This is a genomic window from uncultured Polaribacter sp., assembly GCF_947503855.1.
Lineage (GTDB): Bacteria > Bacteroidota > Bacteroidia > Flavobacteriales > Flavobacteriaceae > Polaribacter.
Genome location: NZ_CANNFF010000002.1, coordinates 288,357 through 341,407 on the forward strand (window position 1 = coordinate 288,357; position 53,051 = coordinate 341,407).

Below are 53,051 nucleotides of genomic sequence, written 5' to 3' on the forward strand. Positions count from 1 at the left end.
ACATCTCCATGCATTTCTAATTTGGTAGGTTGTTTTTTAGCTACTGGAGCTTTTGAGTCTGTACTCTTCATATCGTTATTTTTACAAGCGATTGCAAAAATAAGACTAAATATGCACGTGTATAAATATATTTTTCTCATTTTTAGATGGATTTAATTCCTAGTAAATTTAGTAAATTTGCACCTAAATTAACACGAATAAAATAATAAAATATGTTTGGAGACATTTCTGGAATGATGAATAAGCTTAAAGAAGCTCAAAAAAAAGTAGCAGCAACTAAAAAAAGGTTAGATACGGTTTTAGTTGATGAAAATTCTACAGACAACAAACTAAAAGTTACCTTAACTGCTAATAGACAGATAAAAGCAATTTCTATAGATCCTTCTCTTTTAAATGATGCAGAAGAATTAGAAGATTATTTAATATTAACTTTAAACAAAGCCATCGAAAAAGCAACAAATATAAACGAAACAGAAATGGCTGTTGCTGCTAAAGATGGTATGCCAAATATACCAGGAATGGATATGTTTAAATAGACTTTGTTCTTATTTTTAATAAATAAAATTTAGTAAGCAAACATTCCTCCTATAATGGTTAATAGAAAAAATAACACGTAGATAGAAATAATAATAATTGTAAAAACACCTACAAATTTGTAATGAGACTTTAAGTTTTCTAAAGCAGCTGCTAAATCTTCATCAATTTTAGATTGTAAAGCTATTTTCATTTTGGTAGAAAATTTAAATAAATACAAAATTGGGAAAAAGTAAATTAATGCCATTACTAGATAAATAATGGTCATAAATGGCCCAAAATTAAAAGGCATTGCCTCTGAATTTGGTAAGTTACTAAATAATGCACCAGCAAAAAAACTAACTAAAACCATTAATCCTACAAAAACAAAACCAACAATAGACAAAAAATAAGTCCATTTTGCTGTTTCTTTTAAAAAGCTTCTAGAGGCATTGTTTAATGTAAGTTGTTCTAATTGGGTAATTGGATTTTCCATCATAATTTTTAAAGTTTTAGTTATGTACCAAATGTAATAAAAAAAATGTTTTTAAAGATGTACCTAAAAAAAGCTACAATAAACATTGTAGCTTTTAGTTAGATAATTACTTTTTAAAATCCGAAATTGTATTTTTTATAATCTCAATACAATCTCTTAACTCTTCCTCTGTCATTACCAAAGGTGGGGCAAACCTAATGATATTTCCATGAGTTGGTTTTGCTAATAAACCATTGTCTCTTAGTTTTATACAAATATTCCAAGCAGTTGCGCTATCTTCTGTATCGTTTATTAAAATTGCATTTAACAACCCCTTACCTCTTACAGATTTTACCAAATCGTTTTCTTTACAAAATTCAGCTAATTCTGCTCTAAAAATATTTCCTAACCTATCTGCATTTATGGCTAATTTTTCATCTGCAACTACCTCTAAAGCAGCCATTGCAACAGCGGCTGCAATAGGGTTACCACCAAATGTAGAACCATGATTTCCTGGTTTAATTACATTCATAACAGCATTATTTGCCAATACTGCAGAAACAGGATATGCACCTCCAGAAAGTGCTTTTCCTAAAATTAAAATATCTGGTTTAACCTCTGGTGTGCCAGAACAGTTTTTATCTTCACAAGAGCAATTACCACAGGTAGCCAATAAACGACCAGTTCTTGCAATACCTGTTTGCACTTCGTCTGCAATAAACAAAACATTATGGTCTTCGCACATTTTTTTAGCTGCTGCTAAATAACCTTCAGAAGGTACATATACACCCGCTTCACCTTGTATAGGTTCTACCAAAAATGCAGCAATAGTATTACTACTTTCTAAAGCTTGTTGTAATTCTTGTAAATTATCGTATTCAATTTTTAAAAAACCTTTGGTATAAGGCCCAAAGTTTTTACGTGCAACAGGATCGTTTGAAAAAGAAATAATGGTAGTAGTTCTACCATGAAAATTATTTTCGCAAACAATAATTTCTGCTTTATTTTCATCTATTCCTTTTACTTCATAAGCCCATTTTCTAGCAATTTTTAAAGCAGTTTCTACAGCTTCTGCACCAGTATTCATGGGTAATAATTTATCAAAGCCAAAATATTCTGAAGCAAATTTTTCGTATCTACCCAACATGTTATTATAAAATGCACGCGAAGTTAAACTAAGTGTTTTTGCCTGTTGTGTCATTGCATCCACAATTTTTGGGTGGCAATGCCCTTGATTTACTGCAGAATATGCAGATAGAAAATCGTAGTATTTTTTCCCTTCTACGTCCCAAACATGTACACCTTCGCCTCTACTTAACACCACTGGTAATGGATGATAATTGTGTGCACCATATTTGTTTTCTAATTCGATTGCTTCTTGCGAAGTTAATTGGTCTAAAACAGCCATTTTAATTTTATTAAATGTTTATACTAAAAACATTCCTGTTCTACCTTTATCTTTCTAGAGAGTTCTAGAAATTCAGCGTGGGAAAGAAATCATCCTCGAAGTTTTACAAAAATAACAAATTAAATTCTTTATATGAATAATTATTTGGGCGTTTCCTAAAGGTCGCGCTTTACGTTGTATCTTTTTATGGGTTTTCGTTACCATTGCGCTAAAAAAGCGTAATTTCTCAAAATGACATTAAAAGGATGCCACTGCAATCGCTAACGCAGTTTGTTAGTATAAAATAGCATTGTTAACATGAAAAATATAAAGGTGTTACAATTAGTTAGCAAACAGGTTTAGCCCTGATTGAGGGGTTTGTTTGAGCTCTTTTTTATTCTATTTTGAATAAAAAAAGCGAGTAGCGAAAGCAGGAAATGGCTACAAAAAAATTAGTCAATCATATTTTTTAGGTAAAATTTTTCTACTTTTTCTCTTGCCCAAGGTGTAGTTCTTAAAAATTTTAAAGAAGATTTGTAAGTTGGGTTGTTTAAAAAGGCTTTTATACCTAAAGAATAGCCTAGTTCTTCCCAGCCATATTCTAAATACAATTGCTCTAAAATTGTGGCTAATTTGATGCCATGTAAAGGGTTATTGGGTTGTTGTTTACTCATTAATCGTCTAAATTTGGTAGTACAAAATCGTTTAAAACCGATTTTTTAGCCATCATTTTTTCTATCTCTTTTACGGTTCTTGGTGCTTCTGCAGATAAGTTTATAGGGCCATTTTTGGTAACCAAAATATCGTCTTCTATTCGAATCCCAATTCCCCACCATTTTTTATCGCAATTACTGCCATCTGGAATGTAAATTCCTGGTTCCATAGTTACTACCATATTTTCTTCAAAATTACCATAATTACCAGGATCATGCACATCTAAACCAATATGATGCGACGTTCCATGAGGAAAATAAGGATGTTTTTCATCTACAGATTTTATAATCCCTAATTTATACAAACCTTCGTTGGTAATTTGCCTTGCTATTTGGTTGGGTTTAGCCATACTTTCGCCAATTTTATAGGCAGCAATACCAGCTTCTTGTGCTTTATAAACAATCTCATAAATTGCTTTTTGTGCATCGGTAAACTTTCCGTTTGCAGGTATGGTTCTGGTAACATCGGCTGTGTACCCTCTATACTCTGCACCTAAATCCATTAAAACCAAATCGTTACCAACTTTTGTTTTGTTGTTTTCTATGTAATGTAAAATACAACCATTGTTACCTGCACCTACTATACTTGGGTAGCCTTCATACTCTGCTCCATATTTTTTATACACAAATTCATGAATTCCTTGTAATTCTGTTTCAGACATGTGTGGTTTCATAGCTTTCATGACTTCTACTTGACCAATGGCAGAAATACGAACAGCTTTGGTTAATAATTTTAATTCTTCTGCTGTTTTTACTTCTCTTAACGTAGCTAAGTTTGATGATAAAAAAGAGACATCAATATTTGTTTTTGCATCTAATTTTAAAGAAATTTTTTGCTGTAAATCTTTTTTTACTTTATCAGACGTTGCTTCTTTATATTGCATTAAGTCTGTATCTTTTTTTAAAGAAGGATCATAAGCTACAGCTCTACCTATTATTTGTGCCACATTTGCACTATTTTCTATAGGGGTTGCTTTTACCATCTCATATATTTGTTTTTTTAAAGGCGATAAAAAGTTTTTTGGATTGTAAGCTGCCTTTTCTTTAAAAGATCGCACCAAATCGTAAATTTCTGCTTTTTCTCTGTTAGAGTTTCTATAATCGTCGTTAAATTTTTCTATAAATATTCTATCAAACTTTTTAAAATCAATCGTAGTGTTTATAAACGCTTCTGCATTAAAAGCAACTTTAAAACCCAACTCGTTTTTTGCACCTTCTACCCCCAAGCGTTTTCCATTCCATTGTTCTGCTCTGGCATCTCTTTTTTGTACATATAAAATTTCATTATACGTTGTACCATCTGCATCGGTTTGGTTTTCAGAAAACATTGCCAAAACTCCATTAGGTTCTCTATACCCCGTTAAATAATAAAAGTTTGGGTCTTGATGAAACATATAATCTACATCATTTGCTCTATTTCTTAATGGATTTGCAAAAACAACAGCCACAGAATTGGCTGGCATTTTAGCTCTTAAAGCTTCCCTTCTACTTTTATGAAACTCTTTACCCAAATAATCTGTAGGGGTTTGAGAAAAAACACTAAAAGTGCTTACTAAAAAAAGGGCTATTAAAAACTTATAGGTATTCATTATTTACTGTTTTTGGATGATGACCAAATGTAAAATAAAAAAATTTGGAAAAGAAAAAATTAACGAAAAATTAGTTGTTGATTATTGTCCATTTTTCAATAATTTAGCTGAAATTTTAAGAAATCTATAAATGAAAAATATAGCTTTAAACAATTTACACATTTCTTTAGGTGCTAAAATGGTGCCTTTTGCAGGCTATAACATGCCTGTACAATACGAAGGTGTAACAGCAGAACATATAACAGTTAGAGAAGCTGTAGGTGTTTTTGACGTAAGTCATATGGGAGAGTTTTTAGTATCTGGCAAAAATGCTTTACCATTACTACAAAAAGTAACTTCTAACGATGTGTCTAAATTAGCCATTGGAGATGCACAATACAGTTGTTTTCCTAATACAGAAAATGGTATTGTAGACGATTTAATTTGTTACAAAATTAAAGAAGAGCAATATTTATTAGTGGTAAATGCCTCTAACATAGAAAAAGATTGGAACTGGATTTCTAAGTATAATAAAGAGTTTGGAGCCGATTTAAGAGATTTATCAGATGATTATTCACTCTTAGCAATACAAGGCCCGAAAGCTGTGGAAGCAATGCAATCTTTGACTTCTTTAGACTTGGCAGCTATTCCGTTTTACAAATTTAAAGTAGGTGATTTTGCCGGTATTAAAAACGTAATCATTTCTGCAACTGGTTATACAGGTTCTGGTGGTTTTGAAATTTACTGTAAAAACAGCGAAGTTGAACAAATTTGGAATACAGTTTTTGAAGCGGGTGCTAATTTTGGTATCAAACCTATTGGCTTGGCAGCAAGAGATACTTTGCGTTTAGAAATGGGGTATTGTTTGTATGGTAATGATATAGACGACACAACCTCTCCCATAGAAGCTGGTTTGGGTTGGATTACAAAATTTACCAAAGACTTTGTAAATGCAGAGGCTTTGGCAAAACAAAAAGAAGAAAAACCACAAAAAAAATTGGTCGCTTTTCAGTTAGATGAACGAGGCATACCAAGACACGGGTATGATATTGTAGATGTAAATGGAAATTGTATTGGAAACGTAACTTCTGGAACCATGAGCCCTTGTTTGCAAAAAGGAATAGGCATGGGATATGTACCTACTGCATTTGCAAAATCTGGCACACAAATTTATATACAAGTACGTAAAAAAGCAATTCCTGCCACTGTAGTAAAATTGCCCTTTTATAAAGGATAAAAATTCATTTTTTAATTAAATACATAAAACCTTGCAAATTGCAAGGTTTTATAATTTTAAAAAACTATTTTCGTCTCACATTTTTTTTTAAATTTTACTATGAATTGTTTATTAACAGGCACAAGCTGCATCTGTACCTACAAGTCCTGGTTGGTGATAAAACAACTACTAAAAGATAAAACAAATTATAAAATATCAAACTCAACAATGAAACAAATTTTCACATTTTTAGCAGCAGTATTATTCACTGCAACAACATCTGCCCAAGTGGGTATAGGCACAACAACTCCAGACCCTTCTGCAGCTTTAGATATTACTTCTACCACAAAAGGATTATTAATACCACGAATGACCAATGCTCAGCGTCAAGCTATTTCAAGCCCAGTGGCAGGGTTAATGGTCTTTGTCACAGATTTTGATGGAGGTAGATTTATGTTTTATAACGGAACAGAATGGGGTACACTTTCTTTTGCAGAGACACGTCCAGACGCTCCCACAATTACGGGGGTGACATCAAGTATCTCACAACAAGTTACAGTTTCATTTACAGCCCCATCAAATAATGGAGGCTCAGCAATTACTTCCTACACAGCAACTTCAAATCCAGGCGGTTTTACAGGAACAGTAAGTCAAGCAGGAAGTGGCAGCATTACAGTTACTGGTCTTACCAATGGCACAGCCTATACATTTACAGTTACTGCAACCAACAGCATTGGAACAAGTTTACCAAGTGCTACTTCAAATGCAGTGGCGCCAGCGGCAGTACCTTTTTCTCCAACAATTACAGGAGTGACATCAGGAGATGGACAGGTATCAGTTGCATTTTCAGCGCCTGTAGATAATGGCGGTTCAACTATAACCTCTTATACGGCAACCTCAACTCCAGGCGGTTTTACAGGAACAGTAAACCAAGCAGGAAGTGGTACTATATCAATACCAGGCCTTACCAATGGCACAGCTTATACCTTTACAGTTACTGCAGCCAACAGCGCTGGAACAAGTTTACCAAGCGCTGCTTCAAATGCGGTGGCGCCATGGTCGCCTTCAGGTCCCGTAAATTACACCATACTTGATCAATATACCAACAGAGTGCCAACTGGAACCAGTTATAACCAACTAACAAATTATAATGAATATGTTGATGCAGGATCTGTTGATGCTTCCCCTTTTATCATCACAAAACTAACTTCATACGCAGGCGGTATTCTATTTTATGGTACTACAGAATTGAATTCAGAAGCTTCAGAAAACACGTTTCGACTTACGGCTAGTACCGGGAATTTTGATTTTATTTCATTTTACCTTGATAATTTGGAAGGAAACATATATCCAGGAACTTCATCAACACTTCCAAGAATAACGCTTACCTCAAGTTCTGGATCTACTGTGACTTATGAAGCTAAAGTTATGAGTTGTGATGAAGATATGGGTTGCATGTATGATTATAATGAAACTGGTGTCAAAACGTTAAATTGGAATAATGTGGAATGGGTTGATATCAAAACGCAATATACAAAAGCTAAAACAAAAAATTTCGTTCTGAATAAACTGTAAGGCTTGTTTTTAAAAAACGTGACTCTATAAATTCAATTTAAATAATGCTCTAAGAAACATAAACCCTTAAATGAATAATTATAAAACTTAAAACGTCAATTCTTTGTGGTATTTAGACTTTAAAAAAACCTTATAAAGTCCTTTATGATTATAAAGAAAAACGTATCAACCTAAGTATAGATACCCAATATATGGGTGAGAGATATTATAAAAAAATCCTAATAATTACTTATTAGGATTTTTTTTATTTTTATTTTAAAAGTTACTTAAACGTTAAATCTAAAGTGCATTACATCTCCATCTTTTACAACATACTCCTTACCTTCTACTCTCATTTTACCAGCTTCTTTAACTTTGGCTTCAGAACCATAAGTAACATAGTCCTCATAAGAAATGGTTTCTGCTCTAATAAATCCTTTTTCAAAATCGGTATGAATTACACCTGCTGCTTGTGGTGCTGTTGAGCCAATAGGAATTGTCCATGCTCTTACCTCTTTTACACCTGCTGTAAAGTAGGTTTGTAAGTTTAATAATTTATAGGCAGAACGTACCAGTCTAGAAACACCAGCTTCTTCTAAGCCAATATCTTCTAAAAATAGTTGACGCTCTTCGTAATCTTCTAATTCTGTAATATCTGCTTCTGTACCTACTGCCAACACAATAACTTCTGCGTTTTCATGCGCAACTGCTGCTTTTACTTTGTCTACATAATCGTTACCAGAAACAGCGGAATTTTCATCAACATTACACACATACAATACTGGTTTTGCAGTAATAAATTGTAAAGGTTTTACAAATTCTTGTTCTTTTTCAGAAAAATCTAAAGCTCTTACAGATTTACCTTCTAATAAAGTTGCTTCTACTTTTAGCAAAACTTCTAATTCTACTTGCGCTTCTTTATTTCCTGTTTTTGCAGTTCTTTTTACACGCTCTAAACGTTTTTGAACCGTTTCTAGGTCTTTTAATTGCAACTCTATATCTATGGTTTCTTTATCTCTAACAGGGTCTATAGAATTGTCTACGTGAATAATATTATCATTATCAAAACAACGCAAAACATGTAAAATTGCGTCTGTTTCTCTAATATTTGCTAAAAATTGATTTCCTAAACCTTCTCCTTTACTTGCGCCTTTAACCAAACCAGCAATGTCTACAATTTCTACAGTTGCAGGTAAAACACGCTCTGGGTTTACCAATTCTTCTAATTTTTCTAAACGTGTATCTGGCACGTTTACAACCCCTAAATTAGGTTCTATGGTACAAAAAGGAAAGTTGGCACTTTGCGCTTTTGCGTTAGATAAACAGTTAAATAAAGTTGATTTTCCTACGTTTGGTAATCCTACAATTCCAGCTTTCATTTTTCTTTATGTATTTGGATAAAAGATGCAAGAATCAAGAGTTGATTTTTGCGATGCAAATATATATGATTTAAAAATAAAAAATTCCGAAATTACTTCGGAATTTTTTATTTATTTCTTGATAGTGTATTCTTGTATTTATCAATTAATCATTATGCATAAACTTTTGTTTTGCTAACAATTCTTCTTCCGTTTCTACGATATCTTCATCTGGCACACAACAATCTACAGGACAAACGGCAGCACATTGTGGCTCTTCATGAAAGCCCATACATTCTGTACATTTATCTGGTGCTATGTAATACACTTCATCAGATATTGGCTCCTGATCTTCATCTGCATTTACAGATTTCCCATTTGGTAAAACTACATTTCCAGTTAAATCTGTACCATCTGCATATTTCCAATCGTCTGCACCTTCATAAATTGCAGTGTTTGGACATTCAGGTTCACAAGCCCCACAATTTATACATTCATCTGTTATTATAATTGCCATAATTTTCTTTTCTAATTTGTACCTTTGCGATTGCAAAAATAAAGCCAAAAAAAGTTACATCCAAAATAAATGACACCTATTCAAGATAGAATTGCTGCTTTTAACAAATTAGGCATCTTTTTAAGTCAATTTTCTACCAAAAAAATTGAAAAAAAAGCCCCTATTGAACATAATGATTTGTTTTTTGATGGTTTTAAACATCAACTAAAACTAGCACAAGAAAATAACTCTTGGTTTACCAAAGAAAATATTTTATTTGCTTTAGAAAGCTGGTCTAAAGCTTTAACAAACAGCAATTTAGAAAAATGGATTTCTAAGAACGCTGTTCACACAAAAACATCAAAAAAAGTGGCTATTGTAATGGCTGGTAATATTCCTTTAGTGGGTTTTCATGACTTTTTATCGGTTTTAATTTCTGGGCATACTGTACTGGTAAAACAATCTTCTAATGACAAACACTTATTGCCTTTTTTAGCCAAGTATTTAGAATATGTAGAAGGTAGTTTTAAAGGAAAAATCACTTTTACAGAACAAAAATTAGAAAATTTTGATGCTGTAATTGCTACCGGAAGCGATAATACAGCACGTTATTTCGAATATTATTTTAAGAATAAACCCAATATTATTAGAAAAAGCAGAAACTCTGTAGCTGTTTTAAAAGGGAATGAATCTGAAGAAGAATTACAAAAATTATCTGATGATGTGTTTACCTATTTTGGTTTGGGTTGCAGATCTGTATCTAAATTATATGTTCCTAAAGATTACGATTTCAATCACTTCTTTAACGGAATGTATGTAAAAAAAGATATGATTAACAACGCTAAATATGCCAATAATTACGATTATAACAAGGCTGTGTATTTAATGAGTGAGTTTGATTTGCTAGAAAACGGTTTTTTAATGATTAAGGAAGATGAAAGTTACTCCTCTCCTATTGCCACCGTTTTTTATGAATATTATGATAATGAAATTGATTTAAAAATAAAATTACACGAAGAAAGAGAAAAAATTCAGTGTATTGTTGCCAAAGACTTTATAGAAAATGAAGTTACATTTGGCGAAACACAAAACCCACAATTGTGGGATTATGCAGATGGTATTAATACCCTAGAATTTTTATCAAAAATATAAATTAGTTGTTGGTTCATGGCTTCTAGTTTTTATTTGTAAAAAACTTTGAAACTTTGAAACCTTGTAACTCAAAAAGAAAAAAATGAAAAAACATAATTTTAGTGCAGGGCCTTGTATTTTACCACAAGAAGTTTTGCAAAAAGCATCAGAAGCTGTTGTTAATTTTAATAATGATGATTTATCGTTGATAGAAATATCTCACAGAAGCAAAGCTTTTGTTGATGTGATGGAAAAAGCTAGAAGTTTGGCTTTAGAATTGTTAGGCCTAGAAAACAAAGGATACAAAGCGTTGTTTTTACAAGGTGGTGCTAGTTTAGAATTTTTAATGGTAGCTTATAATTTACTAAACAAAAAAGCAGCTTATTTAAACACAGGTACTTGGTCTGACAAAGCGATTAAAGAAGCCAAAGCATTTGGAGAATTGATAGAAGTTGCCTCGTCTAAAGACAAAGGTTTTTCTTACATTCCTAAAGATTTTACAATACCACAAGATGCCGATTATTTTCACTGTACAAGTAATAATACTGTTGCTGGTACTCAAATAAAAGAATTTCCAGAAACCAATGTTCCGTTGGTTTGCGATATGAGTTCAGATATTTTTTCGCGTCAATTAGATTTCGAAAAGTTCGATTTAATTTATGCAGGCGCACAAAAAAATATGGGCCCTGCAGGTACTACTTTGGTCATTATAAAAGAAGAAATTTTAGGCAAGGTAGAAAGGCACATTCCTTCTATGCTAAACTATCAAATTCATATAGATAAAGACAGTATGTTTAACACACCGTCTGTTTTTGCGGTTTATGTTTCTATGTTAACTCTACAATGGTTAAAAGATTTGGGTGGCATTCCGTTTATAGAAAAGGTAAACAATAAAAAAGCGGCACTTTTGTATGCAGAAATTGATAGAAATCCTCTTTTTAAAGGAATTGTAGCCAAAGAAGATCGAAGTATTATGAACGCTACTTTTAATCTAGTAGATGATGCTCATAAAGAAACCTTCGACAAAATGTGGCAAAAAGCAGGTATAAATGGTTTACATGGCCATAGAAGTGTTGGTGGTTACAGAGCAAGTATGTACAATGCATTACCTTTATATAGTGTGCAGGTTTTAGTTGATGTAATGCAAGCATTAGAAAACAAGGTGTAAGGTTTTGTATTTAATATTAAATAAACTTTGAACGCTTAATTTTAAATTTTGAACATTTTTAAAAAATGAAAATATTAGCAAACGATGGAATTTCTAAAAGTGGTATTGACACATTAGAAAAAGGAGGATTTGAAGTAATTACTAAAAAAGTTGCTCAAAATCAACTAGAAAATTATATAAACGAACACAATATAGACGCAATTCTAGTTAGAAGTGCTACACAAGTTAGACAAGAATTAATAGATGCTTGCCCTAGTTTAAAATTAATTGGACGTGGTGGAATTGGTATGGATAATATTGATGTAGATTACGCCATAGACCAAGGTTTGCATGTAATTAATACCCCAGATGCTTCTGCAAGTTCTGTGGCAGAATTGGTTTTTGCTCATTTATTTGGAATGGCAAGATTTTTACATTCAGCTAACAGAGAAATGCCTTTAGAAGGCGATACACGTTTTAAAGAATTGAAAAAAGCATATTCGCAAGGTATCGAGTTAAGAGGAAAAACGTTAGGAATTATTGGTTTTGGAAGAATAGGACAAGAAGTTGCAAAAATTGCGTTAGCATTGGGAATGCAAGTTTTAGCCGCTGATAATGAAGTATTAACTGTGCCTATAACGTTAGATTTTTTTAACGGACAAAAATTAACTTTTACTATAGATACGATAGAAAAAGAGGAAGTATTAAAAGAAGCCGATTTTATTTCTTTACACGTGCCTGCACAAGAAAATTACATTATTACCAAAGAAGAATTTGCGAAAATGAAAAATGGTGTTGGTATTGTAAATACAGCAAGAGGTGGTATATTACATGAAGTAGATTTGGTAAATGCTATCGAAGAAGGCAAAGTACAATTTGCAGGGTTAGATGTATTTGAAACAGAACCAACCCCTGCTGTTCAGTTGTTAATGAATCCAGAAATGTCTTTAACCCCACATATTGGTGCTGCTACCATAGAAGCTCAAGATAGAATTGGTACAGAGTTGGCAAATCAAATTATTGCTTTGTTAAAAAATTAGTATTTAGTAATAATGAAAATACTTCGACAAGCTTAACTTTACGCTGGTTAAAAATATCAACTTAGAAACGCTGAATTTTAAACTTTAAGAAATAACATGATAAAAGAAAATTTACAAAAAATAAAAAATACAATTCCAGATAAGGTTACACTCGTTGCCGTTTCTAAAACCAAACCTGTTGCAGATTTACAAGAAGCTTATGATGCTGGTCAGCGTATTTTTGGTGAAAATAGGATTCAGGAAATGGTAGAAAAATATGAAACTTTACCCAAAGACATTAAATGGCACATGATTGGTCATTTACAAAGTAATAAGGTAAAATACATGGCGCATTTTGTAGATTTAATTCATGGTGTAGATACGTTTAAAAAGCTAAAAGAAATCAACAAACAAGCAAAAAAACACAATAGAGTTATCAACTGTTTGTTACAAGCTAAAATTGCAAAAGAAGACAGCAAATTTGGTTTGTCTTTTAATGATATTGAAGAAATTTTACAATCACCAAAATTAAAAGAACTAGAAAATATTAAAATTGTTGGATTGATGGGAATGGCTACCTTTACAGATAACCAAGAACAATTACAAGAAGAGTTTTCATCTTTAAACGTGTTTTTTAAACAACAAAAAAATACTATTGAAACTAAAAATTGCCGTTTAGAAATTTTATCAATGGGTATGAGTGGCGATTATTTATTAGCAATTTCTAACGGAAGCACAATGATTCGCGTAGGAAGCTCTATATTTGGTAGCAGAAATTAAAATTAACAATTACTCCGATAATAAATAATTTGTACGCAATATTAGACATTGAAACTACTGGAGGTAAATTTAACCAAGAAGGCATTACCGAAATTGCTATCTATAAATTTGATGGACACGCTGTTGTAGATCAATTTATAAGCTTAATAAATCCTGAAAAGGAAATCCAAAAATTTGTAGTAAAACTTACAGGTATTAACAATGCTATGTTACGAAACGCCCCCAAGTTTTACGAAGTTGCTAAAAGAATTATAGAAATTACTACAGATTGTACTTTAGTTGCCCATAATACTGCTTTTGACTATAGAATTTTAAGTACAGAATTTGAAAGGTTAGGATACGATTTTAACAGAAACACACTTTGTACTGTAGAACTAAGTCAAAAACTAATTTTAGAGCAACCCTCTTACAGTTTAGGGAAACTTACAAAAGCATTAGGTATACCAATGACAGAAAGACATAGAGCTTCTGGAGACGCTTTGGCAACTGTTCAATTATTTAAGTTACTGTTAGAAAAAGACACACAAAAGTCTATCATACAACAATCTGTAAAATATTACGATAGACGAAAAGAAAAACAAAGATTACAAAAGCTAATAGATGCTGTACCAGAAGAATTGGGGCTATTTTACATTCATGATGCAAATGGTAAAGTACTCTATATTGGACGTGGTAAAAATGCAAAAGCAGAAGTAAATAGATTGTTTTTAAAACAGACCAAAAGAGCTATAAAAATTCAACATAAAGCAAACTCTATCACTTTTGAAAAAACTGGTAACGATTTATTTACGCGTTTAAAATATTATATAGAATTGGAAACTTTATCGCCAAAATATAATTTAAAAAAGAGGAGAAAACCCAACTTACACCCCTTTAATAACGACAACTTTTTAATAATTGATAAAGGAAGAGAAATTGAAGAACATGCCATTATTTTAATAGAAAACAATGAGGTTTTTGGGTATGGTTTTACAAATTTGGCATATCAAGAAAACAAAGTAGACATTTTAAAAACAATGCTTACACCTATCGAATATAAAGGGTTGGCCAAAACCATTATCAAGAACTATTTAAACAAACATAACGTCAAAAAAATTGTTAGGCTTTGAGCGATGCAAAATTAGACTTATTAAGAGCCATAACAGCTGCATCCTAAAATATTTTAATTATACAAACCAAGCATTTTTGCTTGGTTTTTTTATAATAAAATAAAAATGGCAATCCCAATAAAAACAACAATTTGTATGTATTTTAAATAGTAACTAATATTTGTATTTCCTTTTATAGTTGACGATATTTTACCAGCAAGTATGGCTATTAAAGCAAATACAATAAAAGAAACCAACATAAATACAAAACCTAAAACATAAAACTGAATTACATTAGATAAAGTAGAACTAAATAAAAATCCAGGAAAGAAAGCTAAAAAGAAAATAGATACTTTTGGGTTTAAAACATTCATAATAAACCCCTGTTTAAATAATTGCTTTGTGGTTTTTGATGGTGTGCTTTCTGAAGGCAAAACTATTTTTCCTTCAGATCTAAAAACTTTGTAAGCTAAATATAATAAGTAGATAGCACCAAATATTTTTATCGCATAAAAGATACTTTCAGACTCTTTTATAATTGCAGAAACACCAAAGGCTAATAATGTAGTATGTATCAAACAGCCAGAAATTAAGCCAAAAACAGTAGCTAAACCATATTTTTTACCATTTACAATACTCTGTGTAAGTACAAAAATATTATCTGGTCCAGGAGAAATTGCCAATAAAAAAGTTGCAAAAGCAAAAGACAGTAGCGTTTCTATCATTAATAATTATATGATTGATCTAAAAAATAAAAAGCTGAGAGATTATTTTATAATTTATGTAAAACGGCTTTATTAATTTTCTTAATCAAACTAGGGCCTTCATAAATAAAACCTGTGTAAACTTGTACTAAATCTGCGCCAGCCTCAATTTTTTCTATAGCATCCTCTGCAGTATGTATACCTCCTACTCCAATAATTGGAAATGCTTTGTTAGAGTTTTTAGACAAGTATTGTATTACTTTAGTACTTTGATTTTTTATGGGCTGCCCACTAACACCACCATTGCCAATTTGTTGTAAACGTTCTGAAGATGTTTTTAAATTATCTCTAGTTGTAGAAGTGTTTGAAGCTATAACACCATCAATTTTTGTTTCTGCAACCAAATCAATAATTTCATCTAACTGTGTGTTGTTTAAATCTGGAGCAATCTTTAAAAGTATTGGCTTTTTAATTTTAAAACGATTATTCTGATTCTGACAAGCTGTAATCAACTCAACTAAATAATCTTTGTCATTTAATTTTGCATGACTACCAACATTTGGACAACTTACATTTAGCACAAAATAATCAACAAAAGGGTGTAACTCTTTAAAAACTTGTAAATAATCTTCTGTGTAATCTTCTGGTTGGGTAGCTGTATTTTTACCAATATTTCCTCCAATAATAACTTTATGCTTGTTTTTTTTAAGGTTTTTAATGGCAGCTTCCATTCCATCATTATTAAACCCCATTCTGTTAATAATCCCTTTATCTTTTTTTAATCTAAAAAGTCTTTTTTTAGGATTACCAACTTGACCTTTTGGGGTAACCGTACCAATTTCTATAAACCCAAAACCAAAATTTGCTAATTCGTTATATAAAACTGCATTTTTATCGAAACCAGCAGCTAAACCTACAGGATTTTTAAAAGACAAACCAAATAAATTTTTCTCTAAACGAGGATCATTCATTTGATATATACTTCTAAAAATAGAAGCTACAAAAGGAATTTTACACAAGATTCTTATTAAAGAAAATGTAAAATAGTGTACTTTTTCTGGATCAAATAAAAATAAAATAGGTCTTATCAGTTGTTTATACATAAATGTAATTTATCTGTTATAAAGGTCGAAAATTAATTTCTATCATTAAAAAAAAGCCCCAAATATATTGGAGCTTTTCTGTTATCTTAAAACAGCATTTAAATTTTTCTCAAAAGTGTGCTGTAATTTTTGCATAATTTTATCTATTTGCTTGTCTGCCAAGGTTTTTGTTTCGTCTTGTAATAAAAAACTTACTGCATAAGATTTTTTTCCTTCTGGAAGTCTATCACCTTCGTATACATCAAATAAATCTACTTCTTTTAATAATTTTTTTTCTGATTGAAAAGCCAAATTATAGATTTCTTTAAACTCAGTGTTAGTATCTAACAATAAGGCTAAATCTCTTTTTACAGTTGGAAATTTTGGTAAACTAACCACTTTAACAGTATTGTTTCCTGTTATTTTTAAAATAGTATCCCAATTAAAATCAGCAAATAAAACTTCTTGTTTGATACCAAATTCTTTCAATAAAGTGTTTTTTACAACACCAAATTCTACCAACTTCATTTTTCCTAAACTTAAGGTAATTCCTTCAGAAAAAACATCTTGTTTGCTAGGTGTTGTTTTAAGATTTTGAATCCCCAATCGTTCTAAAACTGAGGTAATGACACCTTTAGCATAGAAAAAATCTGAATTACTACCTGCTGTTTTCCAACTATCTACAGTTCTTTTTCCTGTTACAAATAAGCTTAAATGTTTGTTTTCTTGGTATTTTTCGTTGTATGTATGGTAGGTTTTACCAAACTCATAAAACTTTAATGAGTTGTTTTTTCTGTTGATATTATAAGCAACAGATTCTAAACCACTAAAAAGTAAAGACTGCCTTAACACCTTTAAATCGTTACTTAAAGGGTTTAACATAGCTACATTAGCCTCTTCATTTAGTTGTTCAGACAAATCTATGTAGCTTGATTTTGTTAACGAATTTGCCATGGTTTCATTAAAACCCAAAGCAGATAATTGATTCGCAACAAGGTTTTCAATTTTTGTTTCTTTTGTAGAATCGAAAGAAATAGAAGTATTTAATTTATGAGAAAATTCGATGTTATTATACCCGTATACTCTTAAAATTTCTTCTATAATATCTGCTTCACGTTGAACATCTGTTCTGTAAGACGGTATGGTTAACCCTAAACCTCCTGCAGTTTCGCTATTAATTTTAATTTCTAAGGAAGCTAAAATTTTCTTGATCGTATCTTTAGGAATTTCTTGACCTATTAATCTGTAAGCGTTCTCATAAGACAGAAAAACCTGAAAATCTTCTACTTTTTCTGGATAAAAATCAGAAATATCTGAAGATAATTTACCACCGGCATATTCTTCTATTAACAATGCAGCACGTTTTAATGCATACTTTGTCAAATTAATATCTATACCTCTTTCAAAACGGAAAGATGCATCTGTATTTAAAGCGTGTCTTTTTGCTGTTTTTCTTACTAAAACCGGATTAAAATAAGCGCTTTCTAAAAATATTGAGTTGGTATGTTCTGTGACACCAGATTGTAAACCTCCAAAAACACCGGCAATACAAAGAGGGTTCGATTCAGTATCACAAATCATTATATCTTCTGATGATAATTCTCTTTCTACTTCATCTAAGGTTGTAAATTTTGTGCCTTCTTTTAAGTTTTTAACTAAAATTTTATTGCCTTTTATTTTTTGTGCATCAAAAGCATGTAAGGGTTGCCCAAGTTCATGCAAAACATAATTTGTAATATCTACAATATTATTTTTAGGTACAATACCAATGGCTTTTAGTCTATTTTGTATCCATTCAGGAGAATCTTTCACTTCTATATCTGTAATGGTAATACCACAGTATCTTGGAGTTTGTTCTTTATTTTCTACTTCTACATCAAAACGCAAAGTTCTTTCGTCTACATGAAAATTGCTAACAGAAGGAGAAATAAGTTCTAAATTAATATCATTTTGCATAAAACCAGCACGCAGGTCTCTGGCTACACCAAAGTGACTCATAGCGTCTGATCTGTTGGGGGTTAAACCAATTTCGAAAACCTGGTCTGTTTCTATGTTAAAAACTTCTGCCGCTGATGTGCCTGCCTTTAAAGCTTTATCAAGAACCATAATTCCATCATGGCTAGAACCTAAACCTAATTCGTCTTCTGCACAAATCATTCCATGGCTTTCTTCTCCTCTTATTTTTCCTTTTTTAATTTTAAAAGGAGCATCTTTTTCATCATATAAAATAGTACCAATTGTTGCAACTGGTACTTTTTGACCAGCAGCTACATTAGGCGCACCACAAACTATTTGAACAGGATCTCCTTGTCCTAAATCTATAGTGGTAACTTTTAATCTATCTGCATTTGGATGTTGTACACAAGTTAAAACCTCACCTATTACAATGCCTTTTAGACTTCCTTTGATAGATTCTATGGTTTCTATACCTTCTACTTCTAAACCTAAATTAGTTAATAATTCTCCTGTTTTTACAGCATCCCAATCTGTTTGTAAAAACTGCTTTAACCAATTGTATGATATTTTCATCTTTTTCTTTTGATGTTTTCGATGGCAAATTTACTGATTTTTATCTTTTTTAAAGACCATTTTACAACATAAAAGATGTTAGTTTATTCACAATATTATTTAGTGTTAAATATTTATATGAAAAACAATAGATAAGATGTTTTTAAGGCTTTTTATTAGCTTGAGATGCTAATTATCAGTAAAATTTTTAAAATAAAAACAACCTTTAAAATGCAGTTATCGTAATAAAAAATTTGGAAACTATTTAGAAAAAGATACTTGGTCTATCTTTTTGTAAAGCATAAAATACAAGTTGCCAAAAATAGTCCCAGTAATAATTCCTACAAGAATATCTAAAGGAAAATGTACGCCTAAATATATTCTGCTATAAGCAAATAAAGCAGGAAAAAAGAGTATTAAATATGCGTATTTATATTTTTCTTTTAAAAGTAAGGCAGTATAGACTGCAAAAAAAGTAGATGTTGTTGCATGCCCAGAGATAAAGCTATAACTTCCTGGAGATATTAAGGTTCTTAATAAACTTTTAATTTCTGGATCATTGTTAGGTCTTAATCTTTGTGTGGCATCTTTAATAAATACTGTAAATTGATCTGAAAATGCTACTAACACGACTAAAGAAAGAATTAACAACCCACCTCGTTTCCAACCAAAAGCACTGATAATTAGGTAGAATACAAGAATAAATAAAGGCGCCCAATAAAATTGATTCGTTACAGCCAACCAAAAAGGATCCCAATGTTCGTTACCCAAATTATTTAGAAATACGAGTAATTGTTTGTCTTTTTGTATGAGTGTATCTATCAAATTACTTACCTACTTTTAAGATTTCTACTTCGAAAACCAAATCTGCTTTTGCAGGAAAAGGACCGTATTTATCCTTACCAAAACCTATGTAATAAGGTATAAATAATCTTGCTTTTTCACCTTCTCTTAAGGTTAAAACACCTTCTTTAAAACCGGTAATCATTGGTTTTTTTTCATCATCTAATTGAAAAACCAAAGGTTGCCCACTATTTTCTGTAGATTGTATTTTTTTACCATCTGCTATGTAAATGGTGTAATTTGCAGTAATTGGTTTGTTGGCTACTACTTTTTTACCATCAGAAGATTTTAATTTTAAAATACTAAGACCAGAATCTGTTTTAGTTGCTTCGGCTTCCTCCATTTCGGCTAAAAATACTTTCTTTTGCTCTAAATATTTAGAATATCTTTTTTCTTCTAGCTTTTTTTCTTCTTTTATTTTTGCTTCTTGAGATTTGTTAAAATTGGCTACTTCTCTTTCAAAAACCTCAGGAGCATCAAAATCTTTGGCAATGCTACCAACTCTAACAATGTTAATGGTATTTATAGTATCTTTTTGTACAATTTTATGAACCACTAACATACTTACAGAATCTATAGCTTTTTGTAGTTTTAAAGAATCTGTATATTTTTCTTGCAACTCTCTTAATTGCAGAGAGTTAACAGTTGTTTTACCAAAAACACTGTGTTTACCATCTAAATGAGGTATGGCTCTGTGTGTTATAAAAAATTGGCTGTTATTTGTTTTTGGCCCACCATTAGCCATAGAAAGTACCCCTTTATCATCATGCTTAAAAATAAAGTTACCATTTTTATCTTTTGGAAACTCATCACCAAATAAATACCCAGTACTTTTTCTACCACTTGGTGTAAAACCACCTGCTTGTATTACAAAATTGGGTACTACTCTGTGAAATATAATTCCTTCGTAAAAATTACTTCCTTGTAAAGAATCTGGTAATCTTGTGTGTGAACCTTCAACTAAAGCTACAAAATTTGCTACTGTTTTTGGAACTTGTTCTGCATGTAATTTTAATAGAATATCTCCTTTGTTTGTTTGTATTTCTGCATACAAACCATCTTTTAAACCCTTGTACCTTTTTGGAGTACAAGAGCTTAAAAGAAGAATTACTATTAAAAGATAAAAAGGTTTTGTCATTATTTATCTAAAATATCTAAAACTTCAATTTCAAAAATTAAAGTAGAAAAAGGTTTGATGTCTGCACCTCTTTGTTGAGCACCATATGCTAACTCTTGTGGAATAAAGACTTTATATTTAGAACCTTTTTTCATTAATGCTAAAGCTTCATTAAAACCTGGTACAAATATGTTTGCATTAGATTCGTAAGGTTGCTTTCTATCAACAGAACTATCAAAAACTTTCCCATCTATTGTAGAACCATGATAGTGAATTTTAACTTTGTCTGTTGGTTTTACTAAATCTCCACGACCTTTTTTCATTACAATATATTGCAAACCACTGTCTGTTGTTTTTACACCTTTTTTTGATTTATTTACTGCTAAAAATTCTTCACCAGCTTTTTTGTTTTCACCAAATTTAGCTTCTGCTTCTTTTGCAGCTTTTTCTTGAAGCTCTTTTTGCTGAGCCATTTGTTTCTTTTGAAAATATGTGCTAAGAATTTTTTGAATGTCTTTGGTTTCTATTAATAAATTGGTAGAATCTAACCCATTTCTAATTCCTTGTGCTAAAACATCTTTATTTACTTCGCTAAAACTAGATTTTAACTGCATAGACATACTCATACCTACTGCATAACTTACAGAGTCTATTTCTGTTTCTAACGATTTTACTTCTTTTACTTGATTACCACAAGAAAATAAAGTTGCTGAAATGGCAACTATTGCTAAATTTTTAATACGCTTCATTTTTAATTTAATTTATTTATTTTTATTAAGGTTACTGTACTTTTAATGGTTTGTTTAAAGCCAATTTTATTTCCATCTCCAGAAATTCCAAAGGCATTGTAAAACGGAATTACAAATGTAATGGTTTCTCCTTCTTTCATCAACTTTATTCCTTTTTGTATACCAGAAATAAAATCTTCTTTATCTATTTTGTAATTTTTTAATCCTAAATCTTCTTTACTGTAAATAATATCATCATTTAAAGTTGTTATATCATAACTTAATACTACATCATCACCCTCCTTTGGTGTAAAGGTATCTTTTTCAACTTTATCTACATAAGTATACCAAAAACCATTGTTAGAATTTATGTATGTTTTTGTAGAATCTTGTGCAAAGTAATCTACTATCTTTTTGTTTTCTTCTTGAATTATTTTTTTTGATGCTTCTATATTCGCTTTAAAAATTGTGGCAGAAGGTTTTGGGTTTATAGGCCTTCTAGGTGGTGTTTTTGTACAACCTATTATAAAAAAAAATATAAAAACAATGTAAAAACTATGCTTCATAAGACGAATTTAGTTCTTCTATATATTTAGGTAACAAACTTTTAAAATTCTCGGTTACTTCTTCCATGCTTCCATCAAACCTACCTCCAGCAGCATTATCATGACCACCACCATTAAAATAAGTTCTAGCAAATTTATTTACAGAAAACTTACCTTTAGATCTAAACGAAATTTTAATAATTTGTTGTTCTGTATCCTCTATAAATATGGCTGCAAAAATAATATCTTTTAAAGAAAGTGCATAATTTACAACACCTTCTGTATCTCCTTTTTGAAAATCGAACTTTTTCTTTTCTGCTTCTGTTAAAGTGATAAATGCTGTTTTATATTCTGGTAAAATTTGCAAATTACTAAGCGCTTGCCCTAACAAAAGCAATCTACCATACGAATTTGCATCGTATACATTATTATGTATTTTATCGTTTTGAGCACCCTTATCAATTAAATCCGCAATAATTCTATGTGTTTTACTTGTGGTAGATCTAAATCTAAAAGAACCCGTATCTGTCATAATACCTGTATACAAACATGTAGCAATTGCAGTGTCAATCAAATCTAAATCGTTGTTCATTTCTATAAATTGATACACCATTTGACAAGTAGAACAAATTTCTGTATCAGAATACATATATTTTACATCATCGGGTTGTTGATGATGATCTATCATTGCAAAATCGTTCTCATATTTTTCTAAGGAATTTTGCATATCGGTGCCAACTCTATGCAAAGCATTAAAGTCCAGTAGAAAAATAATATCAGAATTTTTAATAGCTTTTTGGGCTTGCGAGTTTTGCCAATCGAAACGATAAGTAGCATCTGAACCCGGTAACCAGTGTAAAAAATCTGGATATTCGTTAGGTACAACAACAGTTGGTTGATGGCCTTTTTTTGAAAAATAATGAGATAAAGCTAAGGTAGACCCCATGGCATCTCCGTCTGGATTTCTATGGCCTACAATAACAATATTTCTTGGTTTACTAAGAAATTCTTTTAAGTCTTCAAATCCTTTTAAAATCATAGTTGGCGAAGATACAATTTAATTAAAAAAATTGTGTAATTTCGCGCCGAATTTGTAAGGTAAAATTTTACAAATAAAATAGAAACAAAAAAATCTATACAATGGCAACAAATAGAACATTTACAATGTTAAAACCAGATGCAGTAGAAAACGGACATACTGGTGCAATTTTAGAGAAAATAAACGCTGCAGGATTTAGAATTGTAGCAATGAAAAAAACACAAATGACAAAAGCTGATGCTGAAACTTTTTATGCTGTGCATAATGAGCGTCCGTTTTTTGTTGAATTAGTAGCATTTATGACACGTGGACCCATTGTTGCAGCAATTTTAGAAAAAGATAATGCTGTAGAAGATTTTAGAACTTTAATTGGTGCTACAAACCCAGCTGACGCTGCAGAAGGTACTATTAGAAAGTTGTATGCAACTTCTATGGGAGAAAATGCAGTACATGGTTCTGACTCTGATGAAAATGCTGAAATAGAAGGAAATTTTCACTTTTCTGGAAGAGAGCAATTCTAATTTAGAATTCTTAATTAACAATACTGAAATTATTTCAGTTAGATATATTTAGTTAAAAACTCACAACAAATGCTGTGAGTTTTTTTTATGAGTTTTTTGAAGATTTTAGAGAAATACAATTTGTAAAATCTAATAATTATTTAATTTTATAAAAAATGATTCATGTTTAAGTTTACCGTAAACCATATTGCCATTTCCGTAAAAGACGTTGTAAAATCAATAGAATTTTATCAAGAAGTATTTCAATTAAAAGAAATTAAAAATACTGCTTCAAATTCTAAAACCAGATGGTTGGTTTTTAATGATAATAGGCAGTTGCACTTAATACCAAAACCTAATGAGGTTGTAAAAATCAATAAAGCTGTCCATTTTGCAATCTCTACTATAAATATACAGGAGTTTATTAGTCATTTAATAGCTCTAGAAATAGGATATTCTGACTGGTTGGGTACAGTTAAAAAAGATTATGTTAGAAATGATGGAATTATACAAGTGTACTTTCAAGATCCCAATGGTTATTGGATTGAAGTAAATAACGATGTAAGGTAAATTTATAAAAAACTAAACCAACATTAATTTAGAGATTACTTTACCTCCCATTTCTTCATTTATCATTTTTATGATTTTTTCCTTACCATAACTCAATTCTTCTCTTAAAACAGAGGAAGATAGTTGTATGATTAAAGTTTTGTTTTGCAATTTCACAGAGTTTGTATGGCTTGCAATACCTGGTCCCATCATTTTGTTCCAAGTTTCTTCTATCTTAATTTTTTGCATGCCCTTACTTAGATTGTTCTCTTTAATAAAAGACTGCATTAAATCTTGTATTGATAAAGAATTGTTTTCTCTTTTTGCCATTTATAAGATCATTTGATTTTTCAATTTTTTACTTTATACTTTTAAACTATAATTTAAAAATCTGATACGGTTTGTTACTCTGTTTTACAATATTTTCGGTTCTTTCTGAATGTGTATCTGTAATAAAAATTTGCCCAAACTCGTCGTTATTTACCAAATTTACAATTTGTAACACTCTATTTTCATCTAATTTATCAAAAATATCGTCTAAAAGTAAAATTGGGGTTACTTTAGATTGTTGTTTTATAAATTGAAATTGGGCTAACTTTAAAGCTATTAAGTATGATTTTTGTTGCCCTTGTGAACCAAACTTTTTAATAGGGTACTCTCCTATTTCAAAATTTAAATCGTCTTTATGAATACCCACTGTTGTGTATTGCAAAATCTTATCCTTTTCTAATGATTTTTCCATGAGAGCGTCCATAGAAAAATCGTGTAATTGACTTTTATAATTTAAGTTGACTTGTTCATTATCGTCAGAAATTTCTTTGTACTTTTGGTTAAAAATAGGAATAAAAGTGGCTAAAAACTCTTTTCTAGCTTCGTAAATTCTACTACCATATTCTGCAAGTTGGTCATTATAAACACCGATATTTACAGCATCAAAAGTTCTATTAGCTGCAAAATATTTTAACAAAGCATTTCTTTGACTTAATACTTTATTATAAGCCAACAAATCTTTTAAATAAGCTTTGTTTTGTTGAGAAATAACACCATCTATAAATTTTCTTCTGGTATCACTACCTTCTGTAACTAAATCTCTATCTGCTGGAGAAACAATCACCAAAGGCAATTGACCTATATGTTCAGAAAACTTATCGTAATTTTTTCCGTTCCTTTTTAAAATTTTCTTTTGTCCTTTTTTTAAACTACAAATAATTTTTTCATTTCTATCGTTTAAAATATAGTCTCCTTCTACCATAAAAAAGCCTTCTCCATGCTTAATATTCTGTATGGCTACAGAATTAAAATAACTTTTTGCGAAAGATAGGTAGTAAATAGCATCTAAAATATTGGTTTTACCCACACCATTATTGCCTACAAAACAATTAATTTTCTCCTGAAAATCAAAAGATTGCGAGGTAATATTCTTAAAATTAACTAAAGAAAGCTTCTGTAAATACATCAATTAAATAAATTATTAAAAAGGTTTTGCAAATTATTGAAAATTTTGCGAATTATCTCCTTTTAAAATCCAATTAAAAAAACTATTTTTGTCGCCACTAATTTTTAAGCAAAGATGGCAACATACAAGAAAAGAGGATATAAACCTAAAGATAAGAAAGATCAACAAAGAGTTGAAGAAATAGACAGCACAACTGCTGAAGTGTTTAATACTTTAGACGAAACTGCTTCAAAATCTGAACAATGGATAGAAAAAAACAGCAAACCGTTATTTTTAGCATTGATAAGTGTTGTTGTATTGTTTTTAGCTTATTTAGGCTACAGTAAATACATTGTAGAGCCTAACGAAATAGAAGCTTCTAATGAGTTGGCTTTTCCAAGAAAATATTTTGATGAGGCCGCAACTGCAGGCTCTGGAATAGACTCTTTACTAAATTTAGGTTTAGAAGGCGCAGATGGTAAATATGGTTTTTTAGATATTGCAGAATCTTACAGTAGTACAGATGCTGGTAATTTAGCAAACTATTATGCTGGTGTTTCTTATTTACAAATGAAAGAATACGAAAAAGCAATTGCTTATTTAGAGAAATTTAATTCAGATGATACTTTATTAGGTCCTGTTTCTTTAGGTGCTATTGGTGATGCTTTTGCTGATATCGATCAGCCAGAACAAGCCTTAGAATATTACGAAAAAGCAGCGAACAAGCAAAATAACGAGTTTACAACGCCTCTTTATTTATACAAAGCAGGGCAAACTGCAATGCAATTAAAAAAATACGATAAAGCAGTTTCTTTATTTACTAAAATTAAAGAAAACCACCCTACATCTGACCAAGGTAGAGATGTAGAAAAATTTATAAATGCTGCTAAATATGCTAAAAATTAGTAGACAGTAAGCAAACTGCAATTAGTTTTTATCTAAACTAAATACAGTAAACTGATTACTAAAAAATAAACAAAATGGCAACAACAAATTTATCTTATTACGATAAAGCTACAATCCCAAATGCGAAACCTTTTCGATTTGGGATTGTTGTTTCTGAATGGAATCCTGAAATTACCAAAAACTTAAAAAAAGGAGCCATAGAAACTTTACTAGATTGCGGTGCAACCAAACAAAACATCATTTCTTGGGATGTGCCTGGTAGTTTTGAGCTTGTTTATGGTTGTAAAAAAATGATTCAGTCTAAAAATGTAGACGCAATTGTTGCTATTGGTAATGTTATTCAAGGAGAAACCAAACATTTCGATTTTGTTTGCGAAGGGGTTACACAAGGTATTATAGACTTAAATGTAAAGTATGATGTACCCGTAATTTTTTGTGTTTTAACAGACAATACCAAACAACAATCTTTAGATAGATCTGGCGGAAAACTAGGTAATAAAGGAATTGAATGTGCCGTGGCCGCGGTAAAAATGGCCGCTATAAAAAACACAGGTTTACAAAAAGAAAGTATTGGTTTTTAACACTAGTTTATTTTTGTTTGCAAGATTAAATTCTTTCTTCTTTTTTGTAATAAATTAAGAATACTTTTTACATCTATCTTAGGCATTTTCCTTTAATTTATTTAAATTTGATTTGCTTTTAAAATTGGTATAAAAATTAATTTAGACTTATTTCTATGTACCAGTTATTTTTAAAATTATGGGATTTTTAAAAAAAACAAATAAAAAATTTAATTACCAGCCAAGATATTATAAAGGAGAAGGAAATCCTTTTAAAATTGAGCATAAATTAGATCATTTTAGAAAAACTGCTGGAAAAAATAAAGGGCTTAAAGGCAAATTTAATGATGCTTTAGAAGATTTAAAAACACCAGATAAAGGTGTAAACAAAACACTAATAATTATTATTAGTATTTTAGTTTTTATCTTTTTATATATCATAGATTTTGATTTATCTATATTCATAAAATAATTAATGTCAGATATCATTCAACTTTTACCAGATCATGTTGCAAACCAAATTGCTGCAGGAGAAGTAGTACAAAGACCTGCTTCTGTTGTAAAAGAGTTATTAGAAAATGCAATAGATGCTGGTGCAACCAATATAAAATTACTTATTAAAGATGCTGGTAAAACCTTAATACAGGTTATAGATGATGGCAAAGGGATGAGTGCCACAGATGCAAGAATGAGTTTTGAGCGTCATGCAACTTCTAAAATACAAAAAGCAGAAGATTTATTTAACCTATGTACTAAAGGCTTTAGAGGTGAAGCTTTGGCGTCTATTGCTGCAATTGCACATGTAGAGCTAAAAACAAAAACACCAGAGGAAGAATTAGGTACTTGCATTAAAATTGAAGGTAGTAAAATAGTTTCTCAAGATTTTATTGCTACAGCAAAAGGGACTAGTTTGGCGGTAAAAAATCTGTTTTACAACATTCCTGCTAGAAGAAACTTTTTAAAATCAGATACTGTAGAAACACGCCATATTATTGATGAGTTTCAAAGAGTAGCATTGGCACATCCAGAGATTTCATTCTTATTACATCACAATAATAACGAAGTATATCATCTAAAAGGTGGTAATTTTAGACAGCGTATTGTAGCTGTTTTTGGGAGTAAAATGAATGAAAAATTAGTGCCTATAAACGAGACTACAGATATTTTAACTATAGAAGGTTTTGTTGCTAAACCTGAGTTTTCTAAAAGAAAAAGAGGCGAACAATTCTTTTTTGTAAATAACCGATTTATCAAAAGTTCGTATTTAAATCACGCAGTTGTAAATGCTTTTGATGGTTTGTTAGAACAAGGGGCACATCCCTCCTATTTTTTATATTTAACTGTACCCGCAAATTCTATAGACATTAATATTCACCCAACAAAAACAGAAATAAAGTTTGATAACGAGAAAGCATTATACGCCATGTTAAGAGCTACTGTAAAACATAGTTTGGGACAATATAATGTAGCGCCAGTATTAGATTTTAATAGAGATGCTAATTTAGACACTCCTTATCATTTTAAATCGACATCTAAAACTGCATCCGTACCCAAAATTTCTGTGGATCCAGATTTTAACCCTTTTAAAGAAAGCAACCCAAAAGATACTAGCAATACATTTAAAAGAGAAAAACAAACAGAAAGCTGGGAGGCTTTATACACTTCTGTAGATACTTCTCAAACCACTACAGAAAGTTTATTTGAACATCAAGAAGCAGAAAAAACGAAAAAAACATTTCAAATACAACGTAAGTATGTAATGAGTTTGATAAAATCTGGTGTAGTTTTAATCAATCAATCTTTAGCACATCAAAGAATTTTATACGAGCAATTTTTAGAAAGTATTACTGTAAAAGAAGCCAACAGCCAACAATTACTATTTCCTGTAAAAATATCTTTCTCTTCGGCAGAAATAGAAATGATTTACACCATAAAAACAGAGTTAGAAAATGCTGGCTTTTCTTTTGACGAATTTACCAAAGACAGTATTACCATAAAAGGAATACCCGTTTCTGTTACCGAAAGTAAAATTAACATTATTTTAGAAGAATTGTTAAACGAGATCAATTTAGAAGTACCAGATAGTAGTTTTAGTCATTTTGATATTATGGCAAAATCATTTGCAAAAACATTATCTATAAAAACAGGAACTTTATTATCTGAAAAAGAGCAAGAAAGTTTGGTAAACGATTTATTTTCTTGCAAAGAACCAAGTGTTTCTCCTTTTGGAAAAGCAACCTTTAAAACATTAACCCTACTCCAAATAGACAACCTATTTAATAGTTAATTGTATGATGAAACTAACAGATGCCATAAAACACTTAATTATAATAAATGTAATTTTATTTGTAGCTCCTCAGTTTTTACAATTAGATTTTACAAATATTTTGGCTTTGCATTTTCCTGAAAATGAACATTTTGGAATTTGGCAATATGTATCCCATATGTTTATGCATGGTAGTTTTGCGCATATTTTATTTAACATGTATGGTTTATGGGCTTTTGGTACACCTTTAGAACAAATGTGGGGTAAAAATAAATTTATTTTCTTCTATTTTTCTGCGGGTATTGGTGCAGGTTTAATTTATACATTAGTTAATTATTATCAGTTTAATGGAATTTACGAACTCTTTATAAATGCTGGTTTAAATCCATCAGAAATACTCACTATACTAGAAAAAGGAAGCACAAGTGATGCGAGAGTGGTAAATGCTATTTCACAAGAGCAATTTAATAAGATTACAATGCTTTACAATACTCCAGCAGTTGGTGCTTCTGGTGCAGTTTACGGTGTTTTAGTTGCTTTTGGCTTGTATTTTAAAGATGCGAAACTAGCATTAATCTTTTTTCCAGTGCCAATTGCCGCAAAATATTTTATTCCTTTAATGATTTTAGGTGATTTATTTTTTGGAATGACCAGTTACTCTGTTGGTAATATTGCACATTTTGCACATATTGGTGGTGCTTTAATTGGATTTATAATTGCTTATTATTGGAAGAAAAATCAATTTAAAAATTATTAATGAGTTTAATAAACAAGATAAAATACAAGTTTAAAACAGGCAGTATTATAGAGAAATTAATCTATATTAATATAGCTGTTTTTGCTTTTACACTGCTAATTACAGTTTTACAAGGTTTGTACAAAGGACAAACAGGTTTTGTTATACAATGGTTTTCTTTAGATGATAATTTTAGTGATTTACTTACAAAACCTTGGACAATTGTTTCCTACGGATTTTTACATTCTGGCTTTATACATTTATTATTTAACATGATTGGTTTGTATTTTATCGGCAATTTATTTATCCAGTATTTTACACAAAAACAAGCGTTAAACTTTTACATTTTAGGTACTGTTTTTGGTGGTATCTTTTATCTATTTAGCCAGAACTATTTTCCTTTATTTGAAGGCAATTCATCTCGTTTAGTAGGTGCTTCTGCAGGTGTTTCTGCCATATTTATTGGGTTAGCTACCTATATGCCTAATTATCAAATAAGCATTCGGTTTATAGGTTTTGTAAAAGTCTGGCATTTAGCAGCAATTTGGTTGGCTTTCGATTTAATTGGTTTAATTGGCCCTAATGCTGGTGGAAGCTTTTCTCATTTAGGAGGCGCTTTGTTTGGCTTTTTATATGTTAATCAGGCCAGTAACAAAAAAATAGATCTTTTGGGTAGCCTTTTCTCTTTATTCAAAAGAAAAGAAAAACCCTTACAAACTGTTTATAAATCGAAAAACAAAAAAGCAAGCCCCAAAACAAAGGCTCCTAACCAAAAACAAATAGATGGTATTTTAGATAAAATTAGCAAATCTGGTTATGACACATTAACAAAAGCTGAGAAGGAATTTTTATTTAAGCAAGGCAAAAAGTAAATGAAAAAGTTAACCTTTTTAGATAAAATTCTCTATTTAATAAACAGCCTACTAGCTGTGTTATTGCTCTTATCTTTTTTATTACCACACATTTCACCAAAAAAACTTCCAGATTTTGCAGTGTTAAGTCTTTTTGTACCTGTACTTTTAATTGTAAATATATTTTTTGTTATTTATTGGCTACTCAAATTAAAAAAGCAATTTCTTTTATCTTTTCTGATCTTAATTTTAGGGTGGATGATAATGACACCGTTTTACAAACTATCTGGAAAAAACTCCTCTTTAAACTCAGATTTAAAGTTGATGAGTTACAATGTAAAAACCTTTGACTTATTTTCTAAAAAAGAAGATAGTACTGTAAATGGTTTTGCCTTTATCAAAGAGAAAAATCCAGATATATTAGCAGTACAAGAATATTACCAAACCTCTAAAATAGATATCAATTATCCTTACCAATACATCAAAAAAAACACAAAAAGTAAAAAATATGGTTTGGCAATTTATTCTAAATACAAAATTATAAATTCGGGGTCTTTAGATTTAAAAAGCGAAGGAAACAACATTATTTTTATAGATATTTTAAAGCAAAAAGATACTATAAGAATTTATAACGTACATTTTGAATCTTTAAGAATAAAGCCTAATGAAGAAAATTTTGGCGAATCAAATTCAGAAAAATTATTAGAAAGAGTTGCTAATGCTTTTAAAAAACAAGCCCTACAAACAGAGCAATTTCTAAGACACGAACAAACCTGGAAAGGCAAAAAAATAATCTGTGGAGATTTTAATAATACAAGCTATTCTTGGTTATATCATAAAATTTCTAAAGATAAAAAAGATGCTTTTATAGAGGCTGGTAAAGGTTTTGGCAAAACATTTAACTATTGGTTTCCAATGCGAATTGATTTTATTTTAACGGATAAAAATAGTATAACAAATAGTTTTAAGACTTTTGATATCAAACACTCTGACCATTTTCCTATTGTCGCTAAAATTAATTGGAAATAGTTATTTTTTTATTGTTGATTAATTTAGTTCGTTCAATTTTATTTTTTCTGCAAATGTTTAAACAGAACCTGTTGCATATTTTAAAATTTCTGCATTACCCTCTAATGTATGAAAGGCGTTTAAATATGATACATCTAAAGCCCTAATAAGTAATCTTTCTGTTTCAAAAATCATGAATATTATCGTACTTTTGCAAATGCTAAATGTAACAAAATGAATGCGAATAAAAAAGTTGCTTTTTACACGTTAGGTTGCAAATTAAATTTTTCTGAAACGTCTACCATTGCTCGTAATTTTGAAAATGAAGGTTTTAATAGAGTAGATTTTAATGAAAAAGCAGATATTTATGTGATAAATACTTGCTCTGTGACAGACAATGCAGACAAGCGTTTTAAAAGTATTGTAAAAAATGCTTTGAAAAAAAATGAGGATGCTTTTTTAATTGCTGTGGGTTGTTATGCGCAATTAAAACCAGAAGAATTGGCAAATGTAGATGGTGTAGATTTGGTTTTAGGGGCTACAGAAAAGTTTAACGTTACTAGTTACATCAACGATTTATCTAAAAATAATGTTGGCGAAGTACATTCTTGTGAAATTTCTGATGCAGATTTTTATGTAGGTTCGTATTCTATTGGCGATAGAACTCGGGCGTTTTTAAAAGTACAAGATGGTTGCGACTATAAATGTACTTATTGTACAATTCCTTTAGCTAGAGGTATTTCTAGAAGTGATACTTTGCAGAATGTTTTAAATAATGCCAAAGAAATTTCTTCTAAAGGCATTAAAGAAATTGTTTTAACGGGTGTTAATATTGGGGATTATGGAAAAGGTGAGTTTGGCAACAAAAAGCACGAACACACTTTCTTAGAATTGGTAAAAGAATTAGATCAAGTTAATGGCATTCATCGTTTAAGGATCTCTTCTATAGAACCAAATTTATTAAAAGATGAAACTATTAATTTCGTAGCAAAATCTAACTCTTTTGTACCTCATTTTCATATTCCTTTACAATCTGGTTCAGACAAGTTATTAAAAAAAATGAAGCGTAGGTATTTATCTGACACCTATACAAATAGAGTTGCTAGAATTAAACAAGTAATGCCAAATGCATGTATTGGTGTAGATGTTATTGTTGGTTTTCCTGGAGAAACAGATGAATTATTTTTAGAAACCTACAATTATTTAAACGAATTAGATATTTCTTATTTACACGTTTTTACATATTCAGAAAGGCCTAATACAGAGGCTGTAAATATGGCAGGTGTTGTTCCTAAAAAAGCACGTGCAAAACGAAGTAAAATGTTGCGTGGTTTGTCTGCTAAAAAAAGACGTGCATTTTACGAATCTCAATTAGGAAATACTTTAACTGTACTTTTTGAAAGTGAAAACAAAGAAGGGTACATCCATGGTTTTACAGAAAATTATGTAAAAGTAAAAACACCATGGAATCCTGAATTAGTAAACACTTTACAATCAATAAAATTAACAAACATAGACGATGATGGAATTGTTCGTTTTAATTTTATAGAAGATTTTGTAAATATTTAAGTTTATAAAAATATATAACACCTATTTTGATGTATATATTTAGATAAAACAATAAATATGAAAAAAACTCCTATTTATTTTGTTCCAGGTTTGGCAGCTGGTCCAGAAATTTTTGAAAACCTAGATTTAGATCCAGATAAATATACTTTACATTTTTTAGAATGGATAAAACCACTTGCTTTAGAAGAAGATATTGGCAATTATGCATATAGATTAAGCAATAAAGTAACCGAAAAAGAGGCTGTTTTAATTGGTGTTTCTTTTGGCGGAATTATGGTGCAAGAAATGGCAAAATTTGTCAATCCTAAAAAAGTAATTATCATTTCTAGTATTAAAAATGAAAATGAACTTCCTAAAAAATTTAAATTAGCCAAATTCACAAAAGTTTATAAGTTATTTCCAACGAAGGTTGTAGAAAATTTTGAGGATTATGCACAATACTTTTTAGGAAAGTCGCTAAAGAAAAAAGCAACTTTATATAAAAAGTATTTATCTGTTAGAGATAAGATGTATTTAGAGTGGGCTATCTATAATGTTTTAAAGTGGAAACAAGTAAATACTCTTAAAAATATAGTACATATTCATGGTACCAAGGATACTGTTTTTCCAATAAAAAGAATCAAAAATCCAATTAAAATTAAAGAAGGTAATCATGTAATAATTTTAACAAAAGCAAAAAAAATATCTAAAATTATTGCAGACATATTAACTTGCTAAACCAAAGGTGTTTTCTTACTTTTATGGTAAATTATTGTAAAAATATGAAAACAGCTAAACGTATCTTTTCTTTTTTAAGTGTTGTTATTGTAACCGTCCTTTTCTATAACGCTATCAACAAAAAACATTTAGAAAAAGATAGTGATACTTCTAAAGAACCTGAAACACAAACGCATAAAACCTATAAAATAAAATCTCTAAAACTACCAGAAAATTTAAATTTAGCTGGTGAGCGTGTTCCTTTAGAAATACCAGATGTTAGAGAAAGAATGGAAAGAGAATTATTGGTAAATACTTACTGGCAATCTAATGGACTCTTATTAATTAAAAGAGCTAACAAGTATTTTCCAATTTTAGAACCTCTTTTAAAAAAATATAATTTACCAGACGATTTTAAATTTTTGGCTTTGGCAGAAAGTGGTTTTATAGATGAAACATCTTCTGCTGGTGCTGCAGGTATGTGGCACTTTATGAAAACTACAGGCAAAGAATATGGTTTAGAAATAAACAGTAATGTTGATGAGAGATATGATATTGAAAAATCTACTAAAGTTGCTGCAGAATATTTAAAAAAATCTAAAGAACGCTTAGGAACATGGACTTTAGCTGCTGCTGCTTATAATGCTGGAAATTACGGAATTTCTAAAAGATTAAAAACACAACAAGTAAGTTCTTATTACGACGCGCTTTTACCCAATGAAACAGAAAGATATGTTTTTAGAATATTAGCGTTAAAAGAAATTATAACAAACCCTAAAAAATATGGTTTTGTTTTTGAAGAAAAAGATTTATATCAGTTAGAAGAAAGTAGAACCGTTAAAGTAGATACTGCTATTAGTAATTTAGCTGTATTTGCAAAAGGGTTTAGCATGAATTATAAAGAGTTAAAAATACGCAACCCTTGGTTAAGAGAAAATAAGCTGAATAATAAAAGCAGAAAATTATACCATATTAAAGTACCTTTAGAATAGTAATTAATCTACTATATTTTTCACTCTACCAACAATACCAGACTCTAATTTCACTTTTATTCCGTAAGGATGACTTGGTGATTTGGTGAGTATTTTAGCAACCTTACCACTGGTTAATTGCCCAAAAAGTTGATGCGGTTTTTGTATAACTTCTACAAATAATCCAATTTTAATATTTTTTCTTTGCCTTCCGTCAATCATAAGATTTCAAAAATACGTAAATAAAAAAGCCTATCAAATCTTGATAGGCTTTTAGATAAAAAATTAACTAGTAATATATTGTTATATAACTTTTACGTTTACTGCGTTTAATCCTTTTCTTCCATCTTGTAAGTCGAATTCAACTTCATCGTTTTCACGAATTTCGTCAACTAATCCTGACACATGTACAAAATGTTCTTTGTTTGTTCCTTCTTCAGTGATGAATCCGAATCCTTTAGATTCATTGAAAAATTTTACGGTACCTTTATTCATTATAAAAAATTATTGTGTTATCAGTTTATTTACTAACAACGTTTATTATGACGCAAAGATACTACCAATTATGTTAATGAAATGTAAAATATTGATTTTCTTTTCATTAAATCTCTTAAAGCTTATGTATAAAGGCTTTGACTTCGTTAAATTCTTCAATAATTTCGTTAAAAACCTCTTTTACATGTTTTATTTGGTGAATTAAACCTGCAATTTGGCCTATTTCTAACTCTCCATTATCTAAATCTCCTTCAAACATTCCTTTTTTTGCACGTGCTCTACCTAATAATGCTTTTAAAGCTTCTAAAGTTGGTTTTTGTTGATACAATTCTTGTACTTCATTATAAAATTTGTTTTTAACCAAACGTACAGGCGCCAATTCTTTTAAAGTTAGCTGTGTATCGCCATCTTTTACATCAACAATGGTTTGTTTAAAGTTTTTATGTGCAGAAGATTCTTCTGTTGCTGCAAACCTACTTCCTATTTGTACCCCATCTGCGCCTAAAACCATAGCTGCTAACATGCCTCTACCAGAACCCACACCACCCGCAGCAATAACAGGTATTTTAAGGTGTTCTTTTACCATAGGTATTAAAGTGAAAGTAGTAGTTTCTTCTCTTCCATTATGCCCTCCAGCTTCAAAACCTTCACAAACAACAGCATCTACACCTGCACTTTGTGCTTTTAAAGCAAATTTTACAGAACTAACTACATGCACTACAGTAATCCCTTTTTTCTTTAAGTAAGATGTCCAAGTTTTTGGATTGCCAGCAGAAGTAAAAACAATTTTTACTTCTTCTTCTACAATGATATCCATAATTTTTTCAATTTCTGGATAAAGCATAGGTACATTCACCCCAAAAGGTTTTTTAGTTGCTTTTTTACATTTTTGAATGTGTTTTCTTAAAACCTCTGGGTACATAGAACCTGCACCAATTAAACCCAAACCACCAACATTAGAAACTGCAGATGCTAATTTGTAACCAGAAACCCATACCATTCCACCTTGTATAATTGGGTATTGTATATTAAATAAGTTACTAACTTTATTTTGCATTACTGTTTTATAATTTTAAAGGTTTTCTGCAAATTATTCCTAGAAATTCTTAACAAATACAAGCCTTTTTTTAAGGTTGATATATCTAAAGTAGGTTTTGTTAATTTTTGTTGCTGATAAACTACTTTGCCTAAAACATTAAATATTTGAATATCAAAATCTTGTAAACTCTCTTTAAACCCTTCAAATTTAAAAGTATTTATTACTGGGTTTGGAACAATTTTTAAATTCTCAAAAAAACAATCTTCTACAGAACCAGTAGAGCCAATATATTTATATAAAGCTGTTTCAAAATTAGGAATACCATAACCATGTTGTGCTGTGGGATTATTAAATCTATCTGCAGATTCGTACAGAGCTTCTTTTAAATAAGCATTAAAGTTTTTATTTTGTTGTTTAGCTGATTTTAAAAGAAACCCCTCATTATCATTCAAACAAGCTATTAAACCAGCCATAATTGGCGATGAAAAAGAAGTACCATTGTAGTTTACAATACTACCATTTTGATGATTTATAACTGCTGATGCTGTTCCTTGTGCTAAAATTTCTGGTTTTATGCGACCATCAAAACTAGGTCCAAAAGAACTAAAAGAAGATATGTTTCCATTTATATCCACAGCACCCACAGTAATTACTGAAGCTGCATCTGCAGGAGCCGAAATATATTTCCAAGAACTAGTACCTTCATTACCAGCAGAATTTACCACTAAAATACCTTTATGGGCAGCAATTTCTGCTCCTCTAGAAATAAAAGTAGTTTTGCCATCCATATCAGCATAACTGTAATTGTGTTTTGGGTTGTCAAAAGTAGAATACCCTAAAGAGGTATTAATAACATCAACCCCTAAACTATCTGCCATTTCAGCGGCTTCTACCCACAAGGTTTCTTCTAAAACTGTTTCTGTTTCTGCAATTTCTGATATGAATAAATAAAATTTTGCATCGGGTGCAGTACCTACAAATTGGTTTTCTAAATAACCTCCAATAGTAGATAAAACATTCGTACCATGATTGTGTCTTGTATAAAAATTTGCATTTCTGTCAGCAAAATTATAGCCTCCTAAAATTTGATTATTATCTCTTAATCGTTTAAAAGCAGCTAAGGTATTTACATTCGGGAAACCCGCATCTATCACTGCAATAATTTGGTTTTTACCTGTCAAACCTTCTGTATGTAAAAAATCTCCTTTTAACATTTTAATTTGACTCTCTGCTGCACCATAATTAAAAGTTTCTTCGGTATTTTTAAATTTATTTAGGTGGTGTGCTTCGGTTTTTTGAAAAGTTCTTTTATTAGATGTATTTAAAGTTTTATCTGCAAAGTCAATACTTTTTACAAAAGTAAAATCTATTTTTAGGCTATTTATAGCTGTTTGTGTGCCTTGAATGTGTAATGCATTTAACCATTTAGATTTTCCTAAAACAGTAATTCCTAAAGAATTTTTAATGTTATTAATATAACTTTGGTAAATTGGAACATCTGTTTCATCTATAGTAATATTTTGCTTTCCTCTTCTATCAATAGCTTTTTGAGTAAGCATTGTTAAAGGGTTTGCTATATAAGCCGCAGCGTTGGGTTTGTCTTTAAAAAATAACCAAGCGTCTTCTTGCTGTGCAAAAAAAGTTGTACTGCAAATAAAAACAAAAAATAGTAGATTTTTTTTCATAGTTCTTTAAATGAAATATAAAAATACTACTTTAATTAAGGTAAAAAAAGTTTTTAAGAAATTACACCAGAGCCTAGTAATTCTTCGTGTTTGTACCAAGCCACAAATTGCCCTTCTTGTATGGCAGATTGCTTATTTTCAAACTCTACATACATACCTGTTGCAACTTTATATAAAGTTGCTTTTTCTAAAGCTTGTCGGTAACGAATTCTGGCTTCAACTTGCAAGGTTTCTCCTTCTTCTAAAATAAGATCTTCACGAATCCAATGCGTTTCTTCATTAGAAACAAACAAAACATTTCTATACAAACCAGCGTGGTTTTTACCTTCTCCAGTAAAAATAATATTAGTATCTACATCTGTTTCAATGACATACAAAGCCTCTTTTGTACCACCAACGTTTAAACCTTTACGTTGACCTTTTGTAAAATAATGAGCACCATTATGTTTGCCTACAACTTTACCATCATCTTTTTGATAGCTATATTTTGTAGCTAAATAGTTTAATTCGGCTTCTTTATTTTCAAATTTTGGTATCGATTTTGTGTACTGATAAAAATCAGCAGGAATAGTTACAATTTCGCCATCTTTAGGCTGTAATTTTTGTTGTAAAAACTCTGGTAACCTAACTTTTCCTATAAAACATAAACCCTGAGAATCTTTCTTTTCTGCAGTAATTAAATCGGCTTTTTTAGCAATTTCTCTAACCTCTGGTTTTGTTAATTCACCAATTGGAAATAAAGCTTTTGCCAATTGTTCTTGTGATAATTGACATAAAAAATAAGATTGATCTTTGTTATGGTCTTTGCCAGCTAATAATTTAAAAACTGGTTTTCCGTTGATGATTTCTTCTCCTTTTCTACAATAATGACCAGTTGCCACATAATCTGCACCTAATTTTAAGGCGATGTCCATAAAAACATCAAACTTAATTTCTCTATTGCATAAAATATCTGGATTTGGTGTTCTTCCTTTTTCGTATTCTGCAAACATATAATCTACAATTCGCGCTTTATACTGTTCACTTAAATCTACAACCTGAAAAGGAATACCTAATTTTTCGGCAACAATCATTGCATCATTACTATCTTCTAACCAAGGACATTCGTTAGAAATGGTTACAGAGTCATCATGCCAATTTTTCATAAAAAGGCCAATAACTTCGAAACCTTGTTCTTTTAATAAATGTGCTGTAACACTAGAATCTACTCCACCAGAAAGGCCTACAACTACTCGTTTCATTTTCTATTTTTGAAGGTGCAAAGATACGAATTAGAAATGGTTTATAAGGATTGAAAGAATTGATAATAGGATTGGTTTCTGTGATGTAATAGTTTCTAATATGAAAATTTTAAACAACTTTTTCTAACTTCCAACTTCCAACTAAAACCTAATGCTCTTTTTTTCTCTTATAAGTATTTTTCTTCTTTTTATCTTTTTCTGTGGCTATTTCCCCATCTAAATAATACTGCCACTTGCCTACTCTTTTACCATTTTTATAAATACCTGTTTCTTTTAAGTTGCCATTCAATTCAAAATATTTTGCCAATCCATTTGGTTTGCCATTCTTATAAGTAATTTCTTCTATTAAAACACCTTTACTTGAGTATTTACTAGATACACCCTCTAATAAACCATTTTTATATTCTGCATATTCAGTTACTTGTCCATCTGGATAATACACCAATTGCTCTCCATGTAATTGACCTTTTTTGTTATAATTTTCTTTAGACATTAAAGTACCATCTGGATAAAAATATTTCCAGTTTCCTACTCTTTGTCTTCCATTCATAACTCCCTCTGTTTTTATTTGTCCTTTTAATGTATAAAACTGCACAAATAAAGAATCAGAATCTTCGAAAAAGGTTTTTATAATTAATGGGTTTTTAGAGGTGGTAATGTCATAAAATTTAAAAACACCAACTTCTTTGCCGTCTTTAAACTGACCTGTATAACGTATTCTTTTGTTTGGATAATACTTTTTCCAAACACCAGTTCTCTTATTATTTTTATCAAATTGATTTATTTTTTGAGCATTACAATCAATACTTGAAAAATAAAAAGTAAAAAAAGTAAAAATAAAAAGGAGTCTTTTTATATTTATCATTTCAAAATAATTTTCATACAAATATACATTAATAGTGTCCAAAACAAATCAATTGTATCTTTTAGAGCAGTTAAATAACTTAGAAACTGCTAAAAGAGAAAACAGACAAAGAATTGCAAATATTGTATTAGAGCAAGCTTTTTTGTTTGAAGAATTGGTAACTATTACATTTTGGATAGATAAAAAAATTTCTATAAAAGCTGCTTGGGTATTAGAATGGATTTGCACACACCAGAATCTAGATTTTATTTTACCTTATTTAAATGAATTTACCAGCAAAATAAGCAGCTTAAAATTTGACAGCGCCATTAGACCTTGCGCAAAAATTTGCGAATATTTGGCAACTGCATATTATGCTAAATCAGCAAATAAAACAAAAGAAACCCTTACCTTAGTACATATAGATGCCATTGTAGAAACGGGTTTTGATTGGTTAATTACACCACAAAAAATTGCAGTTAGGGCATACACAATGAATACCTTATACTTATTTGGTTTAGAAAAAGAATGGATTCATCCAGAGTTAAAACACCTTATTGAAACCAAAATAATACACGAAAGTAAAGGCACAAAAGCTCGTGGAAAACATGTTATAAAATTGATTGAAAAACATACAAAAAGCCATTAATAAATGTGTTTTAATGCTTATTTTTGTTGCTTACAATACAACAAAAATGAATTTAACAAAACTAAATGCCATTTCTCCTATTGATGGACGTTACAGAGGTAAAATTGAATCACTTGCTAACTATTTTTCTGAGAAAGCTTTAATAAAATATCGTGTTCGTGTAGAAATAGAATACTTTATTGCCTTGTGCGAAATACCTTTACCACAATTAGAAGATTTTAATACTTCTCTTTTTGAAGATTTGCGTAAAATATATACAGATTTTTCTACTGAAGACGCTCAAAAAATTAAAGATATTGAGAAAATCACCAATCATGATGTAAAAGCTGTTGAGTATTTTATCAAAGAGAAATTTGATACCTTAAAATTACAAAAATATAAAGAGTTTATCCATTTTGGATTGACCTCTCAAGATATTAACAACACCGCAATTCCGCTTTCTATAAAAGAAGCTGTAAAGGATGTGTATATACCACAATATTTTGAGGTTTTAGAAAAGCTACAAGAATTGGTAATTGAGTGGAAAGACATTTCTATGTTAGCAAGAACGCATGGTCAGCCAGCATCTCCAACAAGATTAGGTAAAGAGGTTGAAGTTTTTGTTGTGCGTTTAAAAGAACAATTTAATTTATTAAATAACATACCAAATGCTGCAAAATTTGGTGGTGCTACTGGTAATTACAACGCACATAAAGTTGCCTATCCAGCTATTAATTGGAAAGAATTTGGAAGTAAATTTGTACAAGAACAATTAGGTTTGCAACACTCTTTTCCAACAACTCAAATAGAACACTATGATCATATGGCTGCTTTATTTGACTGTTTAAAACGTATAAATACCATTATTGTAGATTTAGATAGAGACTTCTGGACCTATGTTTCTATGGATTATTTTAAACAAAAAATTAAAAAAGGTGAAGTAGGTTCTTCTGCAATGCCACACAAAGTAAACCCAATAGATTTTGAAAATTCTGAAGGGAATTTAGGAATTGCCAATGCTATTTTTGAACATCTTTCTGCTAAATTACCAATATCTAGGTTGCAAAGAGATTTAACAGACAGTACTGTTTTAAGAAATGTTGGTGTACCTTTTGGACATACTATTATTGGTTTTACATCAACCTTAAAAGGATTGAATAAGTTATTGTTAAACAAAGAAAAGTTTGAACAAGATTTAGAAAATAATTGGGCTGTTGTAGCAGAGGCTATTCAAACTATTTTAAGAAGAGAGGCATATCCAAACCCTTATGAAGCCTTGAAGGGTTTAACAAGAACGAATGAAAAAATAAATCAAAAATCGATTGCAAATTTTATTGATACTTTAGAAGTTTCATCAGAAATTAAAGAAGAATTAAAAGCAATTACTCCTGCTAATTACACAGGAATATAGTTTTAACTAGAAGTTGGAAGTGATTAAAAAATAAAGAATGATAAGTATCAAAAATATTTTTAAGAAATGGAATTGGGAGTTTAAAATTGGAATATTTTTAACTACTCTTCAAACTTTATGCTTCTTCCTTTTAACCTCATTTTTTTTATTTAGTGCCTGTTCATCAGAAAAAATAGATGCGAATAGATTTAAGGAAGGTGTTTTTGAAATACCTGCAGGAAATGGTTACAGCAAGACAGTTATTACCAGAGTTGATAGTTTGCAAATAGAAGAATATGAAAAAATTATTAGTATTTCTAATGATAGTGTAATTACAGAAAAAAGAGTTAAAAGAATAGATACTTTATACATAAAATGGAAAAGTAACTTCTTTTATTCTTTAAAAATGAAATCTCCAAAAAAACAGTTAGATAAAGATGCTATTTATGTTCAAATAACGAAAGTTACAGATAGTTCTTATGATTTTTCTGCTAAAATTGGCTTCAGCAAATTTGCTACAGATGGTACAATTTATAAAGTAAAATAACATGGAAATTTTTACACATGCAGATACATGGGTTGCTTTATTAACCCTTACTTTTCTAGAAATAATATTAGGTATAGATAATATTATTTTTATCTCTATTGCTGCAAATAAATTACCAGAAAATCAAGTTAAAAAAGCCACTCTATTAGGATTGGCTTTGGCTATGATTACAAGAATATTGTTACTTTTTGGAGTGTCTTATTTAATTGCATTAAAAGAACCTTTTTTAAAAATAAACACAGATTGGCTTAATACAGGTTTAACAGGGCAAAGCATCATTTTGTTTTTAGGAGGGGTGTTTTTAATTTACAAAAGTACCAAAGAAATTAGACAGAAAGTAGAAAACACCAATGAAGATGAAGTTTTAAAATCGCCAAAAGTAGTTTCGTTTACAAATATTATCATTCAAATTATTTTAATAGATATCGTTTTTTCTTTTGATAGTATTTTAACTGCTGTTGGGATGACAAATGGCATTGATGGGGCTTTAATTATCATGATAATAGCTGTAATAGTATCTATTTTAATTATGATGCTTTTTGCAAACCCAATTAGTAGTTTTGTAAATAAAAATCCTACCATACAAATGTTGGCATTATCGTTTTTAATTTTAATAGGTTTTATGCTAATTACAGAAGGAGCTCATTTATCGCATACAGAATTTTTTAACAAAACTGTAGGAGCAATTCCTAAAGGATATTTGTATTTTGCGATTGCGTTTTCTTTAGGTGTAGAAATGCTGAATCTAAAAATTAGAAAAAAGTAACGTTTTGTGTAAAAAACTACTAAGTATATTTTTTCTTTTACTATTGATGCTTCCTGTATCCATAGAAATTCTTCATGATTTAGAAAACCATGAACACAATGTTTGTACCTCTGTTGGTGAACAACACATACATAAACAAAATATAAATTGTGACGAATTTCATAAGCAATTAACCGTTTTTTCTAAAGAAATTAGTGCTAACTGCAATGTAATTCCAAAACATTTTTATAAAACTTCTTTTGTTGATAAACCTCAAAAATATTTAGATTTTTATCAATTAAAAAAACCTCCTAGAGGCCCACCTTTTTTTACTGTTTAAAAAATAGTTTTCTACAAAAAGTGTAGAAAATATAAACTCTAATCGTTTTTTTAAAAGATATAGATTTATATGTCTATATGCAATAAACAGTAAAATAATAACATGAAAACAATTATAAAACTGCTATTTTTTTTAGCAATATATACAACTAATGCACAAAATAGCATTTCAGGAAAAATTACAGATAACCAAAACAATCCTTTAGAAAAAGTACAAATTTATATAGAAGAAACCCATAAAGGAACTGTTACCTCTAAAGAGGGAACTTATGGGTTTAAAAATCTTCCTAATGGCAAAATTAAAATTACCTACACCTATTTAGGTTATAAAACAGTTGTTAAAACTATAGATATTAATTCAGAAAATATAGTAATCAATATTCAATTAAAAGAAAGTTTTTTTCAAATAGATGAAATTATTGTTTCTACTCCATTTAACAAATTACAGTCAGAAAATGTAATGAAAGTAGAACGTTTAAGCGCTGTTGCTATTAGAAAACTTGGTAACACAACCTTATCTGAAGGTATTACAAACATTGCAGGAGTTTCACAAATATCTACAGGAACTTCTATTGGAAAACCTGTTATTAGAGGTTTAAGTGGTAACAGAGTTTTGGTTTACACACAAGGTATTCGTTTAGAAAACCAGCAATTTGGTGGCGAACATGGATTGGGAATTAATGATGCTGGCATTAGCTCTGTAGAAATTATAAAAGGACCTGCTTCTCTACTCTATGGGTCAGATGCTTTGGGTGGTGTTTTGTATTTAAACCCAGAAAAATTTGCTTTAGAAAACAATTCAGAATTTAATGTAAATCAACGTTTTTTCAGCAATACCTTAGGTACAAACACATCAGTGGGCGCTAAAATATCAAAAGAAAATTGGAAATTTTTAGCAAGAGGAACTTATGCAAATCATGCTGATTATAAAATTCCTACTGATGAAAGAGTTACCAATACACGTTTTAACGAAAAAGACTTTAAAACAGGTGTTGCCTACTCTAAAAACAAATTTACATCAGAACTTCGTTATAATTTTAATCGTTCTAAATTGGGCTTAACAGAAGGGATTGCAGCACAATCTACAAGTACAGATATTTTAGAACCTTATCAATTTATAGACAATCATATAGTAAGTTCTCATAATCATTTTTTCTTCGGAAAATCGAAGTTAGATATCGATTTAGGCTATACTTTTAACGATAGACAAGAGTTTGAAGAACATGAAGACCATAATGAAAATGAAACCGAAGAAGCACATGAAGAGCATGAAGAAGCTGCTTTAAGAATGAAGTTAAAAACGTTTTCTTACAATGCAAAATATCATTTTCCTAAAATTGGTAACATCGAAATACTTTCTGGTATACAAGGTTTGCATCAAACAAATACCAATTTTGCTAAAGAAATTCTAATACCAGATGCAAATGTAAACGACGTTGGTATTTTTACAACAGCAAACTATACATGGAATAAAAATACTTTACAAGCAGGAATTCGTTTTGATAATAGACAAATTTCTACTGAAAGAATGGAAGTTGTTCACGATACTGAAACACATATTTTTGATGCTATTGATAAGTCTTTTAATAGTTTTACAACTTCTTTAGGTTTAAAAACTTCTTTTACAGAGGCAATTACTGCAAGATTAAATGTTGCAACCGGTTTTAGAGCTCCAAATTTAGCAGAACTAAGTTCTAATGGTGTACATCATGGAACCAATAGGTTCGAAAAAGGAAATGCGAATTTAAAAAACGAAAAAAATACTCAAATAGATGTGTCTGTAGAATATAAAACAGAACATTTTGAATTGTTTGCCAATGGTTTTTACAATCATTTAAAAGATTATATTTTTATAACACCAACTAATGAAATTGAAGATGGTGAACAAGTTTTTACCTACATTCAAGAAAATGCCAAATTATATGGTGGCGAATTTGGTTTTCATTTACATCCACATCCACAAGATTGGTTGCATTTAGAAAGTGTTTTTGAAACTGTTATTGGTAAACAAGACAATGGGAATTTTTTACCCTTAATACCTGCAAATACTTGGAGAAACACTTTTAGAACAGAGTTTTCTATTGGAAAATGGTTGCGACAAGGCTATAGTTCTGTAACATTACAAAGCACTTTTGCACAAAATAATAGTAGTGCATTTGAAACAACTACAGAGGGTTACAACCTACTAAATTTAGGTTTTGGTGGCGATATTAACTTTAAAAACATAAAGGTTTCTACCTCTATTTCTGTAAATAATTTATTAAATAAAACATACATTCATCACTTATCAAGATTAAAAAACGATGGTATATTTAACCAAGGTAGAAATATTGTTTTAGGTATAAATTTTACAATTTAAAATATTTTAAAAAGAATGAAAAAAGTGTTGCTTTTGTGTAACACTTTTTTCTTAATTTTGGTAATTATTACGTTTGCTGTTTTAGATCTTTTATTAAGTGATAAAAATGCTCGAATAAAAAAGCATTTTTATGTCTAAATTACCCAAGAAATATCAATTTATAGATTTGTCAGATTATGGCAGACCCATTGCAAGGGTTATTGCAAATTCATTAAAAACAACTTCTTTTACACCTGTACACGTCACTATTGCATTTGTAATCTCTGGTTTAACTGGTGTTTTTTGTATTACACAAGGGCATTATTGGACAGCTGCTTTCTTTTTAATTTTTAAATCTATTTTAGATGCTGCAGATGGTGAGTTGGCAAGAATAAAAAAAACACCTTCTTATACTGGTAGATTTCTAGATTCTGTTTCAGATATTATTTTAAATTTTATTATTTTTATTACTATTTGGCAATTAACAACAATAAATTTTTACTGGATGTTACTGGCTTTTTTCGGAATTCAATTACAAGGTACTTTATACAACTACTACTACGTAATTCTTAGAAATCGATTTTCTGGAGACACTACAAGTAGAATTTTTGAAGATACTACACCCATTGCTTTACCAGGAGAAAAGCAAAAAAACGTAAACATCCTTTTTTTTCTATACACCTTATTTTATGGTATTTTTGATAAAATAATTTATGCTTTAGATAAAAATGCATCCAAAGGAAAACCATTTCCTAATTGGTTAATGACCTTAATTTCTACTTTTGGCTTAGGCTTTCAACTTTTGATTATTAGCCTTCTTTTAGTTTTCAATTTAAAAGAATTTATCATTCCGTTTTTTATTGGATATTCCGTTTTTATTTTTGTTTTTATCTTTATTAGAAAAGTGTTTTATTAACGTACATGTTTTGTACTCTTTAAAGTACTTAAAACAATAAATGAAGCAAGAAAAAATAAAGCTAAAGAAAGTACACTCCACTGCATAGAATCTGTTAAATAAATTAAGAAACCAAATACAAAAGTTCCTAAAACAATGGCAATTTTCTCGGTTACATCATAAAAACTAAAATACGTTGCATGGTCTTTTGTTTCTGGTAATAGTTTAGAATATGTAGATCGAGTTAGAGATTGTATAGCACCTAAAACCATACCCAACAAACCACCTAAAGCATAAAAATACAAATCAACATTAGGTAGTTCTTTTTCTAACATAAACGCACTAAAACATACTAAAACCCAAATAAATAAAGTAATTTTTATGGCTTTAAAATTTCCATACTTTTTTGATACATTAGAAAATACATAAGCCCCTAAAATAGCTACAAATTGTATTAACAACACTGTAACTATTAAATTAATGGTACCTAAACCTAACTCTGAAGACCCAAAAATAGTGGCTAATAAAATAATGGTTTGTACGCCTACACTTAGTAAAAAAAATGCAATTAAAAAGTTTCTCAATGTTGGATAATTTTTAAGTTCTATCGAAACTTTTTTTAATTCTTTAAAACCTTTCCAAATAAAATCTTTTTCGGGCTTTCGGTTAAACACATTATTGGGTAATTTTTTAAATGTTATTTGCGCAAAACCAATCCACCATAAACCAACCATTACAAAAGAAATTCTCATGGCTTTTAATGAAGCTGCATTTTTTACGGTTTCTAAAGCTGCTGTTATTTCTTCATCTGAACCATTGGCTGTAATATTTTCTGGTATACTTAAATCAAAACCAAAAAAAGAAGGTTGTAAAATCATACCTAAACTAATTAATAAAAGTATAATAGAACCAATATAACCATATATAAAACCTTTTGCACTTGCAGCATCTTGTTGCTCTGGGCTTGCTACTTCTGGTAAATAAGAGTTATAAAAAACAATACTAGACCAAAAACCAATACTTGCTAAAATTGTACAAAGTATTCCTATCCAAGTTGTGCTAACATCTTCAAAAAAATACATACTAATTACAGAAAAACCACCCAACCAACAAAAAAACTTCATAAATTTTAATTTATTACCTGTATAATCTGCAATGGCAGATAATATGGGAGAAATAAAAGCTACTATTAAAAATGAAAATGATAAAGAATAACTGTATAAAGTGTCAGGATAATCCCAATCCATCCAAAGAAAACGAACGGTTTTTCCTTTTGTAATAGCATCATAAAATAATGGAAAAACTGCAGTACTAATTACTAAAGAATATACTGAATTTGCCCAATCGTAAAATGCCCAAGCATTTATTAGTTTATTACTCCCTTTTTGTAACATAAAATTTTTTTAAATAAAAATACCGTTCATTTTATTTTGAACGGGACACAAGATAGTAAAAGTTTTACTACTTTTTATTTTAAGGTTGTAACGCCATTATATTTTGCAGCATACTTTTTTGCTGTTGGTAAATAAGTTCTTAAATCATTAATTCTAGATTCGTTTGATGGGTGCGTTCTTAAAATTGCAGGTTGAGAATTTTTATCTGAACTTTGACTCATTCTAACCCAAACCTCTGCTGCTTCGGTGCCATCATAACCTGCCATAATCATAAAGACCAAACCTAATCTGTCTGCCTCTTGCTCATGTACTCTACTAAATTTTAAGACTCCTAAACCAGAACCAACCCCAAAAGCAGCATTCCATATTTTTTGCGTTTTACTATCTTTTTCAGAGGCACCTAGAGCAACGGCCAAACCACCAATTTGCTGTAATTGCCCATGAGACATTCTTTCTTGTCCGTGTTTTGCAAAAGCATGCGCAACTTCATGCCCCATTACTGCTGCAACTCCATCTTCATTTGCACAAATTGGCATAATACCTGTATAAAAAACCACTTTTCCTCCTGGCATACACCAAGCATTTAAGGTTTTGTCCTCTACTAAGTTAAATTCCCATTTGTATGCATTTGCTTCAGATGTCATGTTGTTTGCTCTCATAAATCTATCTACAGCTGCAGAAATATTTTTACCAACATTTTTAATTTGGTTGGTCATTTCTTTATTAGTAGACAGTTTATTTTCTTTTAAAAATCCTTTATATTGTGCAAAACTAACAGGTAAAACTTTTGAATCACTTACAAAATTTACTCTACTTCTGCCTGTAATTGGCACTTTACTGCATTCTGTAAATAAGACGATTGAAAGTAAAAAAATAGCATATTTTTTCATTTGTAATAACTTTATATTTCTTATTTATTTGATTAGCAATTTATAAATTTTATCTATACTATGAGTACTCATTACATTTTAAAATAACTTAATAGTATATTTTTAAAAATTTATTAAGTTTTCTTTAAGAATTTCGGTTTGTATATTTGTGTATGAAATTGATATAAATTTCGACTAAAATTAAAGTACGAAACATAAATAATAAAATAATATGAATAAAATAATTCCATTTTTGTCGATCATTTTTTTAATGAGTTGCAATAGTAAAGCGCAAAATAAAAATGAAGAAAATAAAATATATACTATTGTTAAATCTGAAGAACAGTGGAAAAAAATATTGACAGACAAAGAATATTATGTATTAAGAGAAGCTGGTACAGAAAAAGCATTTACAAGTCCATTAAATAACAATAAAAAAGAAGGCACTTATCTGTGTGCTGCGTGTAAAACACCTTTATACCAATCTAAACACAAATATGATTCAGGCTCTGGTTGGCCTTCTTTTGATAGAGCTATAAAAGGAAATGTAGAAATGGATGTAGATTATAAAATTGGTTATGCTAGGACAGAATTAAAATGCAATACTTGTGGCAGTCATTTAGGCCATTCATTTGATGATGGCCCACAAGAAACTACTGGAAAACGCCATTGTATTAATGGTATTGCTTTAAATTTTACACCCAAAGAGAAGTAATTTAAAAAATAATTAAACTCTATTTAAGTACACATAATCATTTTTTTTAGCACTTTATTTCCGAAGAAAATATAGTCTAAAAAAGCTACTATAAGCCTTTTAAAATAGTGGTTATTTCTTATATTTGTGTTTCCTAAAAAAGACACAAATTATGTTTAATAATTTAAGCGATAAATTAGATAAAGCCTTACACACCCTAAAAGGGCATGGTAAAATTACAGAAGTTAACGTTGCAGAAACTTTAAAAGAAGTTAGAAGAGCACTATTAGATGCCGATGTTAACTTTAAAATTGCCAAAGAATTTACCAAGAGAGTACAAACCAAAGCCATAGGACAAAATGTATTAACAACCATAAATCCTGGGCAATTAATGGTAAAGTTAGTTAAAGACGAACTTACTCAATTAATGGGTGGTGAAACTGTGGGTGTAAATTTAGGAGGTAGCCCTACTATAATTTTAATGTCTGGTTTACAAGGTTCTGGTAAAACAACTTTTTCTGGAAAATTAGCAAACTACCTTAAAGACAAAAAAAATAAGCAAGTTTTATTGGTAGGTTGTGATGTATACAGACCAGCAGCTATCAATCAATTACAAGTTGTAGGAGAACAAATTGATGTAGAAGTTTATGCAGAAGTTGGCAATAACAATCCTGTAGAAATTTCTAAAAATGCAATTGCCCACGCTAAAGCAAACGGAAAAAATGTGGTGATTATAGATACTGCAGGTCGTTTAGCAGTAGATGAAGAAATGATGTCAGAAATTTCTAACATCCACAAAGCAATAGAACCACAAGAAACTTTGTTTGTGGTAGATTCTATGACAGGGCAAGATGCCGTAAATACAGCAAAAGCATTTAACGATATTTTAAATTTTGATGGTGTTGTACTAACAAAATTAGATGGTGATACACGAGGTGGAGCCGCACTTTCTATAAAATCTGTAGTTGATAAGCCAATTAAGTTTATTGGTACAGGAGAAAAAATGGATGCAATTGATGTATTTCATCCTGATAGAATGGCAGATCGTATTTTAGGTATGGGTGATGTGGTTTCTTTAGTAGAAAGAGCCCAAGACCAATATGATGAAGAAGAAGCTAGAAAACTGCAGAAAAAAATCGCAAAAAATCAATTTGGTTTCGATGATTTCTTAAATCAAATTCAGCAAATAAAAAAAATGGGAAGCATGAAAGACCTTATGGGTATGATTCCTGGTGCTGGCAAAGCTTTAAAAGACGTAGATATTGATGATGATGCTTTTAAAGGAATCGAAGCAATTATTCATTCTATGACACCTTCTGAAAGAAGCACACCTTCTACCATAAACGCTAGCAGAAAGAAAAGAATTGCTAAAGGTTCTGGAACTTCTATCCAAGAAGTAAACCAATTAATGAAGCAATTTAACCAAATGAGTAAAATGATGAAAATGATGCAAGGTGGTGGTGGCAAAAAGATGATGCAGATGATGAAAGGAATGAAATAGTGAAGTGTGAAATAATAAAAAATAATAACAAATGTTATTTCGAAATGAGCTTTTTTTAAGTGATTTAGAAATCTCCAATTGTAACTTTGAAACCATAAAATGATTTTATTAGACGGAAAAAAAACAGCAGCAGATATTAAAGAAGAAATTTCTTTAGAAGTAGATTATTTAAAAAATAATCATAAAAAAGCACCACATTTAGCAGCCATTATTGTAGGGAATAATGGCGCAAGTATTACGTATGTAAATGCAAAAGTAAAAGCTTGTGAACGTGTTGGTTTCGAATCTACATTGATTCGTTTACCAGAAGATATTACCGAAGAAGCGTTACTAAATGAAATTGCTGTTTTAAATATAGATAATGATATTGATGGTTTTATCGTTCAGCTTCCACTGCCAAAACATATAGATGAACAAAAAGTAATAATGGCTGTTGCCCCTGATAAGGATGTAGATGGATTTCATCCAACAAATGTTGGTAAAATGGCTTTAAACTTACCAACTTTTATTTCTGCAACACCTTTTGGCATTTTAGAATTGTTAGATAGATATGAAGTAGAAACTTCTGGCAAACACGTTGTTGTTTTGGGTAGAAGCCATATTGTGGGTAGCCCAATGAGTATTTTATTATCTCAAAAAAGAAAAGTAGGTAATGCTACTGTTACAATGTGCCATAGTAGAACAAAAAACTTAAAAGAAATTACTTTACAAGCAGATATAATTGTAGCTGCCATAGGAATACCAGAGTTTTTAAAAGCAGATATGGTTAAAGATAATGTAACTGTAATTGATGTTGGAATTACCAGAGTTGCAGATCCTTCTAAGAAAAATGGTTTTAGATTGGTAGGTGATGTTGCTTTTAAAGAAGTTGCAGAAAAATCTCAATATATTACTCCAGTTCCTGGTGGCGTAGGCCCAATGACCATCGCAATGCTCTTAAAAAATACTTTATTAGCGTGCAAGAGAAAAAACGCACATGACTCAAATGATTGTTAAAAATTATTTTTTTAAATATTTTTATTTATTAAAAATCATCCATTTTCTAAATAAAACATAAATGGTAACAGCTCCAAAACATCAACTAAATATAGCAATATTTCTTTAAAAAAAGAAAATTTTAATTAATAAAAAAAATCTTGTCTTATTATTTTGGGTGCTATTTTAATTATTCATTCATAATATTTTAAAGCAACCTATAAAAATAGAGCTAAAAAGTATCATTATCAAAATTTTAATTTAAATGAAGATAGCTTTTAAACCTTTAATATGATTACCCGTTGTGCATTTTAAATAATGCTAATTTTAATATTATTAATATTCCTATCGAATATAAATTTATTGATGTACTG

55 protein-coding genes (1 of these 55 only partly in view) are annotated in these 53,051 nt (G+C 30.1%); 30 read left to right on the forward strand and 25 right to left on the reverse strand.

Annotation, left to right across the window (positions count from 1 at the left end):
* Positions 1-71 carry the 5' end (the start) of a S9 family peptidase gene (locus tag Q0662_RS02700; protein WP_298946926.1) on the reverse strand. 2,044 nt of this gene lie to the left of the window's left edge, so 71 of the gene's 2,115 nt are visible here — the first part of the coding sequence; it begins with the start codon at positions 69-71; the stop codon falls past the left edge of the window.
* A gap of 141 nt (positions 72-212) precedes the next feature.
* On the opposite strand from Q0662_RS02700, the gene Q0662_RS02705 reads away from it, so the two are divergent.
* Positions 213-536, forward strand: a complete 324-nt coding sequence (locus Q0662_RS02705) for a YbaB/EbfC family nucleoid-associated protein (protein WP_298946928.1) — start codon at positions 213-215, stop codon at positions 534-536.
* Positions 537-565: 29 nt separating this feature from the next.
* Here the strand turns inward: Q0662_RS02705 and Q0662_RS02710 are convergent, their stop codons facing one another.
* From Q0662_RS02710 to Q0662_RS02725, 4 genes are all read right to left on the reverse strand, one after another.
* Positions 566-1,012, reverse strand: coding sequence for a DUF5362 family protein (locus Q0662_RS02710; protein WP_298946930.1), 447 nt, complete (start codon positions 1,010-1,012; stop codon positions 566-568).
* Between the two features lie 103 nt (positions 1,013-1,115).
* Positions 1,116-2,396 (reverse strand): ornithine--oxo-acid transaminase, encoded by a 1,281-nt coding sequence (rocD, locus tag Q0662_RS02715; protein ID WP_298946932.1) that lies wholly within the window; start codon positions 2,394-2,396, stop codon positions 1,116-1,118.
* Positions 2,397-2,827: 431 nt separating this feature from the next.
* Positions 2,828-3,049 carry a VF530 family protein gene (locus Q0662_RS02720; RefSeq protein WP_298946934.1) on the reverse strand — a complete coding sequence of 74 codons (222 nt, stop codon included), beginning with the start codon at positions 3,047-3,049 and terminating at the stop codon, positions 2,828-2,830.
* Positions 3,049-4,677, reverse strand: a complete 1,629-nt coding sequence (locus Q0662_RS02725) for an aminopeptidase P N-terminal domain-containing protein (protein WP_298946936.1) — start codon at positions 4,675-4,677, stop codon at positions 3,049-3,051. The genes Q0662_RS02720 and Q0662_RS02725 overlap by 1 nt, the downstream gene beginning before the upstream one ends.
* Before the next feature lie 130 nt (positions 4,678-4,807).
* Here Q0662_RS02725 and gcvT point away from each other — a divergent pair, with 130 nt between their 5' ends.
* Both gcvT and Q0662_RS02735 read left to right on the forward strand, forming a co-directional pair.
* Positions 4,808-5,893, forward strand: coding sequence for a glycine cleavage system aminomethyltransferase GcvT (gene gcvT / locus Q0662_RS02730; RefSeq protein ID WP_298946938.1), 1,086 nt, complete (start codon positions 4,808-4,810; stop codon positions 5,891-5,893).
* Between the two features lie 207 nt (positions 5,894-6,100).
* Positions 6,101-7,447: a fibronectin type III domain-containing protein gene (locus Q0662_RS02735; protein ID WP_298946940.1), complete on the forward strand. Its 1,347-nt coding sequence runs from the start codon at positions 6,101-6,103 to the stop codon at positions 7,445-7,447.
* Between the two features lie 266 nt (positions 7,448-7,713).
* Here Q0662_RS02735 and ychF read toward each other — a convergent pair whose 3' ends face one another.
* Together ychF and Q0662_RS02745 are read right to left on the reverse strand one after the other, a co-directional pair.
* On the reverse strand, positions 7,714-8,805 hold the full coding sequence (ychF, locus tag Q0662_RS02740; RefSeq protein ID WP_298946941.1) for a redox-regulated ATPase YchF: 1,092 nt from the start codon (positions 8,803-8,805) through the stop codon (positions 7,714-7,716).
* Between the two features lie 145 nt (positions 8,806-8,950).
* The gene (locus Q0662_RS02745; protein WP_159947252.1) at positions 8,951-9,301 is read right to left on the reverse strand and encodes a 4Fe-4S dicluster domain-containing protein; all 351 of its coding nucleotides are present in this window, start codon (positions 9,299-9,301) and stop codon (positions 8,951-8,953) included.
* A gap of 69 nt (positions 9,302-9,370) precedes the next feature.
* Here Q0662_RS02745 and Q0662_RS02750 point away from each other — a divergent pair, with 69 nt between their 5' ends.
* From Q0662_RS02750 to Q0662_RS02770, 5 genes are all read left to right on the forward strand, one after another.
* Positions 9,371-10,432 carry an acyl-CoA reductase gene (locus tag Q0662_RS02750; protein WP_298946944.1) on the forward strand — a complete coding sequence of 354 codons (1,062 nt, stop codon included), beginning with the start codon at positions 9,371-9,373 and terminating at the stop codon, positions 10,430-10,432.
* Between the two features lie 82 nt (positions 10,433-10,514).
* Positions 10,515-11,579 (forward strand): 3-phosphoserine/phosphohydroxythreonine transaminase, encoded by a 1,065-nt coding sequence (gene serC / locus Q0662_RS02755; RefSeq protein ID WP_298946945.1) that lies wholly within the window; start codon positions 10,515-10,517, stop codon positions 11,577-11,579.
* A gap of 65 nt (positions 11,580-11,644) precedes the next feature.
* Entirely contained in the window at positions 11,645-12,598 is a 954-nt protein-coding gene (locus tag Q0662_RS02760) for a D-2-hydroxyacid dehydrogenase (protein ID WP_298946947.1), read from the forward strand.
* Positions 12,599-12,694: 96 nt separating this feature from the next.
* On the forward strand, positions 12,695-13,357 hold the full coding sequence (locus Q0662_RS02765) for a YggS family pyridoxal phosphate-dependent enzyme (RefSeq protein WP_298946949.1): 663 nt from the start codon (positions 12,695-12,697) through the stop codon (positions 13,355-13,357).
* A gap of 29 nt (positions 13,358-13,386) precedes the next feature.
* The gene (locus Q0662_RS02770) at positions 13,387-14,466 is read left to right on the forward strand and encodes a PolC-type DNA polymerase III (RefSeq protein WP_298946951.1); all 1,080 of its coding nucleotides are present in this window, start codon (positions 13,387-13,389) and stop codon (positions 14,464-14,466) included.
* 89 nt (positions 14,467-14,555) lie between these two features.
* Here Q0662_RS02770 and Q0662_RS02775 read toward each other — a convergent pair whose 3' ends face one another.
* The 8 genes from Q0662_RS02775 to Q0662_RS02810 form a co-directional block, all read right to left on the reverse strand.
* Positions 14,556-15,170 carry a LysE family translocator gene (locus Q0662_RS02775; protein WP_298946953.1) on the reverse strand — a complete coding sequence of 205 codons (615 nt, stop codon included), beginning with the start codon at positions 15,168-15,170 and terminating at the stop codon, positions 14,556-14,558.
* A 47-nt stretch (positions 15,171-15,217) separates the two neighbouring features.
* Positions 15,218-16,252, reverse strand: coding sequence for a quinone-dependent dihydroorotate dehydrogenase (locus Q0662_RS02780; RefSeq protein WP_298946955.1), 1,035 nt, complete (start codon positions 16,250-16,252; stop codon positions 15,218-15,220).
* A gap of 81 nt (positions 16,253-16,333) precedes the next feature.
* Positions 16,334-18,760 carry a phenylalanine--tRNA ligase subunit beta gene (pheT, locus tag Q0662_RS02785; protein ID WP_298946957.1) on the reverse strand — a complete coding sequence of 809 codons (2,427 nt, stop codon included), beginning with the start codon at positions 18,758-18,760 and terminating at the stop codon, positions 16,334-16,336.
* Positions 18,761-19,000: 240 nt separating this feature from the next.
* Positions 19,001-19,564 (reverse strand): phosphatase PAP2 family protein, encoded by a 564-nt coding sequence (locus tag Q0662_RS02790; protein WP_298946959.1) that lies wholly within the window; start codon positions 19,562-19,564, stop codon positions 19,001-19,003.
* 1 nt (position 19,565) lies between these two features.
* On the reverse strand, positions 19,566-20,720 hold the full coding sequence (locus tag Q0662_RS02795) for a peptidylprolyl isomerase (protein ID WP_298946960.1): 1,155 nt from the start codon (positions 20,718-20,720) through the stop codon (positions 19,566-19,568).
* On the reverse strand, positions 20,720-21,448 hold the full coding sequence (locus tag Q0662_RS02800) for an FKBP-type peptidyl-prolyl cis-trans isomerase (RefSeq protein ID WP_298946961.1): 729 nt from the start codon (positions 21,446-21,448) through the stop codon (positions 20,720-20,722). The genes Q0662_RS02795 and Q0662_RS02800 overlap by 1 nt, the downstream gene beginning before the upstream one ends.
* Positions 21,449-21,450: 2 nt before the next feature.
* Positions 21,451-21,993, reverse strand: coding sequence for a gliding motility-associated peptidyl-prolyl isomerase GldI (gldI, locus tag Q0662_RS02805; protein ID WP_298946963.1), 543 nt, complete (start codon positions 21,991-21,993; stop codon positions 21,451-21,453).
* Positions 21,983-23,011 carry a bifunctional oligoribonuclease/PAP phosphatase NrnA gene (locus tag Q0662_RS02810; protein WP_298946964.1) on the reverse strand — a complete coding sequence of 343 codons (1,029 nt, stop codon included), beginning with the start codon at positions 23,009-23,011 and terminating at the stop codon, positions 21,983-21,985. Before Q0662_RS02810 ends, gldI begins: the two co-directional genes overlap by 11 nt.
* A 101-nt stretch (positions 23,012-23,112) precedes the next feature.
* Here Q0662_RS02810 and Q0662_RS02815 point away from each other — a divergent pair, with 101 nt between their 5' ends.
* Positions 23,113-23,532 (forward strand): nucleoside-diphosphate kinase, encoded by a 420-nt coding sequence (locus Q0662_RS02815; RefSeq protein WP_298946965.1) that lies wholly within the window; start codon positions 23,113-23,115, stop codon positions 23,530-23,532.
* A 162-nt stretch (positions 23,533-23,694) separates the two neighbouring features.
* Positions 23,695-24,081: a VOC family protein gene (locus Q0662_RS02820; RefSeq protein WP_298946967.1), complete on the forward strand. Its 387-nt coding sequence runs from the start codon at positions 23,695-23,697 to the stop codon at positions 24,079-24,081.
* Between the two features lie 12 nt (positions 24,082-24,093).
* Here Q0662_RS02820 and Q0662_RS02825 read toward each other — a convergent pair whose 3' ends face one another.
* On the reverse strand, positions 24,094-24,390 hold the full coding sequence (locus tag Q0662_RS02825; protein WP_298946970.1) for a DUF721 domain-containing protein: 297 nt from the start codon (positions 24,388-24,390) through the stop codon (positions 24,094-24,096).
* A gap of 46 nt (positions 24,391-24,436) precedes the next feature.
* A complete protein-coding gene (locus tag Q0662_RS02830; RefSeq protein ID WP_298946972.1) occupies positions 24,437-25,516 on the reverse strand; it encodes a DNA replication/repair protein RecF in 1,080 nt (359 codons plus the stop codon).
* A gap of 114 nt (positions 25,517-25,630) precedes the next feature.
* On the opposite strand from Q0662_RS02830, the gene Q0662_RS02835 reads away from it, so the two are divergent.
* The 10 genes from Q0662_RS02835 (at position 25,631) to Q0662_RS02880 (ending at position 35,079) form a co-directional block, all read left to right on the forward strand.
* Positions 25,631-26,401, forward strand: a complete 771-nt coding sequence (locus tag Q0662_RS02835; RefSeq protein WP_298946973.1) for a tetratricopeptide repeat protein — start codon at positions 25,631-25,633, stop codon at positions 26,399-26,401.
* Between the two features lie 74 nt (positions 26,402-26,475).
* Entirely contained in the window at positions 26,476-26,982 is a 507-nt protein-coding gene (ribH, locus tag Q0662_RS02840) for a 6,7-dimethyl-8-ribityllumazine synthase (RefSeq protein ID WP_298946974.1), read from the forward strand.
* A 178-nt stretch (positions 26,983-27,160) separates the two neighbouring features.
* Positions 27,161-27,433 carry a riboflavin synthase subunit beta gene (locus Q0662_RS02845; RefSeq protein ID WP_298946975.1) on the forward strand — a complete coding sequence of 91 codons (273 nt, stop codon included), beginning with the start codon at positions 27,161-27,163 and terminating at the stop codon, positions 27,431-27,433.
* Between the two features lie 3 nt (positions 27,434-27,436).
* A complete protein-coding gene (gene mutL / locus Q0662_RS02850) occupies positions 27,437-29,248 on the forward strand; it encodes a DNA mismatch repair endonuclease MutL (RefSeq protein WP_298946976.1) in 1,812 nt (603 codons plus the stop codon).
* 4 nt (positions 29,249-29,252) lie between these two features.
* Positions 29,253-29,984: a rhomboid family intramembrane serine protease gene (locus tag Q0662_RS02855; protein WP_298946978.1), complete on the forward strand. Its 732-nt coding sequence runs from the start codon at positions 29,253-29,255 to the stop codon at positions 29,982-29,984.
* Positions 29,984-30,835: a rhomboid family intramembrane serine protease gene (locus Q0662_RS02860; RefSeq protein WP_298946981.1), complete on the forward strand. Its 852-nt coding sequence runs from the start codon at positions 29,984-29,986 to the stop codon at positions 30,833-30,835. Before Q0662_RS02855 ends, Q0662_RS02860 begins: the two co-directional genes overlap by 1 nt.
* On the forward strand, positions 30,836-31,843 hold the full coding sequence (locus Q0662_RS02865; RefSeq protein WP_298946983.1) for an endonuclease/exonuclease/phosphatase family protein: 1,008 nt from the start codon (positions 30,836-30,838) through the stop codon (positions 31,841-31,843).
* Positions 31,844-32,056: 213 nt separating this feature from the next.
* Positions 32,057-33,391: a tRNA (N(6)-L-threonylcarbamoyladenosine(37)-C(2))-methylthiotransferase MtaB gene (gene mtaB, locus Q0662_RS02870; protein ID WP_298946984.1), complete on the forward strand. Its 1,335-nt coding sequence runs from the start codon at positions 32,057-32,059 to the stop codon at positions 33,389-33,391.
* A 57-nt stretch (positions 33,392-33,448) separates the two neighbouring features.
* Entirely contained in the window at positions 33,449-34,108 is a 660-nt protein-coding gene (locus Q0662_RS02875; RefSeq protein WP_298946986.1) for an alpha/beta hydrolase, read from the forward strand.
* A gap of 44 nt (positions 34,109-34,152) precedes the next feature.
* Positions 34,153-35,079 carry a lytic transglycosylase domain-containing protein gene (locus Q0662_RS02880; protein WP_298946987.1) on the forward strand — a complete coding sequence of 309 codons (927 nt, stop codon included), beginning with the start codon at positions 34,153-34,155 and terminating at the stop codon, positions 35,077-35,079.
* Positions 35,080-35,082: 3 nt separating this feature from the next.
* On the opposite strand, the gene Q0662_RS02885 is transcribed toward Q0662_RS02880, so the two are convergent.
* The 6 genes from Q0662_RS02885 to Q0662_RS02910 form a co-directional block, all read right to left on the reverse strand.
* Positions 35,083-35,280 carry a YwbE family protein gene (locus tag Q0662_RS02885; protein WP_347186608.1) on the reverse strand — a complete coding sequence of 66 codons (198 nt, stop codon included), beginning with the start codon at positions 35,278-35,280 and terminating at the stop codon, positions 35,083-35,085.
* An 81-nt stretch (positions 35,281-35,361) separates the two neighbouring features.
* Positions 35,362-35,553, reverse strand: a complete 192-nt coding sequence (locus Q0662_RS02890) for a cold shock domain-containing protein (RefSeq protein ID WP_298946988.1) — start codon at positions 35,551-35,553, stop codon at positions 35,362-35,364.
* 115 nt (positions 35,554-35,668) lie between these two features.
* Positions 35,669-36,610 carry a nitronate monooxygenase gene (locus tag Q0662_RS02895; protein ID WP_298946989.1) on the reverse strand — a complete coding sequence of 314 codons (942 nt, stop codon included), beginning with the start codon at positions 36,608-36,610 and terminating at the stop codon, positions 35,669-35,671.
* Entirely contained in the window at positions 36,610-38,277 is a 1,668-nt protein-coding gene (locus tag Q0662_RS02900) for a S8 family serine peptidase (protein ID WP_298946991.1), read from the reverse strand. The genes Q0662_RS02895 and Q0662_RS02900 overlap by 1 nt, the downstream gene beginning before the upstream one ends.
* A 53-nt stretch (positions 38,278-38,330) precedes the next feature.
* Complete coding sequence (gene mnmA / locus Q0662_RS02905; RefSeq protein WP_298946993.1) at positions 38,331-39,518, reverse strand: tRNA 2-thiouridine(34) synthase MnmA; 1,188 nt, start codon at positions 39,516-39,518, stop codon at positions 38,331-38,333.
* Positions 39,519-39,666: 148 nt separating this feature from the next.
* A complete protein-coding gene (locus tag Q0662_RS02910; protein WP_298946995.1) occupies positions 39,667-40,383 on the reverse strand; it encodes a toxin-antitoxin system YwqK family antitoxin in 717 nt (238 codons plus the stop codon).
* Positions 40,384-40,417: 34 nt separating this feature from the next.
* On the opposite strand from Q0662_RS02910, the gene Q0662_RS02915 reads away from it, so the two are divergent.
* The 7 genes from Q0662_RS02915 to Q0662_RS02945 all read left to right on the forward strand — a co-directional run bounded on the left by Q0662_RS02915 (position 40,418) and on the right by Q0662_RS02945 (position 47,265).
* The gene (locus Q0662_RS02915) at positions 40,418-41,011 is read left to right on the forward strand and encodes an adenylosuccinate lyase (RefSeq protein WP_298946998.1); all 594 of its coding nucleotides are present in this window, start codon (positions 40,418-40,420) and stop codon (positions 41,009-41,011) included.
* A 46-nt stretch (positions 41,012-41,057) separates the two neighbouring features.
* Complete coding sequence (gene purB, locus Q0662_RS02920; protein ID WP_298946999.1) at positions 41,058-42,401, forward strand: adenylosuccinate lyase; 1,344 nt, start codon at positions 41,058-41,060, stop codon at positions 42,399-42,401.
* 37 nt (positions 42,402-42,438) lie between these two features.
* A complete protein-coding gene (locus Q0662_RS02925; RefSeq protein WP_298947002.1) occupies positions 42,439-42,927 on the forward strand; it encodes a hypothetical protein in 489 nt (162 codons plus the stop codon).
* Between the two features lies 1 nt (position 42,928).
* Complete coding sequence (locus tag Q0662_RS02930) at positions 42,929-43,693, forward strand: TerC family protein (RefSeq protein WP_298947005.1); 765 nt, start codon at positions 42,929-42,931, stop codon at positions 43,691-43,693.
* A gap of 43 nt (positions 43,694-43,736) precedes the next feature.
* A complete protein-coding gene (locus Q0662_RS02935) occupies positions 43,737-44,012 on the forward strand; it encodes a hypothetical protein (protein WP_298947007.1) in 276 nt (91 codons plus the stop codon).
* Between the two features lie 102 nt (positions 44,013-44,114).
* A complete protein-coding gene (locus tag Q0662_RS02940; RefSeq protein WP_298947008.1) occupies positions 44,115-46,370 on the forward strand; it encodes a TonB-dependent receptor in 2,256 nt (751 codons plus the stop codon).
* A 130-nt stretch (positions 46,371-46,500) separates the two neighbouring features.
* A complete protein-coding gene (locus Q0662_RS02945; RefSeq protein ID WP_298947010.1) occupies positions 46,501-47,265 on the forward strand; it encodes a CDP-alcohol phosphatidyltransferase family protein in 765 nt (254 codons plus the stop codon).
* Here Q0662_RS02945 and Q0662_RS02950 read toward each other — a convergent pair.
* Positions 47,262-48,638, reverse strand: a complete 1,377-nt coding sequence (locus Q0662_RS02950) for an MFS transporter (protein ID WP_298947012.1) — start codon at positions 48,636-48,638, stop codon at positions 47,262-47,264. The two genes, Q0662_RS02945 and Q0662_RS02950, sit on opposite strands and share 4 nt — an antisense overlap.
* A gap of 74 nt (positions 48,639-48,712) precedes the next feature.
* Positions 48,713-49,528 carry a M48 family metallopeptidase gene (locus Q0662_RS02955; protein ID WP_298947014.1) on the reverse strand — a complete coding sequence of 272 codons (816 nt, stop codon included), beginning with the start codon at positions 49,526-49,528 and terminating at the stop codon, positions 48,713-48,715.
* A 211-nt stretch (positions 49,529-49,739) separates the two neighbouring features.
* Between Q0662_RS02955 and msrB the strand changes: the two genes are divergently transcribed.
* The 3 genes from msrB (at position 49,740) to folD (ending at position 52,698) form a co-directional block, all read left to right on the forward strand.
* Entirely contained in the window at positions 49,740-50,222 is a 483-nt protein-coding gene (msrB, locus tag Q0662_RS02960) for a peptide-methionine (R)-S-oxide reductase MsrB (protein ID WP_298947016.1), read from the forward strand.
* A 151-nt stretch (positions 50,223-50,373) separates the two neighbouring features.
* Entirely contained in the window at positions 50,374-51,702 is a 1,329-nt protein-coding gene (gene ffh, locus Q0662_RS02965; protein ID WP_298947018.1) for a signal recognition particle protein, read from the forward strand.
* A gap of 99 nt (positions 51,703-51,801) precedes the next feature.
* Complete coding sequence (folD, locus tag Q0662_RS02970) at positions 51,802-52,698, forward strand: bifunctional methylenetetrahydrofolate dehydrogenase/methenyltetrahydrofolate cyclohydrolase FolD (RefSeq protein WP_298947020.1); 897 nt, start codon at positions 51,802-51,804, stop codon at positions 52,696-52,698.
* Positions 52,699-53,051: the final 353 nt, after the last annotated feature.

Excerpts from the sequence above, each read along its gene's own strand:
- Q0662_RS02900 (WP_298946991.1), bottom strand. The coding sequence starts at position 38,277 with ATGAAAAAAAATCTACTATTTTTTGTTTTTATTTGCAGTACAACTTTT.
- Q0662_RS02855 (WP_298946978.1), top strand. The coding sequence starts at position 29,253 with ATGATGAAACTAACAGATGCCATAAAACACTTAATTATAATAAATGTA.
- Q0662_RS02925 (WP_298947002.1), top strand. The coding sequence starts at position 42,439 with ATGATAAGTATCAAAAATATTTTTAAGAAATGGAATTGGGAGTTTAAA.
- mutL (WP_298946976.1), top strand. The coding sequence starts at position 27,437 with ATGTCAGATATCATTCAACTTTTACCAGATCATGTTGCAAACCAAATT.
- Q0662_RS02745 (WP_159947252.1), bottom strand. The coding sequence starts at position 9,301 with ATGGCAATTATAATAACAGATGAATGTATAAATTGTGGGGCTTGTGAA.
- Q0662_RS02810 (WP_298946964.1), bottom strand. The coding sequence starts at position 23,011 with ATGATTTTAAAAGGATTTGAAGACTTAAAAGAATTTCTTAGTAAACCA.
- Q0662_RS02890 (WP_298946988.1), bottom strand. The coding sequence starts at position 35,553 with ATGAATAAAGGTACCGTAAAATTTTTCAATGAATCTAAAGGATTCGGA.
- Q0662_RS02710 (WP_298946930.1), bottom strand. The coding sequence starts at position 1,012 with ATGATGGAAAATCCAATTACCCAATTAGAACAACTTACATTAAACAAT.
- Q0662_RS02955 (WP_298947014.1), bottom strand. The coding sequence starts at position 49,528 with ATGAAAAAATATGCTATTTTTTTACTTTCAATCGTCTTATTTACAGAA.
- Q0662_RS02895 (WP_298946989.1), bottom strand. The coding sequence starts at position 36,610 with ATGCAAAATAAAGTTAGTAACTTATTTAATATACAATACCCAATTATA.
- pheT (WP_298946957.1), bottom strand. The coding sequence starts at position 18,760 with ATGAAAATATCATACAATTGGTTAAAGCAGTTTTTACAAACAGATTGG.
- Q0662_RS02940 (WP_298947008.1), top strand. The coding sequence starts at position 44,115 with ATGAAAACAATTATAAAACTGCTATTTTTTTTAGCAATATATACAACT.
- Q0662_RS02950 (WP_298947012.1), bottom strand. The coding sequence starts at position 48,638 with ATGTTACAAAAAGGGAGTAATAAACTAATAAATGCTTGGGCATTTTAC.
- Q0662_RS02835 (WP_298946973.1), top strand. The coding sequence starts at position 25,631 with ATGGCAACATACAAGAAAAGAGGATATAAACCTAAAGATAAGAAAGAT.
- Q0662_RS02885 (WP_347186608.1), bottom strand. The coding sequence starts at position 35,280 with ATGATTGACGGAAGGCAAAGAAAAAATATTAAAATTGGATTATTTGTA.
- Q0662_RS02780 (WP_298946955.1), bottom strand. The coding sequence starts at position 16,252 with ATGTATAAACAACTGATAAGACCTATTTTATTTTTATTTGATCCAGAA.
- Q0662_RS02860 (WP_298946981.1), top strand. The coding sequence starts at position 29,984 with ATGAGTTTAATAAACAAGATAAAATACAAGTTTAAAACAGGCAGTATT.
- Q0662_RS02930 (WP_298947005.1), top strand. The coding sequence starts at position 42,929 with ATGGAAATTTTTACACATGCAGATACATGGGTTGCTTTATTAACCCTT.
- Q0662_RS02830 (WP_298946972.1), bottom strand. The coding sequence starts at position 25,516 with ATGTATTTACAGAAGCTTTCTTTAGTTAATTTTAAGAATATTACCTCG.
- Q0662_RS02725 (WP_298946936.1), bottom strand. The coding sequence starts at position 4,677 with ATGAATACCTATAAGTTTTTAATAGCCCTTTTTTTAGTAAGCACTTTT.
- Q0662_RS02865 (WP_298946983.1), top strand. The coding sequence starts at position 30,836 with ATGAAAAAGTTAACCTTTTTAGATAAAATTCTCTATTTAATAAACAGC.
- mnmA (WP_298946993.1), bottom strand. The coding sequence starts at position 39,518 with ATGAAACGAGTAGTTGTAGGCCTTTCTGGTGGAGTAGATTCTAGTGTT.
- purB (WP_298946999.1), top strand. The coding sequence starts at position 41,058 with ATGAATTTAACAAAACTAAATGCCATTTCTCCTATTGATGGACGTTAC.
- ribH (WP_298946974.1), top strand. The coding sequence starts at position 26,476 with ATGGCAACAACAAATTTATCTTATTACGATAAAGCTACAATCCCAAAT.
- Q0662_RS02820 (WP_298946967.1), top strand. The coding sequence starts at position 23,695 with ATGTTTAAGTTTACCGTAAACCATATTGCCATTTCCGTAAAAGACGTT.
- rocD (WP_298946932.1), bottom strand. The coding sequence starts at position 2,396 with ATGGCTGTTTTAGACCAATTAACTTCGCAAGAAGCAATCGAATTAGAA.
- folD (WP_298947020.1), top strand. The coding sequence starts at position 51,802 with ATGATTTTATTAGACGGAAAAAAAACAGCAGCAGATATTAAAGAAGAA.
- Q0662_RS02880 (WP_298946987.1), top strand. The coding sequence starts at position 34,153 with ATGAAAACAGCTAAACGTATCTTTTCTTTTTTAAGTGTTGTTATTGTA.
- ychF (WP_298946941.1), bottom strand. The coding sequence starts at position 8,805 with ATGAAAGCTGGAATTGTAGGATTACCAAACGTAGGAAAATCAACTTTA.
- Q0662_RS02750 (WP_298946944.1), top strand. The coding sequence starts at position 9,371 with ATGACACCTATTCAAGATAGAATTGCTGCTTTTAACAAATTAGGCATC.
- Q0662_RS02765 (WP_298946949.1), top strand. The coding sequence starts at position 12,695 with ATGATAAAAGAAAATTTACAAAAAATAAAAAATACAATTCCAGATAAG.
- Q0662_RS02720 (WP_298946934.1), bottom strand. The coding sequence starts at position 3,049 with ATGAGTAAACAACAACCCAATAACCCTTTACATGGCATCAAATTAGCC.
- Q0662_RS02875 (WP_298946986.1), top strand. The coding sequence starts at position 33,449 with ATGAAAAAAACTCCTATTTATTTTGTTCCAGGTTTGGCAGCTGGTCCA.
- Q0662_RS02910 (WP_298946995.1), bottom strand. The coding sequence starts at position 40,383 with ATGATAAATATAAAAAGACTCCTTTTTATTTTTACTTTTTTTACTTTT.
- msrB (WP_298947016.1), top strand. The coding sequence starts at position 49,740 with ATGAATAAAATAATTCCATTTTTGTCGATCATTTTTTTAATGAGTTGC.
- gcvT (WP_298946938.1), top strand. The coding sequence starts at position 4,808 with ATGAAAAATATAGCTTTAAACAATTTACACATTTCTTTAGGTGCTAAA.
- Q0662_RS02735 (WP_298946940.1), top strand. The coding sequence starts at position 6,101 with ATGAAACAAATTTTCACATTTTTAGCAGCAGTATTATTCACTGCAACA.
- Q0662_RS02760 (WP_298946947.1), top strand. The coding sequence starts at position 11,645 with ATGAAAATATTAGCAAACGATGGAATTTCTAAAAGTGGTATTGACACA.
- Q0662_RS02705 (WP_298946928.1), top strand. The coding sequence starts at position 213 with ATGTTTGGAGACATTTCTGGAATGATGAATAAGCTTAAAGAAGCTCAA.
- Q0662_RS02815 (WP_298946965.1), top strand. The coding sequence starts at position 23,113 with ATGGCAACAAATAGAACATTTACAATGTTAAAACCAGATGCAGTAGAA.
- Q0662_RS02845 (WP_298946975.1), top strand. The coding sequence starts at position 27,161 with ATGGGATTTTTAAAAAAAACAAATAAAAAATTTAATTACCAGCCAAGA.
- ffh (WP_298947018.1), top strand. The coding sequence starts at position 50,374 with ATGTTTAATAATTTAAGCGATAAATTAGATAAAGCCTTACACACCCTA.
- Q0662_RS02795 (WP_298946960.1), bottom strand. The coding sequence starts at position 20,720 with ATGACAAAACCTTTTTATCTTTTAATAGTAATTCTTCTTTTAAGCTCT.
- serC (WP_298946945.1), top strand. The coding sequence starts at position 10,515 with ATGAAAAAACATAATTTTAGTGCAGGGCCTTGTATTTTACCACAAGAA.
- Q0662_RS02775 (WP_298946953.1), bottom strand. The coding sequence starts at position 15,170 with ATGATAGAAACGCTACTGTCTTTTGCTTTTGCAACTTTTTTATTGGCA.
- mtaB (WP_298946984.1), top strand. The coding sequence starts at position 32,057 with ATGAATGCGAATAAAAAAGTTGCTTTTTACACGTTAGGTTGCAAATTA.
- gldI (WP_298946963.1), bottom strand. The coding sequence starts at position 21,993 with ATGAAGCATAGTTTTTACATTGTTTTTATATTTTTTTTTATAATAGGT.
- Q0662_RS02945 (WP_298947010.1), top strand. The coding sequence starts at position 46,501 with ATGTCTAAATTACCCAAGAAATATCAATTTATAGATTTGTCAGATTAT.
- Q0662_RS02825 (WP_298946970.1), bottom strand. The coding sequence starts at position 24,390 with ATGGCAAAAAGAGAAAACAATTCTTTATCAATACAAGATTTAATGCAG.
- Q0662_RS02800 (WP_298946961.1), bottom strand. The coding sequence starts at position 21,448 with ATGAAGCGTATTAAAAATTTAGCAATAGTTGCCATTTCAGCAACTTTA.